This is a genomic window from Streptosporangium sp. G12 (genome assembly GCF_052983175.1).
The window spans coordinates 459,315-515,471 of sequence record NZ_JBRIQO010000001.1 but is presented as its reverse complement, the minus strand read 5'-3'; the positions used below and the strand labels follow the sequence as shown (position 1 = coordinate 515,471).

Sequence of the window (56,157 nt, the reverse complement as noted above, 5' to 3'; positions counted from 1 at the left end):
CCGGCGTGAACCCGGGGCTCCTCCGGGGAGGGGACCGTCTCCTTCCCCGAGGGGAGCCGGTCCGCGTTCGCGTGGCCTCGAAGGACCGGTCCGCTGTCGCGAAGGTTCCCCGAGGGGAGCCGGCCCGTGTTCGTGAAGGCGGGCCGGACGCGAGGCGGGCCGCCTCCCCGCGGGGGAGACGGCCCGCCTTCGCGCACCGGAGCCGCGTCAGCCCCGGGGAGTGGCCGCGACCAGGCCGTTCTCGTACGCGAAGATCACGATCTGCACCCGGTCGCGCACGCCGAGCTTCTGGTAGAGGTGCTGGACGTGCGACTTGATCGTGCTGTCGCCGAGCACGAGCGCGCGTGCGATCTCGTCGTTGCCGTATCCCCGTACGAGCAGCTGGAACACCTCGCGCTCCCGCTCGGTGAGCTGGTCGAGCACCGCGGTCGGCGCGGCCGAGAGCACCGGGCGCCTGGCGAACTCGTCGATGAGCTTGCGCGTCACCGAGGGCGACAGCAGGGCGTCGCCCTCGGCGACCTCGCGCACGGCGTCCACCAGCCGGTCGGTGGGCGTGTGCTTGAGGATGAAGCCGCTTGCACCGCTGCGCAGCGCCTCGAAGACGTGCTCGTCCTGGTCGTAGATGGTCAGGATGACGACCTTCGCGGGATAGGCGGCACCCAGCTTGCAGATCTCCCTGGTGGCGGTGATGCCGTCCATGCGCGGCATGTTGATGTCCATCAGCACGACGTCCGGGCGGAGTGTCTTGACCGACTGCACCGCCTGCACCCCGTGCCGTGCCTCCCCGACCACCACGATGTCCGGCACCACGTCGAAGACGGCATGCAGACCGCTGCGGATCAGCGGCTGGTCGTCGGCGATCAGGACGCGGATCTTCCGCATGGCTCGTCCTCTCTGAAGATGGCGGGAGTCACCGGAATGACGGCCCGGGTGACGAATCCGCCCCCGGTCAGCGGTCCTGACTCCAGGTGACCTCCCTGCTCGGCGACGCGTTCCGACAGGCCCCGCAGCCCCGTGCCGCCGCCCTGCCTGCGGGGAAGGGGCACGGCCACCGCCATCACACCGGGGGGGCGCGTCTCGTTGACCACCGAGACGCTCAGCTTCTCGCCGAAGCAGACCTCCAGGTGGACCGGGCCGGCGTTGTGCTTGAGCGCGTTCGTCAGGGCCTCCTGGGCGACGCGGAACGCCGTCCGGGCGACCTCGGGCGGTACGTGGCGTTCGGCGGCGACGTTGCGCAGCCGTACGGCCAGGTCGGGAAAGGGAAAGCGCCCGGCGAGCTCGGTCAGCCTGGCCGACAGGAGCACGCCGTCGTCGTGGCGCCGCGGCTCCTCCCCCGGGGGGAGGTCGTGCCTTCCCCCCGGGGGAGGCGGCTCGTGCCGCAGGTCGGTCAGGGTCCCCCGTAGGTCGGTCAGGGTCGCCTGGACCGTCTCCTCGATGATCTGGGCCACGTGGTGGGCCGTCGCCGGTGAGCCGGTCAGCCGCCGGGCCTGGAGGGCGATGACGGTCAGGCCGTGTCCCACCCCGTCGTGCAGGTTACGGGCGATCCGGCGCCGTTCGCGCAGTGTCGCGGCGCTCTCGCTCCTGGCCAGTATGGACTTGGTGTGCCGGCGGGTGCCGAGTGTGAACGACGCGACGGCCAGGAGCGCCGCCACCGTCGAGCACAGCAGGTCGGTCCAGCTCAGCTCTGAGACGAGATAGCCGAGGAAGGTGCTCATCGAACCCACCCCGTCGGGATCCGCTGAGATCGGCTACTCGCTAAACATGAGAGGTGCTTGCATTCTTGGGTTGTTTTGCCCCGTCGTTCCCCCATGAAAGGTGAGCGTAGTCAGAAAAAGCGACTATATCAAGCAAATCATATGGGCTGTCACAGACTTCGTTAAGATTCTATTCTTTGACTATTGAGGACGTCTGTCAGGCCCGTTCCTGAACCCTCGGGATGGACGTCGGGGGACTTAACAGCCTCCCGTCAGCGCGTACCACCAGCGCCTGTGTCGCCCGACCGTTCTATGGGTTCTCACAGAAGTAGCTCAGAGATTCTTAAGGTCTATCAGGATAAATCATATTATCTGCGAACGATTGACGCGCAGGTGGAATATTTGTGAATTGCGATGTCCGCAATTCAATTAACCAGGGTTTCGATCAAGCGTAAAGCAGCTGGTTGCTTGGGCGAATGTGATTCTGTTCCGCGCGGACGGAGGCCGGGGACCGCCGGTGAGGAGCGACGGGCTCCCGCCCGGGGCGGAGAGGACCCCACCGCCGGGGGAGCGCAGGTTCGGCCACGTGGCGGAAGACAGCCCGGCCCCTCGCGAACAGTCTGGTCCCAGAAGGCGGCGGACGGCCGCCCCTGACCCAAGGAAGCCCGATGCAGCGCTACGCGATCACCTTCCAGATCAGGCCCGGTACGGAGGCGGCGGTGCGGGAACTGCTGTCGAGTTACGCTCCCCCCGAGTGGGAGACCCCCGACGGAACCCGGCTGCTGAGCACCTCGATCTTCATGAAGGACACCACGGTCATCCGTCTCATCGAGATCGACGGCAACCTGCCGAGCGTGATGGCCCACCTGTCCAGGCAGCCGGGCATCCAGAGACTGGAACGCGAGCTGGACGCCTACCTCGCGGTCCCGCGCGACATGAGCAGCCCCGAGGGCGCGCGATCCTTCTTCCTGTCGGCGCTGATGGACCACGTGACCACCCGGGTCGCGGAGCCGGTCCGATGACCGCCCCCGTCTTCCTGATCACCGGGGCGACCGGGCAGCTCGCCGAGGCCGTGATCGAGCTGCTCGGCGCCCGGGGGGACCGGCTGCTGCTCACCGGCCGCGACAAGGACCGCCTCGCCCTGCTGGAGCGGCGGCACGGCGTCGCGGGGCGGATCGAGACGCTAGCCACGGACGTCTCCGATCCCGAGGGCGCCCGCCTGGCCGCCGAGGAGGCCGTCAGGCGCTTCGGCCGGCTCGACGGCCTGGTCCACATGGTCGGCGGCTTCCGGGCCGGGCCGCTGTTCCTGATGGACACCGGCGTCTACGAGCAGATGCTGCGGGACAACTTCCTGTCGGCCGTCACCGCCACCCGGGCGATCCTGCCGCACCTGACCGAGGGGGCGCGGCTGGTCTACTTCAGCACCCCGCTCGCGGACGAGCCGCTGCCCGCGCTGTCGGCGTACGCCGCCGCGAAGGCGGCCCTGGTCGCCTGGGTGCGCTCCATCGCGCACGAGGTGAAGCGGAGTGGCATCCACGCCAACACGGTCGTGATGACCATGGCGGACACCCCGGACAAGCGACGGGAACGCCCGGGGATGAACTTCGACCACACCGTCACCCCGGACCTGGTCGCCAATGTCGTGGCCTTCCTGACCAGCGAGGCCGCGGACGGCCTGTACGGAAGCAGCGTGCCGGTGCTGGGCAGGTTCGAGTTCACCTCCGAACTCGGCGGACCACCGCCCGGTGTGGGAGGCCCCCGGTGAGGGCCCGGATCGTCTTCCTGGTCAGGGTGCCCGCCGAGCGGCGGGAGGACTTCCTGGCCGCCTACGAGAAGATCCGGTACCAGGTGTCCGGCGGCGTACCCGGGCACCTCAAGGACCAGGTCTGCCAGTCGCTCACCGACCCCGAGCAGTGGCTGATCACCAGCGAGTGGCGCCGGCCTGCCGACTTCCTCGCCTGGGAGGCCACCGAGGAGCACCGCGAGCTCGTCCGGCCGATGCGGGAGTGCATGACCGAGGCCCGCTCCCTGCGCTTCCTGGTCCGGGCGGAGACGGAGGCGGGCGCGCCGGTGGGGGACGAAACCCCGGCGGGGGAGGAGGCGGACGCCCCGCCCGGAGCGGAGCCCTCCGCGGCGGCCGTCGAGCGGGGCCCCGCGTGAGGGTGGTCGTCGTCGGGGGCGGCATCGGCGGGCTGACCGCGGCGCTGGCGCTGCGGGCCGCGGGAGCCGAGGTCAGCGTGCACGAACGCGCTCCCGGGCTGCGCGCGGCACAGGCCGGACACGGGCTGGTGCTCTGGCACAACGCCGTGCTGGCCCTGCGCGAGCTCGGGCTGGAGCCCGGGGTCCGCAAGGCCGGGCACGAGTTGCACCGGCACCTGTTCAGGGACGCGCGCGGCCGCCGGATCGCGGAGTGGTCCATGGCGCGCATGTCCGGACCTCTCGGCGCACCCGTCTACAGCGTCAGCCGCCCCGAGCTGCACGCCCTGCTCGCCGGCCAGGTGGGGGACGACCTCGTGACGGGCTCCCGGTTCACCGGCCTCACCGTGACGGGCGACCGTGTCGTGGCCCGGTTCGGCGACGGCCGCGAGGAGCGGGCGGACCTGCTCGTCGGCGCGGACGGGCTGCGCTCGGCCGTACGCGCCGCGCTGCTCCCCGGGGACCCGCCGCCCCGCTACGCCGGGTTCACCGCCTTCCAGGGGGTGATCCGGCTGCCGGGTTCCGGGGTGCCCGCGAACACCTTCCTCAGCACGTGGGGCCGCGGCCGGTGGTTCGTCTGTTACCGGCTCGCCGGCGACCACGTCTACTGGGACGGGGTCCTCGGCGACCGGGTCGCCCCGAGGCTCGGGGTGAGCACCCTCGACATGCTGGCCGCGGAGTTCGCCGGCTGGCCCGACCCGATCCCCGGCCTGATCGCGGCCACCGGGGCGGACGACGTCACCCCGGTGCACGTCTTCGACCGGCCCCCGCTGCGGCGCTGGAGCCACGGCCCGGTGACGCTGCTGGGGGACGCGGCCCACCCCATGACGTTCAACCTCGGCCAGGGCGCGGGCCAGGCGATCGAGGACGCCCTCGTGCTGGCCGACGAGCTCACCGGCGGCGACGTGCCGCGGGCGCTGGCCGGCTACGAGGCCCGGCGGGTGGACCGCACCACCCGGATGGTCCGGCGGTCGCGGGTCAACGGCGAGCTCACCCGCTGGCGGCACCCGGTCGCCTGCGCGGCGCGTGACGCGTTCATGCGCCTGACCTTCGACCGGCTGGTCTATCGCGAGACCTACCGGCTCACCATGGCCATCGACTTCATCGGCGACAGGAGCGAGGAATGACCCGACCCACCGGAGAACCCGGCCTGCCCACCGGCGTGAGCCGCACCGCGGTGGTGATCGCCCAGGCCAGGGAGGCCGAGAGCACGCGGCCCGACCGGCTCTTCGACGACCCGCTGGCGGGTCCGCTCGCCGACGCCGCAGGGCGGATCGCCGGGCTCAGCGAGGCGGGCCGCCGCGCCGGGGAGCACTTCGTCCTGCGCACCCGCTTCTTCGACGACCGGTTGCGCGAGGCCGTGTCCGCGGGACCGCGGCAGGTGGTCCTGCTCGCCGCCGGCCTGGACACCCGCGCGTTCCGGCTGGAATGGCCCGAGGGCACCCGCCTGTTCGAGGTCGACCTGCCGGACCTGATCTCCTTCAAGGAGAAGGCACTGGCCGACCAGGGGGCCCAGCCCGCCTGCGACCGTACGGTCGTCCCCGCCGACCTGCGCGAGGACTGGCCGGCGCCGCTGCTGGCCGCGGGCCTCGACCCGGACGAGCCCATCGCCTGGCTGATCGAGGGCGTGCTGATGTACCTCACGCCGCAGGACGGCGCGCGCGTCCTCGGCCGGGTCTCCGAGCTGTCGACCCCCGGCAGCAGGCTCGCCGTCGAGCACGTCAACCGGGCGTACGTCGAGCTGCCGCAGATGCGGCCCGCCATGAGCAGGCTCGCCTCCACCCAGGCCGCCTGGTGGTCCGCCGTGGAGGACCCGCAGGCGTGGCTCGCCGGGTACGGCTGGCGCGCCTCGGTGACCCACCAGGCCGACCTCGCCCGCGAGCTGGGCCGTCCCGTCCCCGCGATGGCGGACCCGCGGGCGGTCGGCGCGGCGCGGATCTGGCTCGTCGACGCCGTGCGCGACGACAACCGGCACCCGGGGACGCCGGCCTGATCCTCCCGCGGCACCGGCGGGGACCTCCGTGACACCGGCGGGCACTTCGGAGACATCGGCCCGCACTTCCGAGACACCGACCCGCACTTCCGCGACACCGACCGACGACAGGAAACGACGACGATGCCATTCACCGAAGAGAACGTGCGCGAACTGCTGCTCGCCGTGGGCCTGGACCCCGCCACCGGGGACGACGCCCTGGAGCTCAGCTTCGACGAGCTGGACCTCGACTCGCTGGCCCGGGTGGAGATCGCCACCCGGATCCAGGACCGGTTCGGGGTGGACGTGGAGGAACAGCTGACGGCCGAGGCCACGCCGTCCCTGATGAGAGAACTCGTGACCGAGCGGCTGGCGGCGGCCGGCGCCTGAGGGGAGAACGCACATCATGATCGGACACACCGACAACGCGATCGAGATCGACGCGCCCATCGGATTCGTCTGGGACCGGACGAACGACGTCCAGACCTGGCCGGAGCTCTTCTCCGAGTACGCCAAGGTGGAGGTGCTCGCCGAGTCGGACGACTCGGTGACCTTCCGGCTCACCATGCACCCCGACGAGCAGGACCGCGTCTGGTCCTGGGTGTCGGAGCGCTCCTGGGACCGCGACACCTGGACGGTCCGGGCGCGCCGGGTGGAGACCGGGCCGTTCGAGTTCATGAACATCACCTGGGTCTACGAGGAACTCGGTCCCGACCGCACCCGCATGCGCTGGGTGCAGGACTTCCACATGAGGCCCGAGGCCCCGGTCGACACCCGGGAGATGACCGACCGGATCAACGCCGGCTCCGCGGTCCAGATGTCGCTGATCAAGGAGAAGGTGGAGCGGCGCCGCCGCCGCGTCGTGGGCTTCCACGACGTGCCGTCCAACACCAAGCGCGGTGGCGACCTGCGCACCCTGGTCTCCCCGGCGACCTGCGGTTCCTCGTCGGGCTTCTGCGGGGCCGTGCGGCTGGCGCCGGGTGAGGGGATCTCCGAGCACTACCACCCCTACTCCGAGGAGTACGTGTTCGTCGCGACCGGGACGCTCAGGGTGGACCTCGACGGCGAGCCGCTCACCGTCGGCGCCGAGCAGGCGCTGCTCGTCCCCCGCGAGGTCAGGCACCGTCTCACCAATGTCGGCGAGGACGACGTGCTCGTGGTCTTCCAGCTCAGCCCGCTCGCCCCGAGGCCCGAACTCGGGCACGTGGACACCGAGCCCTATCCCGGGAAGGTGGGAACGTGAGACGGGTCGTCGTCACCGGCATCGGGGTGATCGCCCCGGGCGGGGTGGGCCGGGAGGAGTTCTGGAACCGGATCGTGGACGGCAAACCGGCCATCCGCCGGGTCACCGCCTTCGACCCGTCCCCGTTCCGCTCCCAGATCGCGGCCGAGGTCGACTTCGACCCGGCCGCCCACGGGCTCACCCCGCGCGAGACCCGGCGGATGGACCGCTTCACCCAGCTCGCCGTCGCCTGCGCCGACGAGGCACTGGCCGACTCCGGCCTCGACCTCGGCGTGGCCGACCCCGAGCGGGCCGGGATCAGCCTCGGCTCGGCCGTGGGGGCCACCATCACCCTGGAGAAGGAGTACGTGGTCGCCAGCGACCGCGGCAGGGACTGGGAGGTGGACCACCGCCACCTCAAACCGTTCCTCTACCAGTCGCTGGTGCCCTCCAGCGCGGCGGCCGAGCTCGCGGTCCGGTTCGGCGTGAACGGTCCGGCCGCCGTCGTCTCGACCGGCTGCACCTCCGGCATCGACGCGATCGGCCGGGCCTACCGGCTCATCCAGGACGGCGAGGCGGACATGATGATCACGGGGGCGTCGGACGCGCCGATCTCCCCGATCACCGTGGCGTGCTTCGACGCCATCCGCGCCACCAGCCCGAGCAACGGCGAGCCCGAGACGGCCTCGCGGCCCTTCGACGCCGGGCGCAAGGGCTTCGTCCTCGGCGAGGGCGCGGCGGTGCTGGTGGTGGAGGAGCTGGAGCACGCCCGCAGGCGCGGCGCCCGCGTCTACTGCGAGGTCACCGGCTACGCCGCGCGGGCCAACGGTTTCCACATGACCGGGTTGCGGCCCGACGGTCTCGAACTGGGCGAGGCCATCGGCGACGCGCTCGGCCAGGCAGAGCTCAACCCCGAGGACATCGGCTACATCAGCGCCCACGGGTCGGGGACCAAGCAGAACGACCGGCACGAGACGTCCGCCTACAAGCGGAGCCTCGGCGACCACGCCCGACGGGTGCCGATCAGCTCGATCAAGTCGGTGATCGGCCACTCGCTCGGCGCGATCGGCTCGATCGAGATGGCCGCCTGCGCCCTGGTGCTGCAGCGGGGCGTGGTCCCGCCCACCGCCAACCTGACCGTTCCCGACCCCGAATGCGACCTGGACTACATTCCCCTGGTCGCACGCGAGGTGACCGCCAGGCACGCGCTCTCCGCCGGCAGCGGCTTCGGCGGCTTCCAGTCCGCGATGATCTTCTCCGAGCCGGGGGCGGGCCGATGAGCGACCGTAGAGCCGTGATCACCGGAATCGGCGTGGTCGCCCCGACGGGGATCGGCGTGGTCGAGCACTGGGAGGGATCCCTGACGGGGCGGAGCCGGATCGGCCCGGTGACGTCGTTCGACGCCACCGGGGCGCCGATCAGGCTGGCGGGGGAGGTCACCGGCTTCGACGAGCGCGAGTTCGTCGACAGCAAGCTGCTGGTGCAGACCGACCGGTGGACCTGGTTCGCCCTCGCCGCCACCGAGCTCGCCCTGGCCGACGCCGCCCTCGACCCCGCGAGGGAGGACCCGTTCGACCTGTCGGTGGTGACCGCCGGGGCCTCCGGAGGGAACGCCTTCGGGCAGCGGGAGATCCAGGCGCTGTGGAGCAAGGGGCCGCGGGCGGTGAGCGCCTACCAGTCCATCGGCTGGTTCTACGCCGCCAGCAGCGGCCAGCTGTCCATCAAGCACCAGCTCAAGGGCGCCTGCGGGGTGCTGGTCGCGGACGCGGCCGGGGCGATCGACGCGCTGGCCGAGGCGGCCCGGCTGATCCGCCGGGGCACCGAGGTCGTCGTGACCGGGGGCACCGAGGCGCCGCTGTCGCCGTACGCGCTGGCCTGCCAGGCCGGTGAGGCGACGGTCGGACGCGGGAGCGACCCGGCCGTGGCCTACCGGCCCTTCGCCCCCGACGCCGGCGGCCACGTCCCCGGCGAGGGGGGTGCGATCCTCGTCGTGGAGGACCGGCACAGCGCCCTCGGCCGGGGCACCCCCACGGTCTACGCCGAGATCGCCGGGACCGCCTCCACCCACGACGCCCACCACGTGGCCGACCCGGCACCCGGCCACCGCCAGTACGCCAGGGCCATGCGCGAGGCGATCGCCCGCGCCGGGCTCGGCCCTGACGACATCGGGGTGGTCTTCGCCGACGGCGCCGGCGATCCGGTCAGGGACGCCCAGGAGGTGGCGGCGCTGCGGGAGGTGTTCGGCGGCCGCCGCGTGCCGGTGACGGTGCCCAAGACGATGACCGGCCGCCTGTGTTCCGGCGGCGCGGCCCTCGACGTCGCGTGGGCGGCCCTGTCCCTGACCGGCGGGATGATCCCGCCGACCGTCGGCACCGCCGCCGTCGAGGGCGTGGACCTGGTCACCGAGGCCAGGATCGTGAACGGGTTGTCGGCCGCGCTGGTCGTGGCCCGCGGCTCCGGTGGCTTCAACTCCGCGGCCGTGCTGACCGCCGTCTGACGGGCCGGGCAACGGGGAGACACGCGAACGGCCACCGCCTCTCGGAGGCGGTGGCCGTCTCGCCGTCCGCGGGACCCTAGACCGGTTCCGGGACCCGGACCGGTTCGGGGTTCTCCCTCCTCAGCGGCGAGGGCTCCACCCGCAGGAGCCGCGCCGCCCAGACGGGCAGCCACCAGTTCCACCGGCCCATCATCGCGACCACCGCCGGGACCAGGATGCCGCGGATCAGGGTGGCGTCCAGGAAGATGCCCAGGGCGAGGCCGCTGGCGAACACCTTCACGTCCAGCTCGGGGGTCATGGCCAGCGCGGTGAAGGAGATGAACAGGATCAGCGCCGCCGAGGTGACCAGCCGCCCGGTGCGGCCCACGCCCTCGATCACCGCGTGCTCCGTGCTGCCCGACCTGTCGTACTCCTCGCGCATCCTGGCCAGGATGAACACCTCGTAGTCCATGCTCAGGCCGTACAGGAAGGCGAAGATGGTGAGCGGCACGAACTCGCCGATCGAGCCGGTGGGCTGGATGCCCAGCAGTTCCCTGGTCCCCCAGCCGAACTGCCACAGCACCACCATCGCGCCGATCACCGCGCCCAGCGAGAGCAGGTTCAGGACGATCGCCTTCAACGGCAGCAGCAGCGAGCGGAACGCCCGTGCCAGCATGACGAACGTGACCAGCGCGATCAGGCCGAGCATCCAGGGGAACGCCCCGTAGGTGCGCTCCTGGAAGTCCATGCTCTGCGCCGCGTTGCCGCCGACCCGCGCGCCGGCCGGTGCCGCCTCGCGCACCCGGGTGATGGTCGCCTCGCCCTCCTCGGTGCCGTTCTCCGCGGCCGGGAGCACGGTGACGACGGCGGTGCCGTCGCGGCGCCAGGACGGGCCGTCGGGGGCGAGCACGGCCGACACGCCCTCCACGCCCCGCAGCCTCTCGGCGGTCCGGGCGGGGTCGCCGGTCACCAGGACGTCGAACGGGGTGATCGAGCCGGCCGGGACGCCCGCCTGGCGCAACGCGGACAGCCCCTCGTGGCCGGGCCCTGAGGTCAGCAGGTTCCTGCTCTCCGGCAGGCCGAGGTTGACGCCCAGGGCGGTCACCGTCAGCGCCACCAGCAGCCCGCCGGTGAGCAGGGCGGCGGGCCACCGCAGCCGCACCACGCCGCGCGCCCACGCCGACCAGGCCCGCCCGGCCCGCGCCTCACGCCGGAAGGGAGGCTCGTCCCGGCCGTCGCGGGCGCGCCTGCGGTCGAGCCGCTGCCCGGTGAGGGCGAGCAGCACCGGCAGCACGGTCAGCGTCGTGGCCACGCTCACCGCCGCGATGATCATCCCGGCGAGGCCGAGGCTGCGCAGGAACGGCACCGGCAGCACCACCATGGTCACCAGGCCGATCGCGACCGCGACGCCGCTGAACAGCACCGCCCGCCCCGCGCCCGCCATGGCCCGGTGCACGGCCTCGTCGCCGCGGTGCCCGCCCGCCTGCTCCTCCCGCCAGCGGGCCACCAGCAGGAGCGAGTAGTCGACCGCGATGCCCAGACCCAGCAGGGGCATCGTGGTGAGGGCCACGTCGTGCACGGTCGTCACCAGCGTCAGCGCCAGGATCACGATGAACGACACGAAGATGGACAGGACCGCGATGAGGAGCGGTACGAAGGCCAGCGCCGAGCGGAACACCAGCAGCAGGACGAGCACCGCGGCGATCACCCCGATGCCGATCTTGGCGGGCACGTCCACGCCGCCCGCGTCCACGCTCGGCGCGAGGGTGTCCAGTCCCGTGACGTGGACGCTCGTGCCCGGCGGCAGCACCGGGGTCATCGCCTCGACGATGACCGGGCTCTCGTCCGGCGTCTCGCCGAGGCCGCCGCCCGGCGGGCTGCCGTCGGAGTAGGTGCCGGGGAAGACCAGCCCGAACGTGGTCCGGCCGTCGGTGCCGACCAGCCGGGGGTCGCCGGTGCTCGCGTACGAGACCACGCGGGCCTCGGGAAGCCTGGCGGAGACGGCGGCGAAGGCGCGGCCGAGGGTCTCCTTCTGCGCGTCGGCGCGCATTCCCTCGGGGAGCACGACCACCGGGACGAACGGCCGCTGGTAGCCGCCGTTCCCGTAAATTCTGACAATTTCCTGATTGGCATCGAAAGCGGGCATTCCCGGATGTGAGTATTCCTCGGAGAGCCGCTGAATCGCGATCGGCGTCGCGCCCATACCCACCAGGAACCCCAGCACGGCCAGCAGGGCGACCAGCCCTTTGCGTCGCAGTACGAAAACCGAGATTCTCTCCATGCCACCCAGTGCAACAAAAAGATCTTCGACGCCCGTGTGCCCGTCCTTAGAGCGGCATGTGAATCGCTCTTCACAGAGTTTTCTATGGTCTTTCCAAGATCTTCTGGGTGAGACTTGTCGGGTGAGCCGCATACTGGTCGTAGATGACGAGCCATATCTCGCCGATCTGGTCGCAACCGCCCTTCGCTACGAGGGATTCGAGACGGCGATCGCCGGAACCGGCGCCGCGGCGGTGTCGCTGGCCGAGACCTTCGATCCCGACCTGATCGTCCTGGACGTGATGTTGCCCGACGTGCTCGGCACGGAGGTCTGCCACCGGATCAGGATGACGGGTTCGGAGGTGCCGGTGGTCTTCCTGACCGCGCTCGACGCCACCGAGGACAAGATCGGCGGGCTGACCGTGGGGGGTGACGACTACGTCACCAAGCCGTTCAGCCTGGAGGAGCTGATCGCCAGGATCCGCGCCGTGCTGCGCCGGACCCAGCGGGCCGGTGCCGAGGGCGGCAGGGTGACCTTCGCCGACCTGGTCATCGAGGAGGACGCCCACGAGGTGTGGCGCGACGGCCGGCGCGTCGACCTCACCCCGACGGAGTTCAAGCTGCTGCGCTTCCTGGTGGCCAACGCGGGCAAGGTCGTCTCCAAACGGCAGATCCTGGACCACGTGTGGGAGTACGACTTCGGCGGCAACGACGGGGTGGTGCAGACCTACATCAGCTACCTGCGCCGCAAGGTCGACGCGTCACACCCGCCGCTCATCCACACCGTGCCCAGGGTGGGATACGTCGTGCGCCTGCCCAGGGAGGACTGATGTCGCTGCGGACCCGCCTCGTGCTGACCGTCGTGGGCCTGGTCGCCCTGGCTCTCGGGACGGCGGCGGGGGCGACGTTCGGCGCGCTGCAGGACTGGCGCGGCCACGGCAGCGCGCGGCTGCTCGCCCTGACCACCCCCGAGGCGCTGGTGGCCGCCTCCGACGAGCTGACCGAACGCGTCGCCCTGGTGATGATCGGCTCCTCGGTGTTCGCGCTCGCCTGCCTGACCCTGCTCGCCACCCACCTGATCCGCCGGGGACTGCGCCCGCTGGACCGCATCGTCGAGACCGCGGCGGCCATCGGCGACGGCAACCTGGAGCGCCGCATCGAGGCGGCGCCGGCCACCGGGGAGGTGGGCCGCCTGGGCCACGCGCTCAACCAGATGCTCGCCCAGATCGAGGAGGCGTTCCGCGAGCGGGAGGCGTCGGAGGACCGGCTGCGCCGCTTCGTCGCCGACGCCTCCCACGAGCTGCGCACCCCGATCGCCTCCATCCGCGGCTACGCCGAGCTGTTCAGGCGCGGCGCGGCCACCCGGCCGGAGGACCTGGCCAAGGCCATGCGCAGGATCGAGGCCGAGGCCACCCGGATGGGCTCCCTGGTCGACGAGATGCTGCTGCTGGCCCGCCTCGACCAGGGCCGTCCCCTGGAGCGCTCCCCGGTGGAGCTGACCTCGCTCGCCGCCGACGCGGTGGCCGACACCCTCGCCATCGAGCCGCTCAGGCCGCTCTCGCTGGAGTGCGAGGGACCCGTCGAGGTGCCCGGCGACGCCGCCAGGATCCGCCAGATCGTCGGCAACCTGCTGGCCAACGTGCTCAGCCACACCCCCGAGGGGACCCCGGCGGTCGTCAGGATCCGGGTGGACGGCGAGCACGCCGTGGTCGAGGTGGCCGACGAGGGACCCGGTCTCACCGAGGAGCAGGGCGCCCTGGTCTTCGAGCGTTTCCACCGGGCCGGTCCTCCCCGTGACGGCGCCCGCCAGGGGGGTGCGGGCCTCGGGCTGTCCATCGTCGCCGCGGTCGCCGCCGCGCACGGCGGTGACGCCACGGTGACCTCGCGCCCCGGAGCCGGCGCCACCTTCCGCGTACGGTTCCCGCTTGGCACGGGCGGCCCCGGCACCGCCCAGGACGCGGCGCGAGGTGACGACCTCGGCGCGGCGGGCGGCGTGATGCGGCGGTGACGAGCTCAGTTCAGCAGGTGGCGCAGCGCGGCGGTGACGACGGCCGCCGCCGCGAGGACGACCAGGAACGGGGCGCGCAGCAGCAGGGCCACGACGGCGGCGCCCATCCCCGCGGTGCGCGGCCAGTCGAGGTGCAGCGCCTGCCCGTCGCCGAAGGTCTGCACCGCGATCAGCGCCGCCAGCAGGGCCACCGGGACCAGTGTCGCGAAGCGCTGCACCCCGGGGTGGTCGAGGACCCGGCGCGGGGCCGACAGCCCGGCGAGCTTCAGCGCGTAACAGGCGGCGCAGGTGGCGACGACGGCCCACCAGATGGTCACTTGGGTCTCCTCAGGATCACCGCGAGCACGGCCACGGACGCGAGCAGCACGGGCACGCCCGGCGGGGTGAACGGGGTCGCGGCCAGCGCGACCGCCGCGCCGCAGCCCGCGATCAGGCGCAGCGCGCGGGCCTCGGCGCCGCTCCCGGTGAGCCGGGGCCACAGGATGGCGAGGAACGTCGCGGGACCGACCGCGTCCAGGCCGAACACCGCGGGGTCGGCCACCCAGGAGGTGCCCAGCGCGCCGACCAGGGTGGTGACGTTCCAGGTCAGATAGAGGCTGACGAAGGTGACCAGGAACGCCGTCCTGGCCGACTCCTCGTCCGGCTGGGCCAGGGTGACCGCCGTCGTCTCGTCGATCACCCCCTGGGCCGCCAGCGGCCGGCGCCAGCCCCGGATGTCGAGCACCCCGGCCATGCGGAGGCCGTACAGGCTGTTGCGGGCGCCCAGCAGCATCGCGCCGGCCGTGCCCGCGACCAGGTTGCCGCCGCCCGCGACGACGCCGACCAGGGCGAACTGCGAGGCGCCGGTGAAGGCGAACAGGCTCAGCACGCACGCCTGCGTCACGCTGAGCCCCGCGGTGACGGCCGCGGCGCCGAAGGCCACCCCCGCCAGGCCGACGGCGATCCCCACGCCCAGTCCGTCCCTGATCGCGGAGGAACGAGTGGTTGTTTCCATGGCAGGTGAGCTTAAATCCGGTTTCAAGCCCCGGTCTTGTACGTTCCTGCGCGCTGGTACGCGGCCGGCGGCACGCCCACCGTCCGGGTGAAGTGCCTGCTCAGGTGGGCCTGGTCGGTGAACCCCACATCCCCGGCGACCTGCGCGGGAGGTGTGCCGGCCTGGAGCAGCCGCCGGGCCCGGATGATCCGCAGCGTGTTCAGGTAGGCGTGCGGGGGAAGCCCGGTGGCCGCCTTGAAGGCCCGGATCAGGGTGAAGGGCCTCGCGTCCACCGCCCGCGCCAGGTCCTCGATCGTGGGCGGGTCGACGAGCCGCTCGTGCAGGATCTCCCGGGCACGCCGTACCGCAGGGTCGCCGTCCCGGTGGTACGGCGTGTCCGCGGGGCGGCGGGCGGCGTGCCGGCTGAGCAGGGCGGCGAAGGCCGTGCGGGCCAGCGTCGAGGAGGCGAGGTCGTCGCCTCCCTCCGCGGCGTCGTGCGCGGCCCGCAGCAGCGCGACGGTGGGCCGGTGGTAGGTGACGGTCTCGGGGAAGCAGGGCGTGCCGTGCCCGGCCATCAGCTCGGCGGCGATCCCGGAGACGAACTCGACCGAGGGGTACAGCACCCGGTAGGACCACCCGCCGGGAACGCCCGCGTAGCCGTCGTGCGCCTCCTCGGGGTTGAGCGTGCTGAGGCTGCCGGGGCCCGCGCGGTGCAGGGTGCCCCGGTAGGCGAACTCCTCCACCCCGGACAGGACCATCGCGATCGCGTAGCCCTCGTGCGCGTGCGGCGGGAAGCGGTGGGTCACGTATCTGGCCTTGAGGAGGTCCACCCCCGGCAGGGCCGGGGTGCGCCAGAAACGCGCCCTCTCCAGGCCGCTCACGGCCGGAAGGTCCTGGTGAACGTGTCGAAGAACGATCGGTCCCACCTGGACGCCGGGCTCTCCCAGTAGATCGCGTACGGCTTGTCGGCGAGGGTACGGAAGCCCCGGTCCAGGACGCGGGTGCGGACCCCGTTCTTGAGGTAGGTGAACTCCCAGTCGGCGGCCGGCACCCCCCGGTACACCAGCGGGGTGATGCCGATCCGCCGGTAACCGGGCCAGACGTTGTCGGCCGTCCCGGCCTTCTCCACCTTCTGCCAGTGCCTGACCGGGTTCTTCTCCGGGTCGTCGGTCGACTCGATCCACAGGAAAGCGCTCGCGCCGGGGGCGCGGAACTCCACCCTGTCGCGGCCGGCGAACCGCTTGACCCGCCAGTTGCCGGGCACCGCGACGGAGAAGCCCATCGGGTCGCGGTGCAGCCGCCAGCCCGCGGGGAGGGTCCTGGCCGGACGCGGCGTCAGCGTCGGGGCCGGCTCCGGAGTGGGGGTCGTCTCCGGCGGCGAGGTGGGCGAGGTGGGGGTGGGGTCGGTGGTCGGGGGCGTGACCTCGGCCTGGCCGTCACCGGTGTCCACCGTGGCGTCCATCTCCTGGAGGAACAGCCACCCGCCGACCCCGATCGTCACCGCGAGCGCGGGCACCCCGGCCAGGAGCGCCAGCCGCCCCGCCCTCGCCCGCCGCACGGGCTCGGCCCCCGCGTCCGTGGGCTGCTCCCGCCCCGGCCGGGAACCGGGAGGCGAGGGCTCGTGACCGTAGGCCTGCTGCCCGGGACGCGTGTACGGGGACTGGTCGTGGTACGGAGGCTGCTCGTGGCGCGCGTACGGCTCGGGAGGCGTGTACGGGGGCTGCTCGTGGCGCGCGTACGGCTCGGGAGGCGTGTACGGGGACTGCTCGGGCCACGTGCGCGGGGCCGGGGGGTGGGACCCCTCGGGCTGCGTGTGCCCGGCCGCGTACGGCGACCGCCCCGGGTACGTGGGCGCGGCCGGGTGCGGCGGTCGCCCCGGACCGCTCGGGGAGTCCCCGTACCCCGGCTGCCACGCGCCGCGCGCCGGGTCCTGACGCGGGGACGGGTCGGCGCGCGGCGGGTTGGTGTGGAACCCGGGAGAGGCGGGGGAGGCGTACGCCCGCTGCCCGGGATGCGCCGTTCGCCCGGAGACCGGCCCGGTGGAGGGGGAGGAGGCGCGGCCGAGCAGTGCCTCGACCTGGTCGGGGACCATCCGGGCGGCGGGGTCCCTGGCCATCAGGCCGAGGATCGCCGTCGGCAGCGGCCCGGAATGGGCCATGGGACTGGGCTCGCCGTGCAGGACGGCCATCATGGTGGCGGCGGCCGTGGCCCGCTCGAACGGAGGGCGGCCCTCCAGCGCCGCGTACAGCGTCGCGCCGAGCGACCACAGGTCCGACTCGGGGGTGGCGGGCAGCCCGTGCAGCCGCTCGGGCGGCAGGAACGCCGGGGTGCCGACCATCGCGCCCGTACGGGTGATGCCGGTCTCCTGCGTCATGGAGGCGATGCCGAAGTCGGTCAGCACCACCCGGCCGTCGTCGGCCAGCAGCACGTTCTCCGGCTTGACGTCGCGGTGCAGCACCCCCGCGGCGTGCGCGGCCCGCAGCGCGCCCAGCACGTGCAGCCCCACCGAGGCGACCCGCTCGGGCGGGAGCGGCCCGCCCGAGCGGACGATCTCACCCAGCGACCGGGACCGGACCAGCTGCATGACGATCCAGGGACGCCCGTCCTCCTCGACCACGTCGTGCACGATGACCACGGAGGGGTGGTCGAGGCGCCCGGCGGTCCTGGCCTCGCGGATGGTGCGCCGGTTCAGGTCGGTGCGCGCGGCCTCGTCGACCCCCCGGTAACGGACCTCCTTGACGGCCACCACCCGGTCGAGGAGCTCATCGTGGGCGCGCCAGACGATGCCCATGCCGCCCTCGCCGATGTGTTCGAGCAGCCGGTAGCGGCCCGCCACCTTTCTCTCCGCCATCCCGCCCTCCCAAGCTCACTGACCGCGGGCGGTAGGGCTCCCGCTCACTTCTTCGAGGAGAAGGTCGCGGTGAACCCCTCGAAGAGGTGCATGTTCTTCTTCGCGTTCTTGGCCAGGGTATGCCAGTAAATCGCATACCCCCGGCCGCCCTTGGTGACGAATCCCCGGTTGATCACGCGGGCCTTGCCCGAGCTGGTGTTCCAGGTGAACTCCCAGTCGGCGGCCTTCTCCATGTACTTGACGTTCGCGATCCGGACCCGCTGGTAGCCGGGGAACTTGCCCCGGACGGCCCCCTCCTGGTTCTCCCAGTCCTTCTTCGGGTCGGGGCCCGCCTTGTCGACGTACTCGACGAAGACGAAGCTCGTCCGGTCGGGACCGCGGAACCACACCTGCTGGCCGGGCCGTTTCTCCACGGCCCACCCCTTGGGCAGGCCGATCGAGAAGCCGTTGCTGTCCTTGTGCATCTTCCAGCCGGAGGGGAGGGGGGACTTCTCCTCCGTCTTGGTGGGGCTCGGGCTGGACGAGGGGGACTCCGACGGGGACGCCGAGGAGGACGGCGGCGACGTCTCCGGGTCCGGCGAGCCCTCCGGGGTCGTCTCGGCGGTGCCGCTCGGGGCGTTCGACGCGCTGGACGCGCCCGGGTCACCCGGCCTGGCCTGCGGGGTCTCGTCGCCGTCGCCGCTGCGCAGGCCGAGCCAGCCGGCGATCCCGCCGACGACGAGCAGCGCGGGCAGCAGCACCAGCAGCCCCCGCCTCACCGGGGAGCCGCCCGACTCTCGCGAGGCGAGCGTGTCGTGGTTCCCGGCGTAGGCGGGCGAGGGCTCCTCCCACGGAGCGGGCTCGGCCCTGGAGGCGGGCGCCGCGGCGGGCTCCGGCCTCGGCGCGGGCTCGCGCCCCACGGGCGGGAAGGGGTTGGGGCGCGCGGCGGGCCTCTGGCGCGCGGCTTCCGGCTCCCCGGCCGGCGGGGCGTCCTCGCGGCTCGCCCGGGGTGCGGGCTTCTTCCCGGCCGTGGCGCCGGGAGCCGCGCCGGAGGGCGCGGAGGACGCCGTGCCCGGCTTCGCCTCGCGGGCCGGTACGACGCCGGCGACGGGTTCGGGCTTCGGGTCGGCGGCGGGTCTCGGCTTGGGGGCGAACCTGGGCAGGACGGGGGACGCCGGGGACGCCGGGGACGCCGGGGACGCCGGGGACGCCGGGGACGCGGCCGCAGCCCCGGGCTTGGGACCGGGTTCGGGCTCCGGGGTGGGCCCGGGCTTCGGAGTGGTGGCGGGTCTCGGCTTGGGGGCGAACCTGGACAGGATCGGCGGTGCGGCCTCGGCGGGGGCCGCCGGGGACACGGGTGTGCCCTTGCCGGCGGGGCGGCCGGCCTTCGAGCCCGCCCCCGCCTTGGAACCCGGTGAACCCGCTCCGGCATCCGGGACGGGGGAGCCGGCTTCGGCCGCGGCTTCGGAAGCCCGGCCGCCCTTCGCGCTGGGTGCGTCCTTCGCCGGTGCCGGCTCGGCCTTCTCCCCGGAAGCGGCCGCCGCGGGGGCGGACTCCTGCCGTGCGTCCGCGGCGGGCGCCTTCGCGGCGGCCTTCCGCTGCTCCTCGCGGCGCGCGGGCGGGGGAGAGGCGTCCTTCTTCGCACCCGGGCGCGCGGCGTCCAGCTTCGCGCCCGTCTCGGGGACGGCGCCGGGCTGGAAGCCGATCCCGGGGTCGGTCTCGTCCGCCGGGTTCACGGCCGGCATGACGGCGGTCCTGGCGGGCCGGTCCCGGTTGCCCTCGCCCTCGGCCACCCTGCGCAGCAGCCGCTCGGCCTCCTTGTAGGGCATGCGCAGCGCCGGGTCCTTGCGGAGCAGCCCTTCGAGGACCGGGGCCAGCGGCCCGGCGCGGAGCGGGGGTTCGGGCTCGTCGTTCAGGATGGCGTGCATGGTCGGCAGCGCCCCGCCCCGGTCGTGCGGCGGCTTGCCCTCGACGGCGGCGTACAGGGTCGCGCCGAGCGACCACAGGTCGGACTCGCGCTGCGCGCTGCCGCCCTTGATGCGTTCCGGCGGGATGAACGCGGGGGTGCCCGCGATGCCGGTCATGGTCAGCGCGGTCTCGGCCTCGAGGGTCGCGATGCCGAAGTCGGTCAGCACCACCCGGCCGTCGTCGGCCAGCAGGACGTTCTCCGGCTTGACGTCGCGGTGCAGCACTCCCTGGGCGTGGGCGGCGCGCAGCGCCTCCAGCAGCTTGAGGCCGATCTCCGCGACCCGCTGCGGCGGCAGCGGCCCGTCCTGGCGCAGCACCTTGCCGAGGGAGCGCGACTCCACCAGCTGCATGACGATCCAGGGACGCCCGTCCTCCTCGACGACGTCGTGGACGACCACCACGTTCGGGTGCGTCAGGCGCCCGGCGGCACGCGCCTCGCGCTTGGTGCGCCGGTTGAAGTCCTCCTGGTTGTCCTCGCCGAGCATGTCGGCGTAACGGACCTCCTTGATCGCGACCTCACGGTCGAGGAGCTCGTCATGGGCCCGCCACACGATGCCCATGCCACCCCGGCCGATGGCTTCGAGCAGCTGGTAGCGGGAGGCGACACGGCGCCCCTCGGGCTGTGCTTCGGCCATCAACCGGCTTACCTCCTTCTGAACCCCCGAATACTCTCATAGCCCGGTAAAGTGATCGACTCACACGCCGTAGAAAAGTCCACATCCTGAGATTTGATGTCCAGTACGTGGCGGATGTCGGGAAGATGGCCTGGGGTCGGGTGCCTGACCTGTCACTTCGCGGTAACCAGGCCGGCGCCGGGGAGCCGGTCGTGACAGTGTCGAACCGGCGACCGGCCGGAGCCGGCGCGAGGCGGAGACGCGAGGTCCCTGCCCTTCTCTCATTTCCGAAGTCCCTTTCCGCGCGATCGCCGGCTCGTGAGACGCGCCGGGCGAACACGGGGAGCCTCGTGTCGTCCCCATGTCGTCCACCGCACAGTGCACGGTACACATGAAACACGCGGCGGTACGGCGTGGCGCGCTCACGGTTGGCGCGGGACCGGCAGTGGTGGTCGGCGCGGCCCGAATGCGCGACACCGGGGATACCGGCCCGAGCCGGGACATGCCGAATGGCCGCTCGCGGCCGTGAAGCGGCGGGCGGCCGGGGGCCGGACGGTTCGGATCGGTCAGACCGGATGGTTCGGGGCCGGAAGGCTCGGGAGCGGTCGGCTCAGGAGCGGACAGGGCCGGACGAGCCGTCGGGGCCAGGTGAGCCATCGGGGAGCAGGCCGTGCTTGGCGAGCATCCGATGGCGGAGGATCTCCCGCCGGAACCTGGCCGCCAGGTAGCTGACCGGTAGGAAGAAGCCCATGTAGAAATACCACAGGCCGTTGTGGAGCCGGGGGCCCAGGAACGTTTCGGACAGGCCGGTGAGCTCGAGCAGCAGCAGGGGGGGCGCCGACCACGAGGATCGTCCACAGGAACTCGCGCTCGACGAGGAGGCGGCCGGCGAGATCGTCGCGGACTCAGCCGAGGTGTCGGGCGGGCAGTCGCACGCGGAACAGGCGGTAGAGCGCCAGTCGCCACTCCGGGGGACGCTCGCGCAGGCGTTGGAGCAGACCGCCGCGCACGACGTCGAGGGTGTCGCGGAGGGAGGGCGCGTTCCGGCCGGGCTCCGCGAGTTCCAGCAGGGTGGCGACGATCTCCTCCCCCCGGGTCTTCCGGTAGCGCGGAGGGTAGGCGCGTATCAGCCGTCGGCAGCGGCGTTCGTAGGCGTTCGTCTCGCCCTCGTTCGGGAGGTCGCTGTTCGAGAGGTCGCCGTTCATCTCGTCCCCGTTCATCTCGTCCTCGTTTGGAAGGTCTTCCTGTGGAAGGTCCTCGTTCGGAAGGTCCCGGGCCGGTGAGCCGCCGGAAGCGCCCGGGTCACGGAGCCCCCGGATCACAAGGTGCCCGGCCGGAGGTCGAGCCGGCGCCGGGCGGTGGCGGCGAGGCGGGTCAGCCGGGAGGTCTCCTCGGCCAGGACCGTGCGGCCCTGGCCCTTGAGGCCGTAGTAGCGCCGGTGGCGGCCGTCGACGACCTCCTCCTTGACCACGGCGACCAGGCCCTCTCCCGCCAGGCGATCCAGGGCGCCGTAGAGGGTGCCCGCGCCGAGCCGCACGCGGTCCTCGGACAGCTCGCGCACCGTCTTGATCACGCCGTACCCGTGCAGCGGGCCCTCGGACAGGGCCAGCAGGATCAGGTAGCTCTGCTCGCGTAGTACCATATACGATATATATCGTTATCCGTACTATGAATCAAGGGTAGGCCTCGCGCCGGGAGCGTCCCGGGCCCCGCCGGGGGAGAGGCGACCCGGAGCGCATGAGTCACTTTCGAAACTCAGATTTGGATACGCTTTCCCCGCCGACGGTGCGACTAGGGGAGGACGGGGCCGCATGTCAGACTCGTTTGTGCATCTGCACGTTCACACGGAATACTCCATGCTGGATGGAGCCGCCCGTTTGAAGCAGATGTTCAAACAGGTCGGTGACCTGGGCATGCCGGCCATCGCGATCACCGACCACGGCAACATGCACGGCGCCTACGACTTCTACAAGCAGGCGACCGGTGCCGGGATCAAGCCGATCATCGGCATCGAGGCCTACGTCGCCCCCGCCTCCCGGCACCAGAAGAAGCCGGTGCTGTGGGGCGAGCCGCACCAGAAGCGCGACGACGTCTCGGCGGGTGGCTACTACACCCACATGACCATCTGGGCGAAGAACGCCACGGGCCTGGGCAACCTGATGAAGCTCTCCTCGCGCGCCTACACCGAGGGCTTCGTCCGCAAGTGGGCCCGGATGGACGCCGAGATCCTCGCCGAGCACTCCGAGGGCCTGATGGCCACCACCGGCTGCCCGTCGGGCGAGGTGCAGACCCGCCTGCGCCTGGGCCAGTACGACGAGGCGGTCGCCGCGGCGGCCAGGTTCCAGGACCTGTTCGGCAAGGACAACTACTACCTGGAGATCATGGATCACGGGCTCGACATCGAGCGCCGGGTCCGCGACGGCCTGACCCGCATCTCGCGTGAGCTGGACATCCCGCCGCTGGTCACCAACGACTCCCACTACACCTACGAGTCGGACGCGACCTCCCACGACGCGCTCCTGTGCATCCAGACCGGCAAGCAGCTGTCCGACCCCGACCGCTTCCGCTTCGACGGCAGCGGTTACTACATCAAGAACGCCGACGAGATGCGCGCCGTCGACTCCTCCGACCTGTGGGCGGAGGGCTGCCGCAACACGCTGCTGGTCGCCGAGAAGGTCGACCCGACCGGCATGTTCGGCTTCAAGAACCTGATGCCCACCTTCCCGATCCCCGAGGGGGAGACCGAGGAGAGCTGGTTCCGCAAGGAGATCTGGCGGGGCATGGAGCGGCGCTTCCCCGAGGGCGTCGACGAGGAGCACCGCGCCCAGATCGAGTTCGAGATGAACGTCATCCTGCAGATGGGGTTCCCCTCCTACTTCCTCGTGGTCGCCGACTTCATCATGTGGGCCAAGAACAACGGCATCCGGGTCGGACCTGGCCGTGGTTCGGCGGCGGGCTCGCTGGCCGCGTACGCGCTGGGCATCACCGACCTCGACCCGCTGCCGCACGGCCTGATCTTCGAGCGGTTCCTCAACCCCGACCGCGTCTCCATGCCCGACGTCGACATCGACTTCGACGAGCGCCGGCGCGGCGACGTGATCCGCTACGTGACCGAGAAGTACGGCGCCGACAAGGTCGCCATGATCGCCACCTTCGGCACCATCAAGGCGAAGGCGGCCATCAAGGACGCGGCCCGCGTCCTCGGGCACCCGTACGCGCTGGGCGACAAGGTCTCCAAGGCGTTCCCGCCCGCGGTGATGGGCAAGGACATCCCGCTGTCGGGCATCTTCGACAAGGACCACCCGCGCTACAACGAGGCGGGCGAGCTGCGCAGGCTGTACGAGGAGGACGTCGACGTCAAGTCGGCCATCGACCTCGGCAGGGGCCTGGAGGGCCTGATCCGGCAGACCGGCGTGCACGCCGCCGGCGTGATCATGTCCTCGGAGGTGCTGACCGACTACATCCCGATCATGCGCCGCGACTCCGACGGTGTGATCATCACGCAGTTCGACTATCCGACCTGCGAGACGCTCGGCCTGCTGAAGATGGACTTCCTGGGCCTGCGCAACCTCACGATCATCGACGACTGCCTGAAGGCCATCGAGGTCAACACCGGCACCAAGATCGATCTGCTCGACCTGCCCCTGGACGACGTCAAGACCTACGAGCTGCTGGCCAGGGGTGACACGCTCGGCGTGTTCCAGGTCGACGGCGGCGGCATGCGCTCGCTGCTGCGGCTGATGCGTCCCGACAACTTCGAGGACATCTCGGCGGCGCTCGCGCTGTACCGGCCGGGTCCGATGGGCGCCAACTCCCACACCAACTACGCGATGCGCAAGAACGGCCAGCAGGAGATCACCCCGATCCACCCCGAGCTGGAGGAACCGCTCAAGGAGATCCTCGACACGACCTACGGCCTGATCGTCTACCAGGAGCAGGTCATGGCCATCGCGCAGAAGGTCGCCGGGTTCTCGCTCGGCAAGGCCGACCTGCTGCGCCGCGCGATGGGCAAGAAGAAGAAGTCGGAGCTGGACAAGCAGTACGAGTTCTTCGAGCAGGGCATGAAGGACAACGGCTACTCGGCCGCCGCGATCAAGGCCCTGTGGGACATCCTGCTGCCCTTCTCCGACTACGCCTTCAACAAGGCGCACACCGCCGCCTACGGCCTGGTCTGCTACTGGACCGGCTATCTCAAGGCCAACTACCCGGCCGAGTACATGGCCGCCCTGCTGACCTCGGTCAAGGACGACAAGGACAAGTCGGCCCTCTACCTCAACGAGTGCCGCCGCATGGGCATCAAGGTGCTCCCGCCGGACGTCAACGACTCCGACTTCGACTTCACCCCGCGCGGCACCGACGTCCGGTTCGGCCTGTCGGCGATCCGCAACGTCGGTGGCAATGTGGTCGACGGGATCATCGCCGCGCGCAAGGAGAAGACCCGCTTCGCCGACTTCAAGGACTTCCTGCGCAAGGTTCCCATGGTGGTCTGCAACAAGCGGGTCATCGAGTCGCTGGTCAAGGCCGGTGCGTTCGACTCCTTCGGGCACGTGCGCAAGGGCCTGGTGATGATCCACGAGCAGGCCGTCGACAGCATCATCGGGATCAAGAAGAACGAGGCCCAGGGACAGGACTCCCTGTTCGGCGCCGTCGAGGGCGCCGAGGACGAGACCTTCGACGTGCAGATCCCGCTGGGCGAGTGGGACAAGAACACCCTGCTGCAGTTCGAGCGGGAGATGCTCGGCCTGTACGTCTCCGACCACCCGCTCTTCGGTGTGGAGCACATCCTCGCCTCCGGCGCCGACTGCTCGATCGCCTCGCTGCAGGACGAGCACCGTACCGACGGCCAGGTCGTCACCGTCGGCGGCATCCTGAGCGGCCTGCAGCGCAAGGTCACCAAGAAGGGCGACACCTGGGTCCTGACCCAGCTGGAGGACCTGGAGGGCGCGATCGAGGTGATGATCTTCCCGTCCGCGTACCAGCTCTGCGCGACGGTGCTCGCCGAGGACGCGATCGTGTTCGTCAAGGGGCGCCTGGACAAGCGCGAGGACGTCGGGAAGATCATCGCGATGGAGGTGACGGCCCCCGACCTGACCCGCGAGGCCGGTGGCCCGCTGGCCGTCAGCCTCGCCCTGGCCCGCTGCACCCCGCCGGTGGTCGGCCGCCTCAAGGAGGTGCTGACCGCGCACCCCGGCACCACCGAGGTGCACCTTCAGGTCCACAACGGTCCGAAGACCACGATCGTGCGCCTCGACGACCGCCTGCGGGTGTCGCCGTCCCCGGCCCTGATGGGCGACCTGAAGCAGCTCCTCGGCCCCGCCTGCCTCGGGGCCTGAGAGCCGGCGGGCCCGCGTCCTCGCGCGGGGGGCGGGCAGGCGCCGGACGGCGCGGTTCCGCCCCCCGCGGCATGGTGAGCGCCGCCTGTCAGGCGGTTGATCTCAACCTGGGCATGGAGCCGCCTTTCGTCGGCCTACTTTCCGGTGGCGCTCCGGTCGAGCCAGTCGCGGTAGCGGATCCGCCCCAGGGAGGCGCCGTCATCGGGCACCAGCGTGCGCTCGCTCGGCACGCTGCCGAAGTAGTGCGCCTGCGGGTCGGTGACCACCTCGCGCGGGTCGCCCCAGGCGGCCAAGGCCTCCCGGAAGAAGTCGTCCATCCGGAACCGCTCGGGCCCGCCGACCTCCATCCTGCCGTTCAGCGGCGATCCCACCGCGACCCGGCCGACCGCCTGGGCGACGTCATCGCCCGCCATGGGCTGGAAGAGCACGGGCGCCATCCGCACCCGGTCGCCGTCCGTGGCCTCGTCGGCGATGCGCCGGACGAACTCGAAGAACTGGGTCGCGTGCACGAGCGAGAACGGGATCGACGACTCCGCGATCAGCTTCTCCTGAGCGATCTTCGCTCGGAAGTAGGCGTTGCCGGGCGGCCGTTCCGTACCCACCACCGACAGCGCGACGTGGTGGCCGACGCCGGCCTCCGCCTCCGCGGCGAGCAGGTTGCGGGTGGAGGTGGTGAAGAAATCCATCACGGCGGTTTCCTCGAAGGAGGGGGAGTTCGACACGTCGATCACCACCTGCGCGCCCTTCAGCACCTCGGCCAGCCCTTCACCGGTGAGGGTGTTGACTCCGGTGTTCGGCGCCGCCGCCACCGCCTCGTGACCGTGCTCCCTCAGCTTCGTCACGAGCTTCGACCCGATGAGACCGGTCCCGCCGACTACCACGATCTTCATGGTGAACCTTTCCGTCCGCCGGGGCGCTCGCTCGCCCTCGGTCTCCAGCTAGGACAGGACGGCCCTGCGGCCTGTGACAGATCCTGCGGAAAGTTTTCAGTGCCCACGCCGCCCACGCCGCCCACGCCGCCCACGCCGCCCACGCCGCCCACGCCGCCCACGCCGCCCACGCCGCCCACGCCGCCCACGCCGCCCACGCCGCCCACGCCGCCCACGCCGGGGTGTGGCCGGGCCGGCCCCTGCCGAAGGCGTTGCTCACCGGTGGCGGGCGGCGGGCGCAGTGTGCCGCGGCTCCCGCCGCCCGAGGGCACGGTGTGGACGACGAGCGTCAGGGACCGGCCGGGACCGATCACCGTCTGACGGCGCCACCCGCCACCACGATTGTTCGCGTACCTGTCACAGGACGATGACCTGCCCTGTCATGACTTATGACGGGCGGCGGCGCGTGTCCGGCGACAGAGGTTCGTCACGAACATCTGTGGTCCGCGGGACCGGCGTGATCGGGTCCATGCCGTGACGAAGCCCGCCGTGCAGGGCCCCGGGCGGTGGCCGCCCCACCGGACATCGCCGCCAACGGTGTGCCGCATCTGCCCCGCGACGGCTATCGGCTGGTATCTCCCACAAAATCGCATATCCCCCGCAAAATCGCTTGAAAGGAAGTCTGTGTCTTGACAGCACACTCAGGACCCCGTTTCGACCGTGGGGCTCCCCGCCAGGCTGGTGAAGGCCAGATTGCGCAGACGATCCGGATCCCCTCGGACATGGTGCGCGAGCTACAGCGCGAACTACAGAAAAAACAGCGTTTCGCGTCCGACGCCTCGCACGAGCTGCGCACGACGGTCGCGGGGCTGCGCACGGAGTTGGAGGAGGCCCGCCTGCATCCCGACGAGACCGACCTGTGCGACCTGCTCGCCAACGCGCTGAGGAACGTCGAGCGGCTGAACGCGATCATCACCGATATGCGCATCCTCGCCGAGATGGAGGCCGGCCCGCCCAACGAGCCGCAACGGCTCGATCTCGCCGAACTCGTCCATGACGAGATCGGCCGCAGGGCCGACTGCATCGCGGTCCGGCACCGGCTGGAAACCGGGGTGACCGTTGTGGCCATCCCGATCCGGATCAGCCGAGTGCTCACCAACCTGCTGGACAACGCCCAGCGGCACGCCCAGCAAATGATCGAGGTCCGGGTGAGCCGCGACGGCGACAGCGCCGAGCTGACGGTCACCGACGACGGCGAAGGAGTCGCGGAATCCGAACGAGAACGCATCTTCCAGCGCTTCACCCGTCTGCAGGCCGCGCGCCGGCTCGACCACACCGGCACCGGACTGGGTCTGGCCATCGCCCGCGACATCGCCCAGGCCCACATCGGCAGCCTGCACGTCCGGGAGGCCGAGAACGGCGGCGCGTGCTTCGTGCTGCGACTACCCCTGGCGGGTTCGGTTGCCCCGGTGGGCACACCGCTGGATCCATGAGCTCACCGAGCGTCGGAAGAGGACTCTGATGGCACACGACATCAACGTCGCCGCCCTGTTCACGGCCGTTTCCGGCCCCTGCCTGGTCATGACACTGGATATGATCATCTTGGCCGTCAACCAGACCTATCTTGACCTCTGCGGACGCCGGCGGGAGGACGTGCTGGGCCGGCATGTGTCCGACCCGTTCCCCCAGGACCGCACCGATCCCGGTCACCGGTGCGCGCTGCGGCACCTCGAAGCGTCGCTGGGCCAGGTTCGTGCGGCCGCCGAGGCGGTGACACCGCAGAAGCACGCCGCGGTGCCCTCCGGCGGCGCGCCCCGGAACCGGTACGGGAACATGATCGACTCTTCCGTCCTCGGCCCGGGCGGAGCGGTGATGCTGTTCGTCCACCGCACGCAGGAGGCGACCGGGCTCGGCCAACAACCCCCGCGTGCAGGTTCGCCTGTGCTCGGCCCGTGCTCGGGTGAGGAGGCGGCGGAGGCGGCGGAGGCGGCGGAGGCGCGGCTCTGCGCACGCTCCACGAAACTGCGGACGCTGAACGAGCAGGTCAGGGAGGCCCGAACGCACGCCGAGCAGGTACTGGACCGGCAACGTCAATTCGCCGCCGACGCCTCGCACGAGCTGCGTACGCCGCTCGCCGCGCTGCGCGTGCAAGTCGAGGCGGCGCAGCTGCACCCGGACGACGTCTGCCTGCCCGACCTGCTGGACCACGTGACGAACGACCTTGACCGGTTGGAGAGCATCGTCGACGACCTGCTCCTGCTGTCCACGATCGAGTCCGACCTCGACAGAACGCGGGAAGAAGTGGACCTGACCGCCCTGGTCGAGACGGCGGCGGCCCGGTGGACCGACGGTCATGACGTACGGCTCAACGTCGAGCCGGCGGTGACCGTGGAAGCCGCGCCCTGGCAGCTCTCCCGTTTGCTCGCCAACCTGCTGGACAACGCCCGGCGTCACGCCACCCGCAGGCTGAAGGTCGACCTGCGCCGCGCAGGCGGCCACGCGGAGCTGGCGGTGGCCGACGACGGAAAGGGAATCGCCCCGGCCGACCGCGAACGCGTGTTCCAGCGATTCGTCCGCCTGGACACCGCCCGCAGCCGCGGCTGCGGAGGCACCGGCCTGGGCCTGGCCATCGCCCGCGACATCGCCCAGGCCCACCGGGGCAGCCTGCACGTCGAGGACGTGACCGAGGGCGGCGCCTGCTTCGTGCTCCGCATCCCGCTCGTCCGCTAGAGCGTGCCGGACAGTTCGAGGTGGCGGAGCCGGAGCATCAGGGCGCCGGCGAGCCTGCCGAAGCGGGTGGCGATCGCTCGCCGCTGCTCAGTCCTGGCGCGGGAGCAGGGCGGCCCGGCTCGCCCGTCATGACATTTTGCATCGGAGCGCGCTCCCGGCCTTCGTCCTGGCGGACCAGAGACAGGTCGTCCGCGGTGAGGAGGGAGAAGCGGGCCGGAATTGCGATGATCGTCTTGTCGTATATTCCGGATCTGAGGAGCTGACAGCCGATGACTCTCGCGCGGTCTCCCCACCGCGGACGGACGATCGCCGGCCTCGGGTTGAGCGCGATACTCGTGACCTGGGCCGCCGCGCCTCCCGCGTCCGCCGGACCCGTCCCCGGGCCCGCGGTGCCGGCCGGTCAGGAGGCCGGGCTCGACCGCGAGGCGCTCCGGCGGAGCCTCGACGCGATCCACGAGGCCGGCATGTACGGCACCTACTCCGCCGTCCGGGACGGCGGCGCGCGATGGCTGGGGGCGGCGGGCGTCGCCGACGTGCGGACCCGGCGGCCCGTCCACCCCCGGATGGTCCACCGGGTGGGCAGCGTCACCAAGACCTTCACGGCCGTGGCGATCCTCCAGCAGGTCGGGCGGGGCCGCGTCGAGCTGGACGCGCCCGTCGCCCGCTATCTCCCCGGCCTGCTGCCGGACGAGCTCGGCCAGAAGATCACGGTCCGGATGCTGCTCAACCACACCAGCGGCATCGGCGACTACGTCGCGGGGGCCTTCCCCTCCCTCGTTCAGGGATCCCCGCAGAGTCTCGACGACCACCGGTTCCGCAGGATCAGCCCGCTGGAGCTGGTGAGGTTCGGGCTGGAGGCGCCGCGCACGGGCGAGCCGGGGCAGCTGTGGTCGTACTCCAACACCAACTACGTGATCGCCGGTCTGCTCCTGGAGAAGGTGACCGGCACCGGGGCGGAGGCGTACATCACCCGCCACGTGATTCGCGCGGCCGGGCTGCGCGACACGTCCTTCCCGCGTACACCGATCATCCCCGGGCCGCACTCCAAGGCGTACGAGGCGCTGTACGGCTACATCGACCCGCCGCGCGACTACAGCGTCTACGACATGTCGTGGGCGGGCACGGCGGGCGCCGTCGTCGCGACCATGGAGGACCTCAACCGCTTCTACCGGGAACTGCTGGGCGGCGGGCTGCTCGCCCCCGCGCAGCTTGCCCAGATGCGGACGACGGTGCCGGTCACCGACGCCCAGGGCAACGTCGTGATGAACTACGGTCTCGGCATCTACGCCCAGGACCTGCCCTGCGGCCGGTTCTGGGGCCACGACGGGGGAGTGTTCGGCATGGGCACGATCTCCATGTCCGGCGAGGACGGCCGGCGCCAGCTCTCCCTGGGGTTCAACCTCATGAAGTACCAGCAGCTCGACGCGAACGGTTACCCGCAGCCGCACGCGATCGACTACGCGATGGGCGACCACTTCGTCCGGGCGCTGTGCGGCCCGTCCGCGGCGGCGGCGAAGAGCGCCCGGCCTCCGGTGCTCCTCCCGACCCGGCAGGTGCTGGTCAAGCGCTGACGCGCCGGCCGGTCCATCAGGTGCTCACCGCCACCCGGGCGCCGGTTCGCCGGCCGCCCCCCGTCCCGGCGATGGGACGGGGGGCGGCCGGCGGTCAGCGCGGGCGGCCGCGGTACCGGCGGTGCGCGCCGTTGTCGCGGTATCGGCGCTCCCCCCGATACCGGCGCTCCTCCCGGTACGTGCGCTCCTCGCGGAAGCGGCGTCCGCGCTCCCCCCGGGCGCCGCGGTCCTCGCGCTCCCCCCGGGCGCCGCGACGCCTGCCGTCCTCGCCGTCCTCCTCGCGTTCCCTGGCCAGGGCCTCCTCCATGCCGGGGGTGAACCCGCCGCCGAACCGGCCCATGTCGGGGTGGTGGAAGCGGGTCTCGCGCGTACCGTCGAGAGCCGCCGACATCGACGAGACCCAGATCGGTCCCGGCAGGGAGGCCCCCTGGACCGCGCCGAAGTACTCGTCGCCGATCTCGACGTCGGTCAGCGGGTAGCGGTAGGAGCCCCGGATGTCGCCCACGCTGACCGCCGCGGCCAGGTCCGGGGTGTAGCCGGCGAACCAGGCCGACGTGTAGCCGTTGTTGGTGCCCGTCTTGCCCGCGGCCGGGCGACCGATGCTCTGGCCGGTCATGGTGCCCTTGGTGAACACCCCGGCCAGGAGGTGGTTGACCGCGTCGGCCACGTCGCGCTCGATCGCCCGCGCGCAGCTGGGCGGGATCTTGAAGCGCCTGCCGTCCCGCTCGACGATCTCGACGATGGCCATCGGGCGGCAGTAGCGGCCCCGCGCCCCGAACGCGGCGAACGCGGCCGCCACGGTCACCGGGTCCATCTCGTTCACGCCGAGGGTGAAGGTCGGCACCTCCCGCAGGGGGGTGCCGTCGGCGCGGGCGATGCCCATCGCCCTGGCGGTCGTGACGACCGGGCACAGGCCCACCCGCTGCTCCAGCATCATGTAGAAGATGTTCACCGACTTCCAGGTGCCGGTGGACAGGCTCTGCGGGCCGCCCTTGCCCTCGCCGCTCGCGTTGAAGATCTCCGCGCGAGGGTCGTTGACCTTGCGGCCCCGGCAGTCGGTGAAACCGCTGTCGGGTACGAAACTGCCGGGCGTCATGAAGCCCTGGTCGAACCGCCAGCCCTGGGCCAGCGCGGTCGCCAGGGTGAACACCTTGAACGTCGAGCCCGCCTGGAAGCCCTGGCCGCCGCCGTGCGCCATGTCGGCGACCAGGTTGTAGGTTGTGTCGGGGCCGGTGTTGCCGTTGCCGTTGTTGCTGCCGTACCTCTTGCTCGCCGCCATGGCCCGGATCCGCCCGGTGCCCGGCTGGATCATGGCCTCGGCCGCGACCTCGGTGTCCTTCCTGCCGACCCGCGCGGCGATGGCGCGTTCCGCCGCCCGCTGCGCCTTCGGCGCCAGGGTGGTGCGCAGCACGATGCCGCCCCTGGCCAGGCGGCGTTCCCGCTCCGCGCGGGTGTGGCCGAAGGCCCTGTTGGTCAGCAGCTCCCGGTGCACGTAGAGGCAGAAGTAGGGGTAGACGCTTCCCTGGCAGCCGCCGGGTTCGGGCTTGAGGCGGATGGCCAGCGGGCGCCTCTTGGCGGCCTCGGCCCGCGCCGGGGTGACGTACGACAGCTGGGCCATCCGGTCCAGGACGATGTCCCTGCGCTCGCGCAGCCGCTCCCTGCGCTTGACGTCCAGCGACGGGTCGGTGGCGTACGGCGTGCGGACCGCGCCGGCCAGCGTCGCCGCCTGGGGCAGGGTCAGCCGGGCGGCCGGGACCGAGAAGAACCGCTGGGCGGCGGCCTCCACCCCGAAGGCGCCCGCGCCGAAGTAGGCGATGTTGAGATAGCGCTCCAGGATCTCGGCCTTGCTGTACTTGCGCTCCATCGCCAGCGCGTACCGCAGCTCGTTGATCTTGCGCTGGATGCTGGGCGCGCGGGCCTGGGCCCGCTCGGTGTCGCTCTCGGAGTTCTCGACCAGGATGTTCTTCACGAGCTGCTGGGTGAGCGAGGACCCGCCCTGCCGCACCTCGCCCGCCTTGGTGTTGGTGACCAGGGCGCGCAGGGTGCCCTTGATGTCCAGGCCCGCGTGCTCGTAGAAACGCGAGTCCTCGATCGCCACGATCGCGTCACGCATGACGGGGGCGACCTGGGAGAGCGTCACCACCGTCCGGTTCTCCGTGTAGAACTGGGCGAACCGCTTGCCGTTCCTGTCCAGCAGCACGGTGCGCTGGGGGAGCGGGTTCTCCCGGGGGCTCGGGGGCAGGTCGGTGAGGGTCCTCGCGACGTTGTTGACGGTGAGCCCGGCCGTGCCGACCAGTGGCAGCGCGGCCAGGGCGGCCAGCAGCCCGCCGAACACCCCGCAGGCCACCAGCCCGCGCAGGCACGCGCCGGGACCACGTCTCACCTCTGGGCGCGATGTCACGCATAGTAACGTGCGACCAGGTGATCACCCACAAACACCCGATTGCCAATCCTTACCCGTTCTGCACCTTTTCTCGACTGATCTTCAGCCCGAGCGAGGCGAACTGCTCGAACGGCCGGTGGTAGCCCCGCTCGATGTGGTGCACCCCGCGCAGCGTGGAGGTGCCCTCGGCCGCGGCGGCGGCCAGCACGGCCGAGAACCCGGCCCGGATGTCGGGCAGCGTCACGTCGGCGCCGCTCAGCCTGGACACGCCGCGCACGACCGCCGAGTGCTTGGCGTTGGTGTCGTGGTAGCGGCAGGCGGGGCCGCCGAGGCAGACGTCGAACACCTCGATCTCGCAGCCCATCTTCTGCAGCGCGGGCACGTAGACCAGGCGGTTCTCGAACACCGTCTCGTGCAGCACCGACATGCCCTGGGCCTGCGTGAACAGCACCATCAGGGGGGTCTGCCAGTCGGTCATGAACCCCGGGTGCGTGTCGGTCTGCACCGCCGCGGCCCGCAGCCCGTGCGGCGCGGACGCCGACAGGTAGTCGTCGGTGATGTCGACCTCGGCGCCCATCCTGGCCAGGGTGGTGATCGCGGTCACCAGCCGGTCCTGCGGGCAGCCGTGCACCCGCACCTGCCCGCCGGTGATCAGACCGGCCGCCAGGTAGGAGAACGCCTCGATGCGGTCGCCGTTGAGCCAGGTGGAGGCGCCGTGCAGGCGCTCCACGCCCTCGATCACGATGCGCCGGTCGGGGCTCAGCTCGATGCGGGCGCCCATGCGCTGCAGGAACAGGGCGAGCTCCACTACCTCGGGCTCCATCGCCGCGCCCTTCAGCACGGTCTTGCCCTCGGCCAGCACCGCCGACATCAGGATCGTCTCGGTGGCTCCGACGCTGGGGTAGGGCAGCTCGATCCGGGTGCCGCGCAGCCGCTTGGCCTTGGCGTACACCCCCGTGTCGCTCACCTCGACCTCGGCGCCCATCGCGCGCAGCGCCTCGACGTGGAAGTCGACGGGCCGGCGGCCGATCGGATCGCCGCCCACCAGCGGCACGAACGCCTCGCCCGCCAGGTGCAGCAGCGGGCCGAGCATCAGGATCGGGATCCTGTTGAGACCGGTGAACGCCGCGGGGACGTGCGGGTTGATCTGCTTGCCCGGGGCGACGGAGATCTCCCCGGCGCTGATCTCCACGTCGATGCCGAGCGCCCGCAGCATCTGAGCGGTGATCCCCACCTCGCCCACGTCCGGGGCGTTCTGGATCGTGCTCTCACCGGTGCCCAGCATCGCGGCGACCATGTGCTTGGAGACGCCGTTCTTGGAGCCGCGGACCTCGACATCGCCGCGCAGCGGCCCGGAGGGTTCGATCAGCCATACCTCTTCATTCACCCCGCCAGAGTAACGGGATTCGGTCGAAGCCTCGGATGGCGCCGGGCCGAGGGCTATGTAACATCGGGCACATCTGCACAGAGGGTGAGGGAACCATGGTGCGCGGCATGCGTGACTTTGTGATCACCGTGCTGGTGCTCGCGCTGGCCGGGGTCGTCGCCGGGGTCCTGTGGTCGCTGGCGGCGCCGCGCGCCCCGTACGTCGCGACGAGCCGGGGACCGCTGCTGGCGGACCCCTCCACACAGGCGCTGATCGCCGCCGACGGCTGGTTCGCCGTGATCACCGGCGCGCTCGGGCTCGTCTGCGGAGCCGTCGGTTACAGCGTGTCGCGCGGGGGCCGGCCGCTGCCGGTGGTGATGGGCCTGGCCGCGGGCGGCCTGTGCGGCGCGTACCTGGCGCTGGTGGTCGGGGAGGCGGTCAACCTCGGGGCCGTGAGCGTCACCGCCTCGGGGACGTCCAGGCCGCTGATCGCGGGGCCGCTGGCGCTGACCGCCAAGGGGGTGCTGTTCGCGTGGCCGACGCTGGCGGCCGGTCTCTTCTTCGCCCTGGAGGGCATCGCGGGTTACCGCGACTCCCCGCTGCGCCGTCCGTTCGGCGGGAACGACCCCTACGGGCCGCTGTCGTCGTACGACATCAGCGGCCGGATCGGCGACCGGTAGGCGCCGATCCGGGGTCCGAGGGGGCCGGGGTCAGAGGGGCGGCCTGCGCGAGCTGTGGCCGGTGGCGCGCTCGAACGCGTGGGCCAGCCGCAGCACCGCCATGTCGGCGAAGGGACGCCCGATGATCTGCACGCCCACCGGCAGCCCGCCGGGGGTGAACCCGCACGGCACCGACGCCGCCGGGGTGTGCAGCACGCTGACCCAGTAGGCCGAGCGCATCCACGCCAGGTAGTCGGGCAGCGCCTCCCCGTTGATCTCCGAGACGTACGGGGCGTCCACCGGGAACGGCGGCACCTGGCTGACCGGCGCGATCAGGAAGTCGTAGGTGTCGAAGAAGGAGTTCATCCGCTGGTAGAGCCCGCTGCGCAGCCGCTCCGCGCGGGCCAGGTCGGCGCCGGTCACCTCGCGGCCCCGCTCGACGTTCCAGCGCACGTTCGCCCCCAGGCTCTCCGGCGGCAGGTCGCCGTAGGACAGCGCGTAGTACCACGCGCGGTAGATCCGGAAGGCGTCCTCGGCGGCGGACAGGTCCAGATCCACCCGCTCCACCCGCGCGCCCAGCCCCTCGAGGGCGGCCGGGGCGTCCGCGGTGACCTCGGCCGTCTCCGCGTCGACCGGCAGCCCGCCCAGGTCGGGGCTCCAGGCCACGCGCATCCCGGTCAGGTCGAGGTCCAGCGGCCCGGCGAAGGCGGAGCCGCTCCCGATGATCGACAGGGGGGAGGCGGCGTCGAACCCCGCCACCGCGCTCATCAGCAGCGCCAGGTCCTCCGCGGTACGGGCCATGGGGCCCGGCACGCCGAGGGTGAACCAGGCCGCGACGGGCGACGGGGAGGGGACCCGCCCCGGGGTGGGCCGCAGCCCCGCCACGTTGCAGAAGGAGGCCGGGTTGCGCAGCGAGCCGCCCATGTCGGAGCCGTCGGCCAGCGCCACCATGCCGGTCGCCAGCGCCGCCGCGGCCCCGCCGCTGCTGCCCCCGGCCGACCTCGACAGGTCGTAGGGGTTGCGGGTGGCGCCGAAGATCTCGTTCACGGTGTGCGAGCCGGTGCCGAACTCCGGGGTGTTGGTCTTGCCGACCGTGATCGCCCCGGCTTCGCGCATCCGCCGCACGATCGGCGCGTCGGTGTCGGGGACGTGGTCGGCGAAGATCGGGGAGCCGTACGTGGTGCGGATTCCCGCGGTGTCGGCCAGGTCCTTGTGCGCGACCGGCAGGCCGTGCAGCGGCCCCCGCCACCGGCCGCGGGCCAGGTCCCGGTCGGCCTCCTCGGCCTCCCGCCTGGCACGCTCGGCCACCAGCGTGACGATCGCGTTGACCTCCGGGTTGACCTCCTCGATCCGCCGCAGGTGCGCGTCGAGCAGCTCGACCGCACCGACCTGCCTGGTACGCAGCAGCTCGATCATCTCGGTGGCGGTCAAGTAGTGCATCTTCCCCCCGGATGTCCCTGGTCAGGTGTGTCCTGTCGTACCGAGTCTGACCGAATGTCACCGCGCGCCGCGTCGGCAACCTTCGACAGGACCTGGCGGGGGGAGCGGGTCCGTCTTGTGGGACCTCGCGAGGTGGTCAGCCGGGTTTTCCGATGGGGGCGGTGACGGCCTGGGTGAGCCGGACCAGCTCCGAGGGGGCGGTCTCGATCTGCAGCCCGCGCCGCCCGGCGGAGAAGTAGATCGTCGCGAAGCCGAGCGCGGAGGCGTCGACCACGGTCGGCAGGCGCCTGCGCTGCCCGAGGGGGCTGATGCCGCCGACCACGTAGCCGGTGACCCGCTCGACCTTGGCCGCGTCGGCCATCGTCGCCCGCTTGCTCCCCACTGCCGCCGCGAAGGCCTTGAGGTCGAGCTTGCCGGCCACCGGCACCACCGCGACGGCCAGCCCGCTCTCCACCTCGGCGACCAGGGTTTTGAAGATCTGCCCGTACGGCACTCCGAGGGCGTCGGCCGCCTCCTCGCCGTAGGCCTGCGCGTTCGCGTCGTGCTCGTAGGGGTGCAGGGTGAAATCGACCTTTGCCTGGGCCAGGGCCACCGTCGCGGGGGTTCCCTGCCCGCCCTTGCTCTTGCTCTTGCTCACCGGGGAAGCGTAGCGGCTGGTTAAAATCTACATAGTAAAGGCATCGTCCGGATGATGGACGGGACGATATCGGGTGGCGGACCTCCGTAGACTGAACGGGTGATTTCGCGTACCGACCTGCGAGGGCCTCTGCCCGAGGACCTTCGCGACGTGCTGCCCCGTGCCGACCTCGACGTCGAAGCCGCCCTGGAGAAGGTGCGGCCCATCTGCGAGGACGTGCATCATCGCGGGGTCGCCGCCGTGCGCGAGCTGACCGCCAGGTTCGAGGGGGTCGAGCTGGAGTCCACCCGGGTGTCCGCCGAGGCGATCACCGGGGCGCTGGAGAGGCTCGACCCGAAGGTCAGGGCGGCGCTGGAGGAGTCGATCCGCCGCACCCGCCTCGTCCACCGCGACCAGCGGCGCGCCGACGTCACCACCCAGGTCGTGCCCGGCGGCACCGTCACCGAGCGCTGGGTGCCCGTCGACCGCGTGGGGCTGTACGTCCCCGGCGGCCGGGCGGTCTACCCCTCCAGCGTGGTCATGAACGTCGTCCCCGCCCAGGAGGCGGGGGTGCCCTCCCTGGCGGTCTCCTCGCCCGCGCAGCGCGAGTTCGGCGGGCTGCCGCACCCGGCCATCCTGGCGGCGTGCGCGCTGCTCGGCGTGGACGAGGTCTACGCGGTCGGCGGCGCCCAGGCGGTGGCGATGTTCGCGTACGGCACCGAGGAGTGCCCGCCGGTCACCATGGTCACCGGCCCCGGCAGCATCTGGGTCGCCGCCGCCAAGCGTCTGCTCAAGGGGCGCATCGGCATCGACTCCGAGGCCGGTCCCACCGAGATCGCGATCCTCGCCGACTCCACGGCCGACCCCGTGCACGTCGCCGCCGACCTGATCAGCCAGGCCGAGCACGACACGATCGCCGCCGCCGTGCTCGTCACCGACTCGGTGGAGCTGGCCGAGGCCGTCGAGCGGGAGCTGCCCCGCCAGGTCGCCGCGACCAAGCACGCCGAGCGGATCACCGAGGCCCTGTCGGGGCGCCAGTCGGGCATCCTGCTGGTCGACGACATGGAGGCCGGGCTGCGCGTCGTCGACGCGTACGCCGCCGAGCACCTGGAGATCCACGCCGCCGGGGCGCACGCGCTCGCCGCCCGGGTGCGCAACGCCGGAGCGATCTTCGTCGGCTCCTACGCGCCGGTCTCGCTGGGCGACTACATGGCCGGCTCCAACCACGTGCTGCCCACCGGCGGCTGCGCCTGCCACTCCTCGGGACTGTCGGTGCAGACGTTCCTGCGCGGCATCCACGTCGTCGACTACAGCCGCGAGGCCCTCGCCGGTGCCGCCGCCCACGTGTGCGTGCTGGCCGACACCGAGGACCTCCCGGCGCACGGCGCGGCGATCCGCGCGCGATTCGACTGGGAGGTGCCCTCGTGAGGACCTCCCGGCCCGTGCTCACCGGGCGCGCGGCGATCCGCGCGCGATTCGACTGGGAGGTGCCCTCGTGAGGACCTCCCGGCCCGTGCTCACCGGGCGCGCGGCGATCCGCGCGCGATTCGACTGGGAGGTGCCCTCGTGAGGACCTCCCGGCCCGTGCTCACCGGGCGCGCGGCGATCCGCGCGCGATTCGACTGGGAGATTCCCTCGTGAGGCTCGAAGACCTGCCGATCCGCGACGACCTTCGGGGGCGCACGCCGTACGGTGCCCCCCAGATCGACGTCCCGGTCAGGCTCAACACCAACGAGAACCCCTACGGGCCCTCCGCGTCCCTGGTCGCCGGCCTGGCCGAGGCCGTACGCGCCCAGGCGGGCGAGCTCAACCGCTACCCCGACCGCGACGCGCTCGCCCTGCGCGGGGAGCTGGCCGCGTATCTGGGGCACGGCCTGGCCGTGGAGCGGGTCTGGGCGGCCAACGGCTCCAACGAGGTGCTCCAGCAGATCCTGCAGGCCTTCGGCGGCCACGGCCGCGTCGCGATGGGCTTCGAGCCCTCCTACTCGATGCACCCGATCATCACCACCGGCGCCTCGACCGAGTGGATCTCCGGGGCGCGCGAGGACGACTTCGGGATCGACCCGGACAAGGCCGTCGCCGCGATCGAGGAGCACCGGCCCGACGTCGTCTTCCTAACGTCGCCCAACAACCCGACCGGCACCGCCCTGGACCCGGCGGTGATCGCCAGGATCGTCGAGGCGGCGCCGGGCATGGTGGTGGTGGACGAGGCCTACTTCGAGTTCGCCCGCACCGGCACGCCGTCGGCGCTGACCCTGCTGCCGGACAACCCCCGGCTGATCGTCACGCGGACGATGTCCAAGGCGTTCGCCATGGCCGGGACCCGGCTCGGCTACCTGGCCGCCCATCCGGCGGTGATCGAGGCGCTGCTGCTGGTCCGGCTGCCGTACCACCTGTCCACGCTCACCCAGACGGCGGCGCGGGTCGCGCTCGCCCACGGCGCCGAGTTGCTCGGCGCGGTCGACGCGCTGCGGGCCGAGCGGGACGCCACGGTGGAGTGGCTGCGCGGCCGGGGGCTGACGGTCGCCGACTCGGACGCCAACTTCGTGCTGTTCGGGCTCTTCGAGGACCGGCACGCGGTGTGGCAGGGCCTGCTGGATCGCGGGGTGCTGATCCGCGAGGTGGGACCGCCCGAGTGGCTGAGAGTTTCGATCGGTACCCCCGAGGAGATGGCGGCGTTCCGCGCCGCCCTGGAGGAGATCCTGTGAGCAGCATCACCGGCGGCGCCGGTATCGAGACCGCGCCGCGTCGCGGTCGCGTCGAGCGTGTCACCAAGGAGACCTCGGTGCTGGTCGAGGTCGACCTCGACGGCACCGGGAACGTCGAGGTGTCCACCGGTGTCGGGTTCTTCGACCACATGCTGAACCAGCTCGGCAAGCACGGCCTGTTCGACCTGACGGTGAAGACCGAGGGCGACCTGCACATCGACGCCCACCACACGATCGAGGACACCTCGCTCGCGCTGGGAGCGGCGTTCCGCGAGGCTCTGGGCGACAAGTCGGGGCTGCGGAGGTTCGGCAACGCGTCCTGCCCGCTGGACGAGTCGCTCGCGGAGGTCACGGTCGACCTGTCGGGGCGCCCCTACCTGGTGCACAGCGAGCCCGAGGGCATGGCTCCCATGATCGGCCCGGAGTACGACACGACGATGACCAGGCACATCCTGGAGTCGTTCGTCGCCCAGGCCGCCATCTGCCTGCACGTGCGCGTCCCGTACGGCCGCAACGCCCACCACATCGTGGAGGCGCAGTTCAAGGCCCTGGCCAGGGCGTTGCGGGCGGCCTCGGAGCGCGACCCGCGTGCCACCGGGGTGCCCAGCACGAAGGGCGTGCTGTGACCGTTTCCCGTGCTGTGACCGTTTCCCGCGCGGGGAGGAGGACGCGCCGGTGAGTGACAACTGGACGGCCGTCGCGATGGCCTTCGTGGCCCTGTTCCTCGTCGGCGGGATCGTCTCATTCCTCAAACAGGGTCTGAGGAAGGGCGCGCTGCTGCTCGCCGCCCTCGCGGCCCTGGCGACCACGGCGGCGGTGCTCTGGTGGTGAAGAAGAAGGTAACCGTTCTCGACTACGGCTCGGGCAATCTCCGCTCGGCGGAGCGCGCGCTGGCCCGGGTCGGCGCGGAGGTCACGGTGACGGCCGACTACGAGGCCGCGATGGAGGCCGACGGCCTCGTCGTGCCGGGTGTGGGGGCGTTCGCCGCGTGCATGGCGGGGCTGCGCGCCGTGCGCGGCGAGCGGATCATCGCGCGGCGCCTGTCGGCCGGGCGGCCGGTCCTCGGCATCTGCGTCGGCATGCAGATCCTCTTCGAGACGGGCGTCGAGCACGGCGTCACGACCGAGGGCTGCGGGGAGTGGCCGGGCACGGTGGAGCGCCTGGAGGCTCCGGTCCTGCCCCACATGGGCTGGAACACGGTCAAGGCGCCCGCCGAGACCGTGTTGTTCGCCGGGCTCGACGCCGGCACGCGCTTCTACTTCGTGCACTCGTACGGCGTGCGCTCCTGGGAGCTCCAGGCGGGACCGGGTTTCGCCGATCCGCTGGTCACCTGGTCCGAGCACGGTGTGCCGTTCGTCGCGGCGGTGGAGAACGGCCCGCTGGCGGCCACCCAGTTCCACCCGGAGAAGTCGGGCGACGCCGGAGCGCAGCTGCTCACGAACTGGCTCGGGACCGTCACGTGATCTCGCGGGCCGCGGGTGGGTTTCCGGCCGGGGGTCCGGCCGGGGTCTCGTTCGGGTTTCCGGTGCGCCCGGTGGGTTCCCCATGAGCAAGGAGCGGGCCAGGCGCAGGGCCGAGCGGGAGGCCGAGCAGGCGCGCCAGGCGGCTCTGCGCGCCGAGCGGGAGGCGCGGCTGGCGCGCCGGCGCGAGCGGGTCGGCAGGGTGGTCGCGCTGCTGCCGGGCAGGCCCGTCCGCATCGTGTCCCAGGGCGGCATCATGGCCCGCCGCCGCCGGACGCAGAACGGTGTCGCGGCGGTGCTGTTCCTGATCGTCCAGGTGATCGTCTGGCTGCTGTGGTCCTCGTGGGCGGCCCGGTTCGGGGCTTTCGTTATCTCTTTGCTGTTCGTACCGCTTTTTCTCACCCTTGTCTTCGACCGGAGGTCTTGAACCGATGTCGCTTGAGCTGCTCCCCGCCGTGGACGTCGCCGACGGCCAGGCGGTCCGCCTGGTTCAGGGCGCGGCCGGCACCGAGACGTCGTACGGCGACCCCCTGTCCGCGGCACTCGCCTGGCAGGAGGCCGGTGCCGAGTGGATCCATCTGGTCGACCTCGACGCGGCCTTCGGCCGGGGCAGCAACCGCGAGCTGCTCGCCACCGTGGTCGGCGCGCTCGACGTCAACGTGGAGATGTCCGGCGGCATCCGTGACGACGCCTCCCTGGAGATCGCGCTGGCCACCGGCTGCCGCCGGGTGAACATCGGCACCGCGGCGCTGGAGAACCCCTCCTGGTGCTCCAAGATCATCGCTGAGTACGGTGACCGGATCGCGATCGGGCTGGACGTGCGGGGGACGACCCTGGCCGCCCGCGGCTGGACCCAGGAGGGCGGCGACCTGTGGGAGGTCCTCGCCCGCCTGGAGGGCGACGGCTGTCCCCGCTACGTCGTCACCGACGTCACCAAGGACGGCACGCTGCGCGGCCCCAACCTCGACCTGCTCCGCGAGGTCTGCTCCCGCACCGACAAGCCGGTGGTCGCCAGCGGCGGCGTCTCGTCCCTGGACGACCTGCGCGCCCTGGCCTCGCTGGTCCCGATCGGCGTCGAGGGGGCCATCGTGGGCAAGGCCCTGTACGCGCAGGCCTTCACCCTCGAAGACGCCCTCGCCGCCGTGAGTTCCTGAGGGGTTGCAGATGACTGTCGCGGTACGAGTGATTCCCTGCCTGGACGTGGACGCCGGGCGGGTGGTCAAGGGCGTCAACTTCGAGAACCTCCGCGACGCGGGCGACCCGGTCGAGCTGGCCCGCCGCTACGACGCGGAGGGGGCCGACGAGCTGACGTTCCTGGACATCACGGCCTCCAGCTCCGACCGGTCGACGATGTACGACGTGGTCAGCCGGACGGCCGAGCAGGTGTTCATCCCGCTGACCGTGGGCGGAGGGGTGCGCTCGGTCGAGGACGTCGACAGGCTGCTGCGGGCCGGTGCCGACAAGGTGGGCCTGAACACGGCGGCGATCACCCGGCCCGAGTTGCTGACCGAGGCGTCGCGGCGGTACGGGGCGCAGTGCATCGTGCTGTCGGTGGACGCCCGCCGGGTCGTCGACGGGCCGCCGACGCCGTCCGGTTTCGAGGTGACCACGCACGGCGGCCGCCGGGGCACCGGCATCGACGCGGTGGAGTGGGCTCGCCGGGGCGAGGAACTCGGGGTCGGCGAGATCCTGCTCAACTCCATGGACGGTGACGGCACCCGCGACGGCTACGACCTGGAGATGATCCGGGCCGTGCGTGCCGCGGTGTCGGTTCCGGTCATCGCCAGCGGCGGGGCCGGTTCCGTCGAGGACTTCCCTCCCGCGGTCGAGGCGGGGGCGGACGCGGTGCTGGCGGCGTCGGTGTTCCACTTCGGGCAGCTCAAGATCGGTGACGTCAAGGACGCGCTGCGGGGGGCGGGGCATCCGGTTCGCTGACGTCGTCGAGTGTCGCGGATGCCCTCACTCCACTTCCTCGGGTGCGAAGTAGTCGCGTAGCAGAGCGATCTTCCCGTCACGGAGGCGGAAGATCTGCACCAGCGACATGGTCGTGGGCCCGGCGCTTCCGTCGAAGGCGGTGTCGATCTCGGCGACGAACACGTCGGGGTCGGTGGTGGTGTGCAGCGCGTACCGACTCCCGGCCACGTTCAACGTGCGGTCGGTGCGCACCGGCCGCTTGTAGTACGCGGCCATCGCCTCGCGGATCTCCTCGCGCCCCTCAAGGCGCCTGGGATAGGGATGGCCGGCCGGGACGAGCGGCGCCTCGATGACGCCGTCCACGGTGAACAGCTCGGCCAGTGCCGCGGCGTTCCGGGTCATGGCTCCGGCCCGGACGTACCGCTCGAAGATCTCCTGGGGGGTTTCGGGCACAGCGTGCTCCTTCGCTCGGAGGGAAACGCGGGAATCGGCGCGATCCGGTCTGACGGCGGTGTTGCCGACCGTACCGGATCTGTACGCCTGATGATTTGCCGGCGTTACAGCGGGTTCATGGGCGACGTTCGGCGAGTGCGTTCTGCGGGTGGCTTTATGTCTCGCCCGCGACCTCGTCTGTCTCGGGGCGCCGTGTGGCGTGGTCCGCTTCCGCGTGGTCGAGCGCCTTGGCGGTACGCGATGGCCGGGCTCGGCCTGGTCGGCGTTGCGGAACCGCCGGTCGGGGCGAGGCGGGGCGGCGTATCGTGTGCTGTGCCGGAATGGTGACGGCCTCGGCCGGGTGATGTTGTCTCCGGCGATTTCTCGGACGTCCAGATTTCTCGGCTAATGATGTCAGGTGCGAGTATATATGCCTGTTCCAGCGGATTCCAGAAAGAAGAGAGGATTCGTATGGGATCGACGCTTTCTCAATATCGGGAAATGCGCGCTTGTTATTACTTTGGGCGACCTGTTCGTCAACTGGACGACCGGTGACGTCGAGTTCCGGGTCGGGTTCTTCCTCTGCGCGCTGATCCTGGCCGGAGTCCTGGCCTGGTGGCAGGAGCGGGATCGGGCCGGCCCTGAGGCGGGGGCGGGTCCGGAGGCGGGGGCGGTGGTGCCCGTGTCGTTCGGTGTGTCGCGGCAGGGCGCCGTCGTGCTCTGTGTCGCCGGGGCGGTGGCGGTCACGCTGGGGGGTGCGGTCGCCGTGTCCCGGTCGCTGTCCGCGCCCGACTTCGAGGCGCGGGGGGTCACGGTCGTCTCCCGGTTCGCGGTGGGACAGCCCATGGTCTACGGCGGCGAGTCGGTGAAGCGGGTCCGGATCGGCGAGTCACTGGCCTACAAGGAGCCGAAACCCGAACGCAGCTGGGATCTTCAGCCCGTCCGGCACGAGGGGATCCTGCACCACCGGATCGTCAACGTCGAATCGAGGCTCTGCCTGGACGTGGATGCCAGGCTCCCCCGCCAGTCCTCCTATCTCACCAACTCCCTGTGCGACGAAGCCTCTGACGGGCAACTGTGGCGTCTGATCGACGGCACCTCACAGGGCAGGATCGCCTCCTACGGCGGTGAACTCTGTATCGACATCGAGCAGGCGGTCCGCGATCCCGGGGTCGCACTGGTCCTGCGGAACTGTTCCGGCCGGGCCGGCCAGTACTGGCAGATCACCAAGGGCCTGCCGCCCGGCACGGGCAGCGCGATCGCCAGCGCCCAGAACGGGGACTGCGTCGACGTTCCCTTCACCGGCGGCCGGCTCCTGCGCTGGGACTGCCACGGCGAGTCCAACCAGGCGTTCACCTACCAGGAGGTCTCCCCGGGGCCGGGGACGTACGTGATCCGCAACGGGTCCGGCTGCGTGGTCCCCCAGGCGGGCGGCGACGCGGCGGGGGTCGTCCGGCGGCCGATCTGCCCGAGAGGGGACCCTCCGGCCGACGCGATCTGGGACTTCGGCGCGCGGGACACCAGGCGCGAGTGGCAGTACTGGGAGATCAGGCATCGCCTGACCGGCCGCTGCCTCCGGGTGGAGGGCGAGTCGCACGAGGCTGGAACGGAACTCACCCTCCGGGCCTGCGATCGCACGGACAACCACCAGCAGTGGCGCACCCCTCTATGGGCCCGCTACCCCGACGCGCCCCGCACGTGATCGGCCTGCGCGCGGCGGGAACGTGACGCACCGCCTTTCAGGCGAGGGTTCCGGGGTCGATCGTCAGGGGGACGGGGCCGGGCAGGGTGGCGGCGGTACCGGGGGCGGAGCTCGGAGCGGGTGTGGTTCGCGCTGCGGCGGGCCGGTGCTCCGGGCGGCCGTCGTGGCCGACGTCTGGTGATCTCGGCCTTCGGCCTGCTCGGGCGCACCGGTTGCGGGCTTCTTTCAAGCCGCCCGGAACACCGGCCCGCCTCCGCGCACGGCGGTTCCGTCCTGCGGGGGTGCGGGCCGTAGCCGCTTCGTTTCCGGCGGCCCAGGACGCGTTCCCGCGCTGAAGCCTTCGTGCGGGGTGGTTCGAGGGCTGGTCGCCGTAGCCGAAGCGCCCCCGGGGGAAGGAGTTCGGGGCTGAGCTCTTTGGCGTACAAAATGCCAGTGTGCGCGGATTTGACGGCATAAGGTGGCTCCGGTGAACATGATCGGCGGCTACGTGCTCAGGCGTGAGCTGGGCCAGGGCGGCATGGGCGTGGTGCACCTCGCCACGACCCCGACGGGGGGCCTGGCCGCGGTGAAGGTGATTCATCCGCAGCTGGCCCGCGACCCGGCCTTCCGGCGGCGTTTCGACCGCGAGGTCGCGGCGGCGCGCAGGGTGGCCAGGTTCTGCACCGCTCCCGTGCTCGACGCCGGGGTCGAGGACGGCGTCGCCTACCTCGTCACCGAGTACGTCAGGGGACCCGACCTGGCGCAGGCCGTACGCGAGCAGGGGCCGCTGACCGGTGCCAACCTGGAGGCGCTCGCGGTCGGGATCGCCACCGCGCTCCACGCGATCCACGGAGCGGGAGTGATCCACCGCGACCTGAAACCGTCGAACGTGCTGCTGTCGCCCCTCGGCCCGCGCGTGATCGACTTCGGCATCGCGCAACTCGTCGACACCCAGAGCCTGGCCAGCCAGACGATCCTGGGCACGCCGGCGTTCATGGCGCCCGAGCAGGTGCGCGGCGAGCCGCTGACGCCCGCGGCCGACGTCTACGCGTGGGGCGGGGTGATCGCGTTCGCCGGCACGGGACGGTTGCCGTTCGGCGGCGGCGCGCCGTCCGAGGTCCTCTACCGGATCGTCAACGAGGGACCGAACCTCGAGGGTCTCGACGAGCGCGTGCGTGCCGTCGTCGAGGGGGCCATGGCCAAGGACCCCGCGCGCCGGCCGAGCGCGCAGCGGCTGCTGGACGAGCTGGTCGGCGGCAGGCCGACCCCGGCGACGGCCAGTCAGGCCGTCGAGCGCGCCTGGACCGGCGGCGGAGACGAAGGCGGGGGCGGCAAAGAGGGCGCGCCAGGCGGACCGGCTGTGCCCGGGGAACCGGCCCCGCCCGGGGAACCGGCCCCGCCCGGGGAGCCGGGCGTGCCCGGGAGACCCGCCGGGGCCGGCGCGGCGACCGGGAGGCGGCGGTGGCCGTGGATCGCGGGTGCCGCCGCGCTCGTCGCGGTCCTGGCGGGCGGATGGACGTTCTACGCCGGTCTCGGCACGTCCGCGTCGTCCTACCGGGCCGGCTTCGCCGACTCCTGGGCCGTCGGCGCGTCCGACGGCGGCAGGGCACGGCTGGACGGCGAGACCTACCGGCTGACCGCCAACCCCGGGTGGCGGCTGTGGAAGTCGGCCCCCTTCTCCGAGGGGTCGGCCGGGGGCGTCGTGGTCAGCTCCAGAATGCGGCTGGAGGGGGGCTCGGGGGAGTTCGGCGTGTGGTGCCGCGGCGACGTGGGCACCGGCGACCGCTACGAGTTCGCGGTGACCGCCTCGGGCGAGGCCTCGATCGTCAAGCGGCGCGGCGGGCGGGGCGTCGTCCTGCACGGACCGGTGCGGATGGGGAAGGCGGCCGACAACCGTGTCGTCGCCCGGTGCGCGCAGCGGGGTGAGCGGGTCGTCCTCGGCATGTGGCTCAACGAGGAGCCGGTGGGGGAGGCCGCCGACGCGGAGGACCCCTACGGCCCGGGGGCCACCGGCGTCTACGCGGCGCCGGACGCGGCCACGCCCGTCCGGGTCGGGTTCCACACGTTCGAGGTCCGCCCGGCGGAGGGATGAACGTGCGGTTCGGCGTGCTGGGAACACTGCGGGTCGTCGAGGGGGAACGTGACCTGACGCCCGGCCCCGCCAAGCACCGCACGCTCCTGGCCGCCCTGTCGCTGAGGCCGGGACGCACGCTGACCGTCGACCGGCTGATCGCCGAGGTGTGGGGCGAGGAGCCGCCCGCCTCGGCGGAACCGGTGCTGCGGGTGTACGTCAGCGCACTGCGCAAGGTGGTCGGCGGGATCCGCACCGTGCCCGGCGGCTACCTCCTCGACGTCGATCCCGACGAGGTGGACGCGCACAGGTTCGAGCGCCTGGTGAGCGCGGGCCGGCGGGCCAGGGACGCGGGCAGGACCGCCGAGGCGGCCGACGGCCTGCGCGCCGCCCTGGCACTGTGGCGGGGGCCCGCGCTGGCCGATGTCGACTCGGCCGAACTGCGGCGGGCGTACGCCCTGCCGCTGGAGGAGCTGCGGCTGACCGCTCTCGAGGAGCGCGTCGAGCTGGACGTGGCGCTCGGCCGCGGCGCCGAGGTGACGGGGGAGCTGCGCGCGCTCGTGGCCTCGCACCCCCTGCGGGAGCGGGCGTGGGCGCAGCTCGTCCTCGCGCTCGGTCAGGCGGGGCGCAGGTCGGAGGCGTTGGGCGCCTACCGGGAGGCGCGGCGGCTGCTCGTCGGGGAGCTCGGCCTCGAGCCGGGTCCCGAGCTGCGGGAGGCGCACGAGCGCGTGCTGGCGGGGGGCGCTTCCGCGCGGGCCCTGCCGAACGAACCGGCGGGGGGCGCTCCCGCGCGGGCCGTGCCGAACGAGACACCGCCCGACGTCGCCGACTTCACCGGGCGCGAGCACGCGCTGGAGTGGATCCGCCGGTCCGTGCCCGTCGCCGGGACCGCGCCCGTCCACCTGGTGCTGCACGGTCCCGCGGGGACGGGCAAGTCCGCGCTGGCGGTTCACGCGGCCGCCGGGCTCGACTTTCCCGGCGGGCGGCTGCACGCCTCGCTCGGTGCCAGGACGCCGGGCGCGGTGCTGGAGGACCTGCTGCGCTCGCTCGGCTGCCCGGAGGGGGCGGTGCCGCCCGGCCTGGCCGAGCGGACGCGCCTCTACCGCAGCATGGTGAGCGGCCGGCGGCTGCTGGTGGTGCTGGACGACGCGGCCGACGAGGCTCAGGTGCGCCCGCTGCTGCCCGCGGGGCCCGGCTGCATGACGCTGGTGACCAGCCGCTCGCCGCTGTCCGGCCTGGAGGCGGCGCGCGCCTTCGAGCTCGGCGTGTTCGACGCGGACGAGTCCGTGGAGATGCTGGCGCGGGTGGCGGGGGAGCGGCGGGTGCGGGCCGAGCCGCGGGCGGCCGCGCGGATCGCGACGCTGTGCGGGGGGCTGCCGCTGGCGCTGAGGATCGCCGGTTCCAGGCTCGCGCGGCGGCCGAGCTGGACGCTGGAGCACCTGGCGGGACGTCTGGAGGACGAGCGCGGCCGCCTCGACGAGCTCAGCGCGGGGGACCTGGCCGTGCGCGGCAGCCTGGCGCTCGGCTACCGCGCGCTCTCGGAGCGGGAACGGCTGCTGCTGCGCCGTCTCGGCGCGCTGTCCGCGCCGCACGTCGCCCCGTGGGCGGCCACCGCCGTTCTCGGGGAGTCCGCCGGTCGTTTGCTGGAGGCGCTGGCCGAGGCGGGTCTGCTGCGGGCACGCGGGCTCGACGCGAGCGGCCAGGAGAGGTACGACTGGCATGACCTGACCAGGCTCTACGCCGCCGAGCGGCTGGCCGCGGAGGAGGGGCCGCCCGCCCGGGTCCTCGCCGCGGCCGCCGGGGAGATCCTCGACCGCGCCCGGCGCGCCAGGGCACTGCTCCTGCCCGCCGAACCGGGCTCCGGCCGGACCGTGGCCCGTACGGCGGAGCAGGCCGCGGACCTGGACACCGCGCGGCTGCGGGAGTCGGCCCGCTGGCTCGCCGCCGAACGGGGCTTCCTCGTCGCGACCGTCGCCGACCTCCAGCGGGCCGGCCTGGACGAGGCGACCTGGCGGCTGGCCTTCTACCTGACCCCGTTCCTCGAACTGGGCGCGCACCGCGAGGACTGGCACGCGGTCGTGCGGCTCGGCCTGCGGGCCGCGCGGCGCACCGGCCACCGCCACGGCGAGGCGCTGCTGCTGCGCTCCCTGGCCGACCTGCACCGTACGGAGGGCCGTCTGGAGGAGGCCGCCGACCTCCTGCGGCGTGCGCTTCCGCTGGCGGAGGCGCACGAGGTGCCCCGTACCCGCCACCGGCTCGGCCTGGTACGCCTCGCCCAGGGACGGCTCCCGGAGGCGGAGGCCTGCTTCGTGGCCTGCCTGGCCGCGTTCTCGGCGGCGGGAGACCGGCGCGGCAGGGCCGACGCGCTGCGCGCGCTCGGCGGGGCGCGGCAGGCCGAGGACCTGCTGCACGGGAGCCTCGCGGCCTACCGCGAACTGGGCGATCCGCGCGGCGAGGCGGCCGTCTCGCTCGACCTCGCCGGGCTCCACCTCGACCGGAAACGTCCCTCGGAGGCGCGCGAGCGGGCCGAACGCGGTCTCGGTCTGGCCAGGCGCCTGGGGGACCGGCTCCCCGAGGCCGCGGGACTGGTGCTCATCGCCAGGGTGGCCCTGGCCGAGGGACGGCCCGACGCCGCCCGCGGGGCCGCGGAGGAGGCGCTGGGGACGTTCCGCGAGTACGCGGACCGCCGGGGCGTCGCGCGGGCGCTGCTGACCCTGGCGGCGGCCCTGCTGGATCTCGATGAGGTGGCTGAGGCGGTTGATGCCGTATCGGACGCTGTGGGAGAGTTTGACGCTCTTGGTGACCGGCACGGCCTCACCGAGGCCGAAGAGCTCGCCCGTGAGGCGTCGCGGCGCCGTGGCCTGCGCGTATAGCGCGCTATGCGAGTCCTGAAGGTGGCCCGCGTACGGTCGGGCTCGATGCGATCCACGACGGGCGGAGAAGGACGAGATGCGAAGAGGGTTCACACCGGGGGCGGTCGCGGTGGTGCTGGCGGCCACGTTGAGCGGCTGCGGGATGCTTCCCGGGCAGCAGGGGGGCGGCGGGGAGGAGCGGGTGACGACGACGCTGGAGGTCGCGGACCCCGTTGACACCGCGAAGCCGACGGAGGCCACGGCGACGACGGGGGCCGGCGATCCCGCCGAGCCCTCCGGGCAGGCGGACGCGCCCGCCGAGAGCGAGCGGGTGATCGCCCGCAAGAAGGTCAAGGCGAGTGGCGCCGACCTGACCGTGGAGATCACCGGCATCCGGCGCCAGGGCCGGCTCTCCACGCTGACCTGGACGGTCACCAACAACGGTGACGAGCGGTGGCAGATGAACAGCGACATGGGCGACACCCCGGGCGGTCTCGGCCTGACCGTGGCCGGGGTCAGCCTGGTCGACCCGGTCAACGGCAAGCGGTACGTCGTCGCGCGCACCGGGAGGTACCCGAAGGCCAAGTGCCTGTGCTCCGAGTACGACGTGTTCACCGAGGCCGGTGAGGTGCTGTCCCTGCACGCCACGTTCGCCGCTCCTCCGCCGGACGTCACGAAGATCAATGTGGACCTCAAGGTGCTGGGTGTGTTCACCGATGTCCCGATCTCCTGAACGCCTCACGGCCCTGGCACTCGGGCTCGCCCTGGCCGCTGGCCCCGCGACGGCCGCGTGGGCGGATCCGGGAGGCGACATCACGGCCGGGGTGGAGGACGTCGTCGCCCCCGTCGAGGACGTCGTCGCCGAGGTGGAGTCGCTCGACGGCGCCGAGAGCGAGGCGCGGCAGGGCGAGCAGGTCACCGTGGCGATCGCCGGCGACGTGCTGTTCGCCCTCGACAGGGCCGTGCTGACACCGCGGGCGCGGCAGCGGCTGGGGCGGGTCGCCGCGAAGGTCCGGGCGGACTCCGCGGGCGGGACGGTCAGGATCGAGGGGCACACCGACGACCAGGGCGACGACGCCTACAACACCGCGCTGTCGCTCAGGCGGGCGCAGGCCGTGCGGCAGTCCCTCCAGGGGACGTTGACGGGGGTGGTCTTCCAGGTCGCGGGCTTCGGCGAGAGGCGGCCCCGGGTGCCCAACGTCGTCCAGGGGCGGCCGCTGGAGGAGAACCGGGCCAAGAACCGGAGAGTGGAGATCGTCTTCACCGCCAGAGGGTGATGATCCTTGGGGGTACGCCGAGCGGCTTCCGGGATGCTTCGCGGTTGAGGGTGTCTTGCCTGTTTCGCGCTTGAGCGTGTGTCGCGGTGTTTCGTGGTTGAGCGTGTCTTGCGGTGCGGTTTCTGCGTGTCAGGTCTTTTCGTGCTCGCCGCCGTGCCGGAGTTCGACCCCGTGACCGCCAACGACCCGGTGCGGCTGGGGGAGAACCGCTCACGTCCGACCTGTGCCGGTGCTCCGGGGCGGGGTTCGCGCTGCGGCGGTTCCCTCCTACGGGGATGCGGGCCGTAGTCGCTCCGTTTCCGACCGCACAGGAGACGTTCCCGCGCTGAAGCCTCTGTACGGGCTGATTCGAGGGTTGGTCGCCGTAGCTGAAGTGTCCCTACGGTAAAGGAGCGCAGGACTGGGCTCAGACGAGCATGGTTGACGGGGGACCAGGTCAGCGCCAGTTCGTCCCGTCCGTCGCCGTCGTAGTCGGCCGATGTCCGGGGAAACGCCGGGCGGTCGTCGGGGCGCAGCTTCCGGCCGGCCGGGTCCGTGGCCGGTCCGAGCCGGCGGATCGTCCTCCCGCCGCGCCGCAGCCCGTTCCCCCCGCCGCGAAGCCGTCGCCGTTGACGTCGCCGGGGGGGTCAGTGACGGCGACGGTGACGGCGCCGGTGGCGGCGGCTCGGGGAGCAGCGCCGACGGTGTCACGTACGGGACCGGGGAAGCGTCCCGCCCGTCTCCGAAGCCACATCCGCCGAGCAGGAGGACGAGTACCAGGGCCGTTCCGGTTCTGCTTTTTATCGCGCACTCCCATATATGCGGGGATGTACGGCGATATTAGGGCTTAAGGATTTAGAAGACCCGGGAGTGGTGGAACAGCTCGTAGGCGGCGTTCTGGGCGGCGAAGGACCTGGCCTCGGAGCGTTTGACGGCCAGGTAGGCGGAGGCGCGCAGGGGGCCGAGGGCGTTCATGAGGACGTCGTCGGCCTCCAGGGCGTCCAGGGCCTCGTCCAGGGAGGCCGGGAGGCGGCGGACGCGTCCGGCGGGGAGGGTGGCGGGGTCGACGTTGACGGGGTCGCCGGGGTCGAGGCCGCGGCGGATGCCGTCCAGGCCCGCGTGGATGACGGCGCCCAGCGACAGGTAGGGGTTGGCCGAGGAGTCGGAGGGCTTGAGCTCCAGGTTGGCGGACGCCGCGGCGTCGCGTCCGGTGGGGGAGCAGATCCGCACCGCCGCCTCACGGTTGTCCATGCCGTAGCAGGCGTACGCGCTCGACCACGACCTCGGTGTCAGGCGCCGGAAGCTGTTCACCGATCCGCAGGTCAGCGCGGTGAGTGCCGGGAGGTGGGCGACCAGGCCGCCGATGAAGCGATAGGCGGCGGCCGACATGCCGTAGCGGTCCGAGGGGTCGCCGAAGGCGTTGACCCGGAGTCCGGGGTCCCAGAGGGAGACGTGGAGGTGGGCGCCGTTGCCCGGCTGGCCGGCGAGGGGCTTGGGGGCGAGGGAGGCCCACATCGACATGCGCGCGGCGACGCCCCTGACCGTCTCGCGGTAGATCACGTGGTTGTCGGCGGCCTGGAGGGCGGGGGCGTGGTGGATCGACAGTTCGTGCTGGCCGTGGCCGAGTTCGGGATGGTAGTGCTCGGGCCGCAGGCCCTGGCTCTCCAGGGCGTGGAGCAGGGTCATCGTGTAGTCGTGGAGCCGGTTGAAGCCGGCGGTGGAGTAACACAGGCTGTCGTCGGCGGGGACCAGCCGGTCCAGGCCGCCCGCGGGGTCGGGTTCGCGGCGGCCCAGGGTGAACTCGGGTTCGAAGGCGGCGACGAGGGCGTGCCCCTCGGCGGCCAGGGCGGCGACGGCCTCGCGCAGGAAGGTGCGCGGGCAGACGGGCCAGGCGGAGCCGTCGACCTGGCGCAGGTCCGCCAGCATGGCCGCGGCGCCGGGAGCGTAGGGCAGGTGGACGAACGTGGCCGGATCGGGGACGAGACGGACCTCTCCCACCGGGCCGAGGCCCTCGACGTCCTGGAGTTCGTCGAGCATGTTCATCGCCATCATCGCCACGGTGTGCCCGATGCCGGTGTGGAGCCGCTCCGCCAGCCGGGAGCGGGAGGTGGCCTTGCCCCTGATCACGCCGCCGTGGTCGGCGTACAGGAAGCGGACCAGCTCGGCGCCCTCGGTGTCGGCGCGTTCGACGACGCGACGCGCCGCGGCGGTGTCGAGCGGGTGGGGGCCGGTCATGGCCTGCTGATCTTCCATGCCTCCTGCGTAACACGTCCTCGGGGGGAGGGGAAGCACCCCGGGGCGCTCGCCCCGGGAGCGGTCCGGGGCGGTCGCGAGATTCCGCCCGCGGTCATGCGGTGGTCACGTCACCGCCGGAGCCGCCGTCGGAGCAGGGCACACCGGCGAGGGAGGGAGCAGGGGAGGGCGAGCGGGCGCACTCGCAGGTGATGGTGATCGTCACCGTGCCGGTGGCGCAGCCGCCGGAGGCGACGCACGCCTCGATCGGGACCGTCCAGGTGCCGGGTACCCGGGAGGCGCCGCCGAGCAGGCCGTCGGCGTCGAGCGTGATCCCGGCGGGCAGGAGGGCGGGGTTGACCAGCCTGAAGGCGATCGTCTCGCCGGTCGGGCCGGCCAGCGTGATCCTTCCTCGCAGCGGCCGGTCGACGGGAGCGCCGAAGTGGCCGAGGGACGGGTGGGCCGAGAGGGACGAGGAGCCTCCCGCGAGGGGCCGCCCGGTCCCGCCGCCGATCGATGTCCGTACGGAGGCCTGCACCGGCGCCGGGACGGGAGCCTGGACCGGGGCCTGGACGGGTGCCGGTACCTGGACGGGTGACGGAGCCGGAGGCGGGTCCGGTACCGGGATCGCGAGGGCGACCCGTGGGGTCGCCAGCACGCCGCACACGACGGCTCCGGCGACGACGGCCCCGATTCCGGGGAAACCCCGCTTGCCACGCATGAACGATCCCCCCGTACGAGAAACGGACTTCCCCCAGGGTGCCGGAAAGATCATCAAGGGAGTGCCGTGATGTCTTCCGCGGTCATCCATGATCGGGTCAGGACGTTCGCCGTACGGGTGGTCTCCGTGTCATGTCACCTGGGTGTGGTCCGTACCGCCCTGGTTCCGTACCACTCTGTACGGCATTCCGTACCACGCTGTACGGCGGGGCCGCGCGACTTCGGGCGGCGGGGCGCGGGGGTGACCTCGTGGCTGGTTCGCGGGTACGGGGGTGTCGTGGCGGCTTCCGGTGATCGCCGCGATACGTTTCCGGGATCGGCGGGGCCGACGGCATGGCGTTCGACGCGGGTGCGCGCTCCCCTGTGGGTCAGCCGGGAACGCGGGTGACGCGGTTCGGGCGGGGGGACCCCGCCGGGCGGTTAGGTGAGCACTCGGGTGAAGAACAGAGCCAACTGGTCTGCTCCCCTGATGATCCCGTCGAAGACTCCGTTGACCGCATTCGCCGCTTCGGCGGGTTTGGTGAACAGATAGAAGACCACGAAAGCTACCGCGAGGTAGGTGAGGATCTTCTTGACCTGCATGGGGGCCTCCTGGCAGTTCCAATCCCAGCCGTATATACCCGAATTTTATCGATCTTTGGCATCTGCGGCCCGGGTGGCTCCCGGATTTTGATGATCATACCCGTCTCGCGGGGGCGAGCCGCGGTCTGGTCGCGAGTTTGGCATAGGTCACACCCGCCATCGTGCGGTCGCGAGACGCTCCTGTCCAATCTTCATTGCCAGGTATACCGGTAGGGCTAGCCCGGCGCCGGACGTACGCCGAGCGCGGGGATTGTCTTTGCTGGTCACCACCGATCCGGTGACCGGTCGTTCACGCCGGGAGTCCGGTGTTGCCGGCAGATGTCAGGAAACGCACGGCCTGCCGCCGGACGGGCCGGGGTACGCCGCCCCGGGGCCGTTCGCCGGTGACGCCGGGGGAGGGCGGCGGGTGACCGGCGCGTCCTTCCCGCCCCGCCCGGGTCGCCGCGGGGGACGGGTGGCGCGTAGGCGGCTGGTGCGGCGTTTGTGGCTTCAAAAAGGGGGGAATTGGTCGATGTATAGTAACTATACGTAATTATTCATAAGCAAGGAGTGAGGACGATGACATCACCCGTCGGAGGCCAGCCAGGTGATCGGTCGCGGAGCGCCGGCTCTCGCGGGTTGTCCGGTGAGACGAAACCGGCGTTCCAGACCACCGAGTTCATCGCCTACGTCGTCATCCTGGTCGCGATCGTGATCACGGCCTTCGTGGTCGGCGGTGACTCGCGCGGTTACGGTGACCCCTTCGGGGCGGAGCACGCCATCAAGTACATCACCGTTCTCACGGTCGGTTACATGATCGCCCGAGGTCTGGCGAAGGCCGGAAGCCGGGACCGGGGCGACGGCGTCCGCTAGCCCGCCCGGTTTCCGGCCGCCGACCGGCGGCTGATCGCCGGTCGTCCGGCGACAGGCCGTCAGCCGGCCGCCAGCCGACCGACGCGGTCGCGAACCGTCGACGCCCGGACCGAGGTGGTCCGGGCCGTCGCCCACGACCTCTTCCCGCTCCCGGGGAGCGGTCCCGCTCAGACGCCCAGGGGGGCGTCCATCAGCCGGGCCACGGTCTCCTCGTCGCC

51 protein-coding genes (1 of these 51 cut by a window edge) are annotated in these 56,157 nt (G+C 72.2%); 30 read left to right on the top strand and 21 right to left on the bottom strand.

All coding sequences use genetic code 11. From position 1 onward, the window contains the following. Positions 1-207 precede the first annotated feature (207 nt). Complete coding sequence (locus ACVCAG_RS02155; RefSeq protein WP_440081987.1) at positions 208-882, bottom strand: response regulator; 675 nt, start codon at positions 880-882, stop codon at positions 208-210. Next, positions 861-1,715, bottom strand: coding sequence for a sensor histidine kinase (locus ACVCAG_RS02150; protein WP_447189395.1), 855 nt, complete (start codon positions 1,713-1,715; stop codon positions 861-863). Before ACVCAG_RS02150 ends, ACVCAG_RS02155 begins: the two co-directional genes overlap by 22 nt. A gap of 647 nt (positions 1,716-2,362) precedes the next feature. Between ACVCAG_RS02150 and ACVCAG_RS02145 the strand changes: the two genes are divergently transcribed. The 9 genes from ACVCAG_RS02145 to ACVCAG_RS02105 all read left to right on the top strand — a co-directional run bounded on the left by ACVCAG_RS02145 (position 2,363) and on the right by ACVCAG_RS02105 (position 9,581). Next, positions 2,363-2,716, top strand: coding sequence for a SchA/CurD-like domain-containing protein (locus ACVCAG_RS02145; protein ID WP_440081989.1), 354 nt, complete (start codon positions 2,363-2,365; stop codon positions 2,714-2,716). Further along, a complete protein-coding gene (locus ACVCAG_RS02140) occupies positions 2,713-3,459 on the top strand; it encodes an SDR family oxidoreductase (protein WP_440081990.1) in 747 nt (248 codons plus the stop codon). The genes ACVCAG_RS02145 and ACVCAG_RS02140 overlap by 4 nt, the downstream gene beginning before the upstream one ends. Further along, complete coding sequence (locus ACVCAG_RS02135) at positions 3,456-3,854, top strand: antibiotic biosynthesis monooxygenase (RefSeq protein ID WP_440081991.1); 399 nt, start codon at positions 3,456-3,458, stop codon at positions 3,852-3,854. Before ACVCAG_RS02140 ends, ACVCAG_RS02135 begins: the two co-directional genes overlap by 4 nt. Beyond that, on the top strand, positions 3,851-5,017 hold the full coding sequence (locus ACVCAG_RS02130; RefSeq protein ID WP_440081992.1) for an FAD-dependent monooxygenase: 1,167 nt from the start codon (positions 3,851-3,853) through the stop codon (positions 5,015-5,017). The genes ACVCAG_RS02135 and ACVCAG_RS02130 overlap by 4 nt, the downstream gene beginning before the upstream one ends. Next, positions 5,014-5,883 carry an SAM-dependent methyltransferase gene (locus tag ACVCAG_RS02125; RefSeq protein WP_447189394.1) on the top strand — a complete coding sequence of 290 codons (870 nt, stop codon included), beginning with the start codon at positions 5,014-5,016 and terminating at the stop codon, positions 5,881-5,883. Before ACVCAG_RS02130 ends, ACVCAG_RS02125 begins: the two co-directional genes overlap by 4 nt. A gap of 123 nt (positions 5,884-6,006) precedes the next feature. Continuing rightward, positions 6,007-6,252 (top strand): phosphopantetheine-binding protein, encoded by a 246-nt coding sequence (locus ACVCAG_RS02120; protein ID WP_440065052.1) that lies wholly within the window; start codon positions 6,007-6,009, stop codon positions 6,250-6,252. Positions 6,253-6,268: 16 nt separating this feature from the next. Further along, a complete protein-coding gene (locus tag ACVCAG_RS02115) occupies positions 6,269-7,105 on the top strand; it encodes a cupin domain-containing protein (RefSeq protein WP_440081994.1) in 837 nt (278 codons plus the stop codon). Beyond that, positions 7,102-8,364, top strand: coding sequence for a beta-ketoacyl-[acyl-carrier-protein] synthase family protein (locus ACVCAG_RS02110; protein WP_447189393.1), 1,263 nt, complete (start codon positions 7,102-7,104; stop codon positions 8,362-8,364). Before ACVCAG_RS02115 ends, ACVCAG_RS02110 begins: the two co-directional genes overlap by 4 nt. Next, the gene (locus tag ACVCAG_RS02105) at positions 8,361-9,581 is read left to right on the top strand and encodes a beta-ketoacyl synthase N-terminal-like domain-containing protein (protein ID WP_447189392.1); all 1,221 of its coding nucleotides are present in this window, start codon (positions 8,361-8,363) and stop codon (positions 9,579-9,581) included. Before ACVCAG_RS02110 ends, ACVCAG_RS02105 begins: the two co-directional genes overlap by 4 nt. 76 nt (positions 9,582-9,657) lie before the next feature. Here the strand turns inward: ACVCAG_RS02105 and ACVCAG_RS02100 are convergent, their stop codons facing one another. Further along, positions 9,658-11,841 carry an MMPL family transporter gene (locus ACVCAG_RS02100; RefSeq protein WP_440081997.1) on the bottom strand — a complete coding sequence of 728 codons (2,184 nt, stop codon included), beginning with the start codon at positions 11,839-11,841 and terminating at the stop codon, positions 9,658-9,660. A gap of 121 nt (positions 11,842-11,962) precedes the next feature. Here ACVCAG_RS02100 and ACVCAG_RS02095 point away from each other — a divergent pair, with 121 nt between their 5' ends. Then, positions 11,963-12,649 carry a response regulator gene (locus ACVCAG_RS02095; RefSeq protein WP_440081998.1) on the top strand — a complete coding sequence of 229 codons (687 nt, stop codon included), beginning with the start codon at positions 11,963-11,965 and terminating at the stop codon, positions 12,647-12,649. Continuing rightward, the gene (locus ACVCAG_RS02090; RefSeq protein WP_447189391.1) at positions 12,649-13,827 is read left to right on the top strand and encodes a sensor histidine kinase; all 1,179 of its coding nucleotides are present in this window, start codon (positions 12,649-12,651) and stop codon (positions 13,825-13,827) included. The genes ACVCAG_RS02095 and ACVCAG_RS02090 overlap by 1 nt, the downstream gene beginning before the upstream one ends. A gap of 5 nt (positions 13,828-13,832) precedes the next feature. On the opposite strand, the gene ACVCAG_RS02085 is transcribed toward ACVCAG_RS02090, so the two are convergent. The 8 genes from ACVCAG_RS02085 to ACVCAG_RS02050 all read right to left on the bottom strand — a co-directional run bounded on the left by ACVCAG_RS02085 (position 13,833) and on the right by ACVCAG_RS02050 (position 21,854). After that, on the bottom strand, positions 13,833-14,144 hold the full coding sequence (locus ACVCAG_RS02085) for an AzlD domain-containing protein (RefSeq protein ID WP_440065043.1): 312 nt from the start codon (positions 14,142-14,144) through the stop codon (positions 13,833-13,835). After that, on the bottom strand, positions 14,141-14,821 hold the full coding sequence (locus tag ACVCAG_RS02080) for an AzlC family ABC transporter permease (RefSeq protein ID WP_447189390.1): 681 nt from the start codon (positions 14,819-14,821) through the stop codon (positions 14,141-14,143). Before ACVCAG_RS02080 ends, ACVCAG_RS02085 begins: the two co-directional genes overlap by 4 nt. A gap of 23 nt (positions 14,822-14,844) precedes the next feature. Next, complete coding sequence (locus ACVCAG_RS02075) at positions 14,845-15,681, bottom strand: AraC family ligand binding domain-containing protein (protein WP_440082002.1); 837 nt, start codon at positions 15,679-15,681, stop codon at positions 14,845-14,847. Then, positions 15,678-17,651 carry a protein kinase domain-containing protein gene (locus ACVCAG_RS02070; protein ID WP_447189389.1) on the bottom strand — a complete coding sequence of 658 codons (1,974 nt, stop codon included), beginning with the start codon at positions 17,649-17,651 and terminating at the stop codon, positions 15,678-15,680. Before ACVCAG_RS02070 ends, ACVCAG_RS02075 begins: the two co-directional genes overlap by 4 nt. A 44-nt stretch (positions 17,652-17,695) precedes the next feature. Next, a complete protein-coding gene (locus ACVCAG_RS02065) occupies positions 17,696-20,233 on the bottom strand; it encodes a protein kinase domain-containing protein (protein WP_447189388.1) in 2,538 nt (845 codons plus the stop codon). Between the two features lie 589 nt (positions 20,234-20,822). After that, on the bottom strand, positions 20,823-20,963 hold the full coding sequence (locus ACVCAG_RS02060) for a hypothetical protein (RefSeq protein WP_447189387.1): 141 nt from the start codon (positions 20,961-20,963) through the stop codon (positions 20,823-20,825). Between the two features lie 154 nt (positions 20,964-21,117). After that, positions 21,118-21,432, bottom strand: coding sequence for a hypothetical protein (locus ACVCAG_RS02055; protein ID WP_447189386.1), 315 nt, complete (start codon positions 21,430-21,432; stop codon positions 21,118-21,120). Positions 21,433-21,530: 98 nt separating this feature from the next. Next, on the bottom strand, positions 21,531-21,854 hold the full coding sequence (locus ACVCAG_RS02050) for a PadR family transcriptional regulator (RefSeq protein WP_447189385.1): 324 nt from the start codon (positions 21,852-21,854) through the stop codon (positions 21,531-21,533). 169 nt (positions 21,855-22,023) lie between these two features. Here ACVCAG_RS02050 and dnaE point away from each other — a divergent pair, with 169 nt between their 5' ends. Beyond that, on the top strand, positions 22,024-25,545 hold the full coding sequence (gene dnaE, locus ACVCAG_RS02045) for a DNA polymerase III subunit alpha (RefSeq protein ID WP_440065035.1): 3,522 nt from the start codon (positions 22,024-22,026) through the stop codon (positions 25,543-25,545). A 134-nt stretch (positions 25,546-25,679) separates the two neighbouring features. Here the strand turns inward: dnaE and ACVCAG_RS02040 are convergent, their stop codons facing one another. Then, positions 25,680-26,435, bottom strand: a complete 756-nt coding sequence (locus ACVCAG_RS02040) for an SDR family oxidoreductase (protein WP_447189384.1) — start codon at positions 26,433-26,435, stop codon at positions 25,680-25,682. A 761-nt stretch (positions 26,436-27,196) separates the two neighbouring features. Between ACVCAG_RS02040 and ACVCAG_RS02035 the strand changes: the two genes are divergently transcribed. The 3 genes from ACVCAG_RS02035 to ACVCAG_RS02025 all read left to right on the top strand — a co-directional run bounded on the left by ACVCAG_RS02035 (position 27,197) and on the right by ACVCAG_RS02025 (position 30,715). Next, complete coding sequence (locus ACVCAG_RS02035; RefSeq protein WP_440082008.1) at positions 27,197-27,907, top strand: ATP-binding protein; 711 nt, start codon at positions 27,197-27,199, stop codon at positions 27,905-27,907. A gap of 28 nt (positions 27,908-27,935) precedes the next feature. Beyond that, positions 27,936-29,144 carry an ATP-binding protein gene (locus tag ACVCAG_RS02030; RefSeq protein ID WP_447189383.1) on the top strand — a complete coding sequence of 403 codons (1,209 nt, stop codon included), beginning with the start codon at positions 27,936-27,938 and terminating at the stop codon, positions 29,142-29,144. Between the two features lie 269 nt (positions 29,145-29,413). Continuing rightward, positions 29,414-30,715: a serine hydrolase domain-containing protein gene (locus tag ACVCAG_RS02025; protein ID WP_447189382.1), complete on the top strand. Its 1,302-nt coding sequence runs from the start codon at positions 29,414-29,416 to the stop codon at positions 30,713-30,715. 94 nt (positions 30,716-30,809) lie between these two features. Here ACVCAG_RS02025 and ACVCAG_RS02020 read toward each other — a convergent pair whose 3' ends face one another. After that, positions 30,810-33,116 (bottom strand): transglycosylase domain-containing protein, encoded by a 2,307-nt coding sequence (locus ACVCAG_RS02020; protein ID WP_440082011.1) that lies wholly within the window; start codon positions 33,114-33,116, stop codon positions 30,810-30,812. A 52-nt stretch (positions 33,117-33,168) separates the two neighbouring features. Next, entirely contained in the window at positions 33,169-34,485 is a 1,317-nt protein-coding gene (gene murA / locus ACVCAG_RS02015; protein WP_440082012.1) for a UDP-N-acetylglucosamine 1-carboxyvinyltransferase, read from the bottom strand. Positions 34,486-34,592: 107 nt separating this feature from the next. On the opposite strand from murA, the gene ACVCAG_RS02010 reads away from it, so the two are divergent. After that, positions 34,593-35,144, top strand: coding sequence for a hypothetical protein (locus ACVCAG_RS02010; RefSeq protein ID WP_440082013.1), 552 nt, complete (start codon positions 34,593-34,595; stop codon positions 35,142-35,144). 30 nt (positions 35,145-35,174) lie between these two features. On the opposite strand, the gene ACVCAG_RS02005 is transcribed toward ACVCAG_RS02010, so the two are convergent. Together ACVCAG_RS02005 and ybaK are read right to left on the bottom strand one after the other, a co-directional pair. Next, complete coding sequence (locus ACVCAG_RS02005; RefSeq protein ID WP_440082014.1) at positions 35,175-36,563, bottom strand: amidase; 1,389 nt, start codon at positions 36,561-36,563, stop codon at positions 35,175-35,177. A gap of 136 nt (positions 36,564-36,699) precedes the next feature. After that, positions 36,700-37,200, bottom strand: a complete 501-nt coding sequence (gene ybaK, locus ACVCAG_RS02000) for a Cys-tRNA(Pro) deacylase (RefSeq protein WP_447189381.1) — start codon at positions 37,198-37,200, stop codon at positions 36,700-36,702. Between the two features lie 99 nt (positions 37,201-37,299). Between ybaK and hisD the strand changes: the two genes are divergently transcribed. From hisD to hisF, 8 genes are all read left to right on the top strand, one after another. After that, positions 37,300-38,607: a histidinol dehydrogenase gene (hisD, locus tag ACVCAG_RS01995; protein ID WP_440082016.1), complete on the top strand. Its 1,308-nt coding sequence runs from the start codon at positions 37,300-37,302 to the stop codon at positions 38,605-38,607. A 209-nt stretch (positions 38,608-38,816) separates the two neighbouring features. After that, complete coding sequence (locus ACVCAG_RS01990; protein ID WP_447189380.1) at positions 38,817-39,887, top strand: histidinol-phosphate transaminase; 1,071 nt, start codon at positions 38,817-38,819, stop codon at positions 39,885-39,887. Positions 39,888-39,892: 5 nt separating this feature from the next. After that, the gene (gene hisB, locus ACVCAG_RS01985) at positions 39,893-40,513 is read left to right on the top strand and encodes an imidazoleglycerol-phosphate dehydratase HisB (RefSeq protein WP_362842915.1); all 621 of its coding nucleotides are present in this window, start codon (positions 39,893-39,895) and stop codon (positions 40,511-40,513) included. Between the two features lie 49 nt (positions 40,514-40,562). Next, on the top strand, positions 40,563-40,718 hold the full coding sequence (locus ACVCAG_RS01980) for a hypothetical protein (RefSeq protein ID WP_440065022.1): 156 nt from the start codon (positions 40,563-40,565) through the stop codon (positions 40,716-40,718). Continuing rightward, a complete protein-coding gene (hisH, locus tag ACVCAG_RS01975; RefSeq protein WP_440082018.1) occupies positions 40,715-41,350 on the top strand; it encodes an imidazole glycerol phosphate synthase subunit HisH in 636 nt (211 codons plus the stop codon). Before ACVCAG_RS01980 ends, hisH begins: the two co-directional genes overlap by 4 nt. Positions 41,351-41,432: 82 nt before the next feature. Then, complete coding sequence (locus ACVCAG_RS01970; RefSeq protein WP_440065021.1) at positions 41,433-41,774, top strand: hypothetical protein; 342 nt, start codon at positions 41,433-41,435, stop codon at positions 41,772-41,774. Between the two features lie 4 nt (positions 41,775-41,778). Next, on the top strand, positions 41,779-42,501 hold the full coding sequence (gene priA / locus ACVCAG_RS01965; RefSeq protein ID WP_362842794.1) for a bifunctional 1-(5-phosphoribosyl)-5-((5-phosphoribosylamino)methylideneamino)imidazole-4-carboxamide isomerase/phosphoribosylanthranilate isomerase PriA: 723 nt from the start codon (positions 41,779-41,781) through the stop codon (positions 42,499-42,501). 10 nt (positions 42,502-42,511) lie between these two features. Then, entirely contained in the window at positions 42,512-43,282 is a 771-nt protein-coding gene (gene hisF, locus ACVCAG_RS01960; RefSeq protein WP_447189379.1) for an imidazole glycerol phosphate synthase subunit HisF, read from the top strand. Positions 43,283-43,306: 24 nt separating this feature from the next. Here hisF and ACVCAG_RS01955 read toward each other — a convergent pair whose 3' ends face one another. Further along, the gene (locus ACVCAG_RS01955) at positions 43,307-43,714 is read right to left on the bottom strand and encodes a nuclear transport factor 2 family protein (protein WP_440082019.1); all 408 of its coding nucleotides are present in this window, start codon (positions 43,712-43,714) and stop codon (positions 43,307-43,309) included. Between the two features lie 499 nt (positions 43,715-44,213). Here ACVCAG_RS01955 and ACVCAG_RS01950 point away from each other — a divergent pair, with 499 nt between their 5' ends. The 5 genes from ACVCAG_RS01950 (at position 44,214) to ACVCAG_RS01930 (ending at position 51,574) form a co-directional block, all read left to right on the top strand. Then, the gene (locus ACVCAG_RS01950) at positions 44,214-45,395 is read left to right on the top strand and encodes a ricin-type beta-trefoil lectin domain protein (RefSeq protein WP_447189378.1); all 1,182 of its coding nucleotides are present in this window, start codon (positions 44,214-44,216) and stop codon (positions 45,393-45,395) included. 472 nt (positions 45,396-45,867) lie between these two features. Then, complete coding sequence (locus tag ACVCAG_RS01945; protein WP_447189432.1) at positions 45,868-47,466, top strand: protein kinase domain-containing protein; 1,599 nt, start codon at positions 45,868-45,870, stop codon at positions 47,464-47,466. Beyond that, a complete protein-coding gene (locus tag ACVCAG_RS01940) occupies positions 47,463-50,318 on the top strand; it encodes a BTAD domain-containing putative transcriptional regulator (RefSeq protein ID WP_447189377.1) in 2,856 nt (951 codons plus the stop codon). The genes ACVCAG_RS01945 and ACVCAG_RS01940 overlap by 4 nt, the downstream gene beginning before the upstream one ends. Before the next feature lie 76 nt (positions 50,319-50,394). Then, entirely contained in the window at positions 50,395-51,030 is a 636-nt protein-coding gene (locus ACVCAG_RS01935; protein ID WP_447189376.1) for a hypothetical protein, read from the top strand. Then, positions 51,014-51,574, top strand: coding sequence for an OmpA family protein (locus tag ACVCAG_RS01930; RefSeq protein ID WP_440082023.1), 561 nt, complete (start codon positions 51,014-51,016; stop codon positions 51,572-51,574). The genes ACVCAG_RS01935 and ACVCAG_RS01930 overlap by 17 nt, the downstream gene beginning before the upstream one ends. 834 nt (positions 51,575-52,408) lie before the next feature. On the opposite strand, the gene ACVCAG_RS01925 is transcribed toward ACVCAG_RS01930, so the two are convergent. The 3 genes from ACVCAG_RS01925 to ACVCAG_RS01915 all read right to left on the bottom strand — a co-directional run bounded on the left by ACVCAG_RS01925 (position 52,409) and on the right by ACVCAG_RS01915 (position 55,087). Further along, positions 52,409-53,806 (bottom strand): glutamine synthetase family protein, encoded by a 1,398-nt coding sequence (locus tag ACVCAG_RS01925; RefSeq protein ID WP_440082024.1) that lies wholly within the window; start codon positions 53,804-53,806, stop codon positions 52,409-52,411. A 94-nt stretch (positions 53,807-53,900) separates the two neighbouring features. Beyond that, entirely contained in the window at positions 53,901-54,506 is a 606-nt protein-coding gene (locus ACVCAG_RS01920; protein ID WP_447189375.1) for a putative Ig domain-containing protein, read from the bottom strand. A gap of 419 nt (positions 54,507-54,925) precedes the next feature. Next, complete coding sequence (locus ACVCAG_RS01915) at positions 54,926-55,087, bottom strand: hypothetical protein (RefSeq protein ID WP_362676260.1); 162 nt, start codon at positions 55,085-55,087, stop codon at positions 54,926-54,928. A gap of 558 nt (positions 55,088-55,645) precedes the next feature. Here ACVCAG_RS01915 and ACVCAG_RS01910 point away from each other — a divergent pair. Beyond that, the gene (locus ACVCAG_RS01910) at positions 55,646-55,939 is read left to right on the top strand and encodes a hypothetical protein (protein ID WP_440082026.1); all 294 of its coding nucleotides are present in this window, start codon (positions 55,646-55,648) and stop codon (positions 55,937-55,939) included. Between the two features lie 167 nt (positions 55,940-56,106). Here ACVCAG_RS01910 and ACVCAG_RS01905 read toward each other — a convergent pair whose 3' ends face one another. Beyond that, a protein-coding gene (locus ACVCAG_RS01905) for a TIGR03085 family metal-binding protein (RefSeq protein ID WP_440082027.1) crosses the window boundary here: on the bottom strand, positions 56,107-56,157 show its 3' portion. 579 nt of this gene lie beyond the right edge of the window; only the last 51 of its 630 coding nucleotides appear in the window; its start codon lies beyond the right edge, outside the window — the gene reads right to left on this strand; its stop codon occupies positions 56,107-56,109.

Excerpts from the sequence above, each read along its gene's own strand:
- ACVCAG_RS01920 (WP_447189375.1), bottom strand. The coding sequence starts at position 54,506 with ATGCGTGGCAAGCGGGGTTTCCCCGGAATCGGGGCCGTCGTCGCCGGA.
- ACVCAG_RS02005 (WP_440082014.1), bottom strand. The coding sequence starts at position 36,563 with ATGCACTACTTGACCGCCACCGAGATGATCGAGCTGCTGCGTACCAGG.
- ACVCAG_RS02055 (WP_447189386.1), bottom strand. The coding sequence starts at position 21,432 with ATGAACGGGGACGAGATGAACGGCGACCTCTCGAACAGCGACCTCCCG.
- ACVCAG_RS01945 (WP_447189432.1), top strand. The coding sequence starts at position 45,868 with ATGATCGGCGGCTACGTGCTCAGGCGTGAGCTGGGCCAGGGCGGCATG.
- dnaE (WP_440065035.1), top strand. The coding sequence starts at position 22,024 with ATGTCAGACTCGTTTGTGCATCTGCACGTTCACACGGAATACTCCATG.
- ACVCAG_RS02140 (WP_440081990.1), top strand. The coding sequence starts at position 2,713 with ATGACCGCCCCCGTCTTCCTGATCACCGGGGCGACCGGGCAGCTCGCC.
- ACVCAG_RS02025 (WP_447189382.1), top strand. The coding sequence starts at position 29,414 with ATGACTCTCGCGCGGTCTCCCCACCGCGGACGGACGATCGCCGGCCTC.
- ACVCAG_RS02050 (WP_447189385.1), bottom strand. The coding sequence starts at position 21,854 with ATGGTACTACGCGAGCAGAGCTACCTGATCCTGCTGGCCCTGTCCGAG.
- ACVCAG_RS02120 (WP_440065052.1), top strand. The coding sequence starts at position 6,007 with ATGCCATTCACCGAAGAGAACGTGCGCGAACTGCTGCTCGCCGTGGGC.
- ACVCAG_RS02070 (WP_447189389.1), bottom strand. The coding sequence starts at position 17,651 with ATGGCGGAGAGAAAGGTGGCGGGCCGCTACCGGCTGCTCGAACACATC.
- ACVCAG_RS02105 (WP_447189392.1), top strand. The coding sequence starts at position 8,361 with ATGAGCGACCGTAGAGCCGTGATCACCGGAATCGGCGTGGTCGCCCCG.
- ACVCAG_RS01910 (WP_440082026.1), top strand. The coding sequence starts at position 55,646 with ATGACATCACCCGTCGGAGGCCAGCCAGGTGATCGGTCGCGGAGCGCC.
- ACVCAG_RS02115 (WP_440081994.1), top strand. The coding sequence starts at position 6,269 with ATGATCGGACACACCGACAACGCGATCGAGATCGACGCGCCCATCGGA.
- ACVCAG_RS02155 (WP_440081987.1), bottom strand. The coding sequence starts at position 882 with ATGCGGAAGATCCGCGTCCTGATCGCCGACGACCAGCCGCTGATCCGC.
- ACVCAG_RS01930 (WP_440082023.1), top strand. The coding sequence starts at position 51,014 with ATGTCCCGATCTCCTGAACGCCTCACGGCCCTGGCACTCGGGCTCGCC.
- hisF (WP_447189379.1), top strand. The coding sequence starts at position 42,512 with ATGACTGTCGCGGTACGAGTGATTCCCTGCCTGGACGTGGACGCCGGG.
- priA (WP_362842794.1), top strand. The coding sequence starts at position 41,779 with ATGTCGCTTGAGCTGCTCCCCGCCGTGGACGTCGCCGACGGCCAGGCG.
- ACVCAG_RS02150 (WP_447189395.1), bottom strand. The coding sequence starts at position 1,715 with ATGAGCACCTTCCTCGGCTATCTCGTCTCAGAGCTGAGCTGGACCGAC.
- ACVCAG_RS02060 (WP_447189387.1), bottom strand. The coding sequence starts at position 20,963 with ATGGGCTTCTTCCTACCGGTCAGCTACCTGGCGGCCAGGTTCCGGCGG.
- ACVCAG_RS02065 (WP_447189388.1), bottom strand. The coding sequence starts at position 20,233 with ATGGCCGAAGCACAGCCCGAGGGGCGCCGTGTCGCCTCCCGCTACCAG.
- ACVCAG_RS02040 (WP_447189384.1), bottom strand. The coding sequence starts at position 26,435 with ATGAAGATCGTGGTAGTCGGCGGGACCGGTCTCATCGGGTCGAAGCTC.
- ACVCAG_RS01935 (WP_447189376.1), top strand. The coding sequence starts at position 50,395 with ATGCGAAGAGGGTTCACACCGGGGGCGGTCGCGGTGGTGCTGGCGGCC.
- ACVCAG_RS02035 (WP_440082008.1), top strand. The coding sequence starts at position 27,197 with ATGGTGCGCGAGCTACAGCGCGAACTACAGAAAAAACAGCGTTTCGCG.
- ACVCAG_RS02080 (WP_447189390.1), bottom strand. The coding sequence starts at position 14,821 with ATGGAAACAACCACTCGTTCCTCCGCGATCAGGGACGGACTGGGCGTG.
- ACVCAG_RS02145 (WP_440081989.1), top strand. The coding sequence starts at position 2,363 with ATGCAGCGCTACGCGATCACCTTCCAGATCAGGCCCGGTACGGAGGCG.
- ACVCAG_RS02125 (WP_447189394.1), top strand. The coding sequence starts at position 5,014 with ATGACCCGACCCACCGGAGAACCCGGCCTGCCCACCGGCGTGAGCCGC.
- ACVCAG_RS01925 (WP_440082024.1), bottom strand. The coding sequence starts at position 53,806 with ATGGAAGATCAGCAGGCCATGACCGGCCCCCACCCGCTCGACACCGCC.
- ACVCAG_RS01915 (WP_362676260.1), bottom strand. The coding sequence starts at position 55,087 with ATGCAGGTCAAGAAGATCCTCACCTACCTCGCGGTAGCTTTCGTGGTC.
- ACVCAG_RS02030 (WP_447189383.1), top strand. The coding sequence starts at position 27,936 with ATGGCACACGACATCAACGTCGCCGCCCTGTTCACGGCCGTTTCCGGC.
- ACVCAG_RS02010 (WP_440082013.1), top strand. The coding sequence starts at position 34,593 with ATGCGTGACTTTGTGATCACCGTGCTGGTGCTCGCGCTGGCCGGGGTC.
- ACVCAG_RS02100 (WP_440081997.1), bottom strand. The coding sequence starts at position 11,841 with ATGGAGAGAATCTCGGTTTTCGTACTGCGACGCAAAGGGCTGGTCGCC.
- ACVCAG_RS02090 (WP_447189391.1), top strand. The coding sequence starts at position 12,649 with ATGTCGCTGCGGACCCGCCTCGTGCTGACCGTCGTGGGCCTGGTCGCC.
- ACVCAG_RS01970 (WP_440065021.1), top strand. The coding sequence starts at position 41,433 with ATGAGCAAGGAGCGGGCCAGGCGCAGGGCCGAGCGGGAGGCCGAGCAG.
- ACVCAG_RS01940 (WP_447189377.1), top strand. The coding sequence starts at position 47,463 with ATGAACGTGCGGTTCGGCGTGCTGGGAACACTGCGGGTCGTCGAGGGG.